Annotated in this window: 71 protein-coding genes and 2 pseudogenes (1 of these 73 running past the window's edge); 58 read left to right on the top strand and 15 right to left on the bottom strand. The window is 39.2% G+C overall.

The genetic code is table 11. From position 1 onward, the window contains the following. Positions 1–54: 54 nt before the first annotated feature. The 9 genes from ACTH6U_RS05065 (at position 55) to ACTH6U_RS05025 (ending at position 9,361) form a co-directional block, all read left to right on the top strand. The gene (locus tag ACTH6U_RS05065) at positions 55–1,068 is read left to right on the top strand and encodes a mechanosensitive ion channel family protein (RefSeq protein ID WP_441831727.1); all 1,014 of its coding nucleotides are present in this window, start codon (positions 55–57) and stop codon (positions 1,066–1,068) included. A gap of 272 nt (positions 1,069–1,340) precedes the next feature. Next, the gene (locus tag ACTH6U_RS05060; protein ID WP_441831726.1) at positions 1,341–3,500 is read left to right on the top strand and encodes an ornithine decarboxylase; all 2,160 of its coding nucleotides are present in this window, start codon (positions 1,341–1,343) and stop codon (positions 3,498–3,500) included. 163 nt (positions 3,501–3,663) lie between these two features. Next, a complete protein-coding gene (gene uriH / locus ACTH6U_RS05055) occupies positions 3,664–4,599 on the top strand; it encodes a uridine-preferring nucleoside hydrolase UriH (RefSeq protein WP_336429525.1) in 936 nt (311 codons plus the stop codon). 149 nt (positions 4,600–4,748) lie between these two features. Next, positions 4,749–5,054 carry a type II toxin-antitoxin system RelE/ParE family toxin gene (locus tag ACTH6U_RS05050; RefSeq protein ID WP_441831725.1) on the top strand — a complete coding sequence of 102 codons (306 nt, stop codon included), beginning with the start codon at positions 4,749–4,751 and terminating at the stop codon, positions 5,052–5,054. Positions 5,055–5,131: 77 nt separating this feature from the next. Then, the gene (locus tag ACTH6U_RS05045) at positions 5,132–5,461 is read left to right on the top strand and encodes a HigA family addiction module antitoxin (RefSeq protein WP_294104645.1); all 330 of its coding nucleotides are present in this window, start codon (positions 5,132–5,134) and stop codon (positions 5,459–5,461) included. 509 nt (positions 5,462–5,970) lie between these two features. Further along, the gene (locus ACTH6U_RS05040) at positions 5,971–6,156 is read left to right on the top strand and encodes a hypothetical protein (protein WP_441831724.1); all 186 of its coding nucleotides are present in this window, start codon (positions 5,971–5,973) and stop codon (positions 6,154–6,156) included. A 278-nt stretch (positions 6,157–6,434) separates the two neighbouring features. Then, the gene (locus ACTH6U_RS05035; RefSeq protein WP_294104641.1) at positions 6,435–6,644 is read left to right on the top strand and encodes a DUF1471 domain-containing protein; all 210 of its coding nucleotides are present in this window, start codon (positions 6,435–6,437) and stop codon (positions 6,642–6,644) included. 704 nt (positions 6,645–7,348) lie between these two features. Then, positions 7,349–7,537 (top strand): hypothetical protein, encoded by a 189-nt coding sequence (locus tag ACTH6U_RS05030; protein ID WP_441831723.1) that lies wholly within the window; start codon positions 7,349–7,351, stop codon positions 7,535–7,537. A 75-nt stretch (positions 7,538–7,612) separates the two neighbouring features. Further along, entirely contained in the window at positions 7,613–9,361 is a 1,749-nt protein-coding gene (locus ACTH6U_RS05025) for an anti-phage dCTP deaminase (RefSeq protein WP_441830307.1), read from the top strand. A 78-nt stretch (positions 9,362–9,439) separates the two neighbouring features. On the opposite strand, the gene ACTH6U_RS05020 is transcribed toward ACTH6U_RS05025, so the two are convergent. The 9 genes and pseudogenes from ACTH6U_RS05020 to ACTH6U_RS04980 all read right to left on the bottom strand — a co-directional run bounded on the left by ACTH6U_RS05020 (position 9,440) and on the right by ACTH6U_RS04980 (position 14,646). Then, positions 9,440–9,694: a pyocin activator PrtN family protein gene (locus ACTH6U_RS05020; protein WP_441830306.1), complete on the bottom strand. Its 255-nt coding sequence runs from the start codon at positions 9,692–9,694 to the stop codon at positions 9,440–9,442. 37 nt (positions 9,695–9,731) lie between these two features. Next, a complete protein-coding gene (locus tag ACTH6U_RS05015; protein ID WP_441831722.1) occupies positions 9,732–10,301 on the bottom strand; it encodes a 3'-5' exonuclease in 570 nt (189 codons plus the stop codon). Positions 10,302–10,318: 17 nt separating this feature from the next. After that, positions 10,319–11,188: a DNA cytosine methyltransferase gene (locus tag ACTH6U_RS05010; protein ID WP_441831721.1), complete on the bottom strand. Its 870-nt coding sequence runs from the start codon at positions 11,186–11,188 to the stop codon at positions 10,319–10,321. A gap of 213 nt (positions 11,189–11,401) precedes the next feature. Next, positions 11,402–11,917, bottom strand: a pseudogene (locus ACTH6U_RS05005) (hypothetical protein); the annotation flags it as partial. 54 nt (positions 11,918–11,971) lie between these two features. Continuing rightward, entirely contained in the window at positions 11,972–12,799 is an 828-nt protein-coding gene (locus ACTH6U_RS05000) for a YfdQ family protein (RefSeq protein ID WP_441831720.1), read from the bottom strand. Positions 12,800–12,859: 60 nt separating this feature from the next. Further along, complete coding sequence (locus ACTH6U_RS04995; RefSeq protein ID WP_441831719.1) at positions 12,860–13,231, bottom strand: hypothetical protein; 372 nt, start codon at positions 13,229–13,231, stop codon at positions 12,860–12,862. 192 nt (positions 13,232–13,423) lie between these two features. Further along, positions 13,424–13,609 carry a carbon storage regulator CsrA gene (gene csrA, locus ACTH6U_RS04990; RefSeq protein ID WP_441831718.1) on the bottom strand — a complete coding sequence of 62 codons (186 nt, stop codon included), beginning with the start codon at positions 13,607–13,609 and terminating at the stop codon, positions 13,424–13,426. Positions 13,610–13,644: 35 nt separating this feature from the next. Continuing rightward, on the bottom strand, positions 13,645–13,875 hold the full coding sequence (locus ACTH6U_RS04985) for a hypothetical protein (protein ID WP_441831717.1): 231 nt from the start codon (positions 13,873–13,875) through the stop codon (positions 13,645–13,647). Positions 13,876–13,983: 108 nt separating this feature from the next. Further along, on the bottom strand, positions 13,984–14,646 hold the full coding sequence (locus tag ACTH6U_RS04980) for a LexA family protein (protein WP_441831716.1): 663 nt from the start codon (positions 14,644–14,646) through the stop codon (positions 13,984–13,986). A 95-nt stretch (positions 14,647–14,741) separates the two neighbouring features. On the opposite strand from ACTH6U_RS04980, the gene ACTH6U_RS04975 reads away from it, so the two are divergent. The 13 genes and pseudogenes from ACTH6U_RS04975 (at position 14,742) to ACTH6U_RS04915 (ending at position 21,208) form a co-directional block, all read left to right on the top strand. Continuing rightward, on the top strand, positions 14,742–14,936 hold the full coding sequence (locus tag ACTH6U_RS04975) for a Cro/CI family transcriptional regulator (protein ID WP_441831715.1): 195 nt from the start codon (positions 14,742–14,744) through the stop codon (positions 14,934–14,936). 36 nt (positions 14,937–14,972) lie between these two features. Then, positions 14,973–15,431, top strand: a complete 459-nt coding sequence (locus ACTH6U_RS04970) for a YmfL family putative regulatory protein (protein WP_441831714.1) — start codon at positions 14,973–14,975, stop codon at positions 15,429–15,431. A 288-nt stretch (positions 15,432–15,719) separates the two neighbouring features. Continuing rightward, positions 15,720–15,899 carry a DUF4222 domain-containing protein gene (locus ACTH6U_RS04965; RefSeq protein WP_441831713.1) on the top strand — a complete coding sequence of 60 codons (180 nt, stop codon included), beginning with the start codon at positions 15,720–15,722 and terminating at the stop codon, positions 15,897–15,899. A 9-nt stretch (positions 15,900–15,908) separates the two neighbouring features. Continuing rightward, complete coding sequence (locus tag ACTH6U_RS04960) at positions 15,909–16,970, top strand: conserved phage C-terminal domain-containing protein (RefSeq protein ID WP_441831712.1); 1,062 nt, start codon at positions 15,909–15,911, stop codon at positions 16,968–16,970. Then, positions 16,970–17,293, top strand: coding sequence for a hypothetical protein (locus ACTH6U_RS04955; protein WP_441831711.1), 324 nt, complete (start codon positions 16,970–16,972; stop codon positions 17,291–17,293). The genes ACTH6U_RS04960 and ACTH6U_RS04955 overlap by 1 nt, the downstream gene beginning before the upstream one ends. Next, positions 17,286–17,930 carry a phage N-6-adenine-methyltransferase gene (locus ACTH6U_RS04950; RefSeq protein ID WP_441831710.1) on the top strand — a complete coding sequence of 215 codons (645 nt, stop codon included), beginning with the start codon at positions 17,286–17,288 and terminating at the stop codon, positions 17,928–17,930. The genes ACTH6U_RS04955 and ACTH6U_RS04950 overlap by 8 nt, the downstream gene beginning before the upstream one ends. Next, positions 17,927–18,274 (top strand): hypothetical protein, encoded by a 348-nt coding sequence (locus ACTH6U_RS04945; protein ID WP_336431617.1) that lies wholly within the window; start codon positions 17,927–17,929, stop codon positions 18,272–18,274. The genes ACTH6U_RS04950 and ACTH6U_RS04945 overlap by 4 nt, the downstream gene beginning before the upstream one ends. A 192-nt stretch (positions 18,275–18,466) precedes the next feature. Beyond that, entirely contained in the window at positions 18,467–18,847 is a 381-nt protein-coding gene (locus ACTH6U_RS04940; protein WP_336431618.1) for a hypothetical protein, read from the top strand. Beyond that, positions 18,844–19,029 (top strand): Lar family restriction alleviation protein, encoded by a 186-nt coding sequence (locus ACTH6U_RS04935; protein WP_294351397.1) that lies wholly within the window; start codon positions 18,844–18,846, stop codon positions 19,027–19,029. Before ACTH6U_RS04940 ends, ACTH6U_RS04935 begins: the two co-directional genes overlap by 4 nt. Beyond that, positions 19,022–19,405 carry a RusA family crossover junction endodeoxyribonuclease gene (locus ACTH6U_RS04930; RefSeq protein WP_441831709.1) on the top strand — a complete coding sequence of 128 codons (384 nt, stop codon included), beginning with the start codon at positions 19,022–19,024 and terminating at the stop codon, positions 19,403–19,405. Before ACTH6U_RS04935 ends, ACTH6U_RS04930 begins: the two co-directional genes overlap by 8 nt. A gap of 16 nt (positions 19,406–19,421) precedes the next feature. After that, positions 19,422–20,090: a phage antirepressor KilAC domain-containing protein gene (locus tag ACTH6U_RS04925; RefSeq protein ID WP_441831708.1), complete on the top strand. Its 669-nt coding sequence runs from the start codon at positions 19,422–19,424 to the stop codon at positions 20,088–20,090. 184 nt (positions 20,091–20,274) lie between these two features. Further along, a pseudogene (locus tag ACTH6U_RS04920) lies at positions 20,275–20,625 on the top strand (DUF968 domain-containing protein); the annotation flags it as partial. Between the two features lie 31 nt (positions 20,626–20,656). Then, entirely contained in the window at positions 20,657–21,208 is a 552-nt protein-coding gene (locus tag ACTH6U_RS04915) for a DUF1133 family protein (RefSeq protein WP_441831707.1), read from the top strand. A 108-nt stretch (positions 21,209–21,316) separates the two neighbouring features. On the opposite strand, the gene ACTH6U_RS04910 is transcribed toward ACTH6U_RS04915, so the two are convergent. Then, positions 21,317–22,765, bottom strand: a complete 1,449-nt coding sequence (locus tag ACTH6U_RS04910) for an SEFIR domain-containing protein (RefSeq protein WP_441831706.1) — start codon at positions 22,763–22,765, stop codon at positions 21,317–21,319. 238 nt (positions 22,766–23,003) lie between these two features. Between ACTH6U_RS04910 and ACTH6U_RS04905 the strand changes: the two genes are divergently transcribed. From ACTH6U_RS04905 to ACTH6U_RS04875, 7 genes are all read left to right on the top strand, one after another. Next, positions 23,004–23,201: a phage holin family protein gene (locus tag ACTH6U_RS04905; protein ID WP_441831705.1), complete on the top strand. Its 198-nt coding sequence runs from the start codon at positions 23,004–23,006 to the stop codon at positions 23,199–23,201. Next, positions 23,185–23,751: a lysozyme gene (locus tag ACTH6U_RS04900; RefSeq protein WP_441831704.1), complete on the top strand. Its 567-nt coding sequence runs from the start codon at positions 23,185–23,187 to the stop codon at positions 23,749–23,751. The genes ACTH6U_RS04905 and ACTH6U_RS04900 overlap by 17 nt, the downstream gene beginning before the upstream one ends. Before the next feature lie 82 nt (positions 23,752–23,833). Then, positions 23,834–24,301 (top strand): lysis protein, encoded by a 468-nt coding sequence (locus tag ACTH6U_RS04895; RefSeq protein ID WP_441831703.1) that lies wholly within the window; start codon positions 23,834–23,836, stop codon positions 24,299–24,301. Between the two features lie 139 nt (positions 24,302–24,440). Further along, positions 24,441–25,424, top strand: a complete 984-nt coding sequence (locus tag ACTH6U_RS04890; RefSeq protein ID WP_441831702.1) for a hypothetical protein — start codon at positions 24,441–24,443, stop codon at positions 25,422–25,424. A gap of 31 nt (positions 25,425–25,455) precedes the next feature. Then, complete coding sequence (locus tag ACTH6U_RS04885) at positions 25,456–25,794, top strand: STAS-like domain-containing protein (RefSeq protein ID WP_441831701.1); 339 nt, start codon at positions 25,456–25,458, stop codon at positions 25,792–25,794. 10 nt (positions 25,795–25,804) lie between these two features. Then, on the top strand, positions 25,805–26,362 hold the full coding sequence (locus ACTH6U_RS04880) for a hypothetical protein (protein ID WP_441831700.1): 558 nt from the start codon (positions 25,805–25,807) through the stop codon (positions 26,360–26,362). A gap of 135 nt (positions 26,363–26,497) precedes the next feature. Beyond that, entirely contained in the window at positions 26,498–27,142 is a 645-nt protein-coding gene (locus ACTH6U_RS04875; protein ID WP_441831699.1) for a hypothetical protein, read from the top strand. 144 nt (positions 27,143–27,286) lie between these two features. On the opposite strand, the gene ACTH6U_RS04870 is transcribed toward ACTH6U_RS04875, so the two are convergent. Then, positions 27,287–27,796, bottom strand: coding sequence for a hypothetical protein (locus ACTH6U_RS04870; protein ID WP_349423974.1), 510 nt, complete (start codon positions 27,794–27,796; stop codon positions 27,287–27,289). A gap of 146 nt (positions 27,797–27,942) precedes the next feature. Here ACTH6U_RS04870 and ACTH6U_RS04865 point away from each other — a divergent pair, with 146 nt between their 5' ends. From ACTH6U_RS04865 to ACTH6U_RS04735, 27 genes are all read left to right on the top strand, one after another. Further along, positions 27,943–28,380 carry a hypothetical protein gene (locus ACTH6U_RS04865; RefSeq protein ID WP_441831698.1) on the top strand — a complete coding sequence of 146 codons (438 nt, stop codon included), beginning with the start codon at positions 27,943–27,945 and terminating at the stop codon, positions 28,378–28,380. Between the two features lie 270 nt (positions 28,381–28,650). Then, positions 28,651–29,235, top strand: a complete 585-nt coding sequence (locus tag ACTH6U_RS04860; protein ID WP_441831697.1) for an RNA polymerase subunit sigma-70 — start codon at positions 28,651–28,653, stop codon at positions 29,233–29,235. Beyond that, complete coding sequence (locus ACTH6U_RS04855) at positions 29,219–31,183, top strand: phage terminase large subunit family protein (RefSeq protein WP_441831791.1); 1,965 nt, start codon at positions 29,219–29,221, stop codon at positions 31,181–31,183. The genes ACTH6U_RS04860 and ACTH6U_RS04855 overlap by 17 nt, the downstream gene beginning before the upstream one ends. Positions 31,184–31,192: 9 nt before the next feature. Next, positions 31,193–31,444 carry a gpW family head-tail joining protein gene (gene gpW, locus ACTH6U_RS04850; protein ID WP_096864638.1) on the top strand — a complete coding sequence of 84 codons (252 nt, stop codon included), beginning with the start codon at positions 31,193–31,195 and terminating at the stop codon, positions 31,442–31,444. Beyond that, positions 31,444–33,099, top strand: a complete 1,656-nt coding sequence (locus ACTH6U_RS04845; protein WP_441831696.1) for a phage portal protein — start codon at positions 31,444–31,446, stop codon at positions 33,097–33,099. Before gpW ends, ACTH6U_RS04845 begins: the two co-directional genes overlap by 1 nt. Continuing rightward, positions 33,096–33,959 carry a S49 family peptidase gene (locus ACTH6U_RS04840; RefSeq protein ID WP_441831695.1) on the top strand — a complete coding sequence of 288 codons (864 nt, stop codon included), beginning with the start codon at positions 33,096–33,098 and terminating at the stop codon, positions 33,957–33,959. Before ACTH6U_RS04845 ends, ACTH6U_RS04840 begins: the two co-directional genes overlap by 4 nt. Before the next feature lies 1 nt (position 33,960). Further along, positions 33,961–34,551: a hypothetical protein gene (locus tag ACTH6U_RS04835; protein ID WP_441831694.1), complete on the top strand. Its 591-nt coding sequence runs from the start codon at positions 33,961–33,963 to the stop codon at positions 34,549–34,551. After that, positions 34,551–34,943: a head decoration protein gene (locus ACTH6U_RS04830; protein WP_441831693.1), complete on the top strand. Its 393-nt coding sequence runs from the start codon at positions 34,551–34,553 to the stop codon at positions 34,941–34,943. Before ACTH6U_RS04835 ends, ACTH6U_RS04830 begins: the two co-directional genes overlap by 1 nt. Before the next feature lie 72 nt (positions 34,944–35,015). Continuing rightward, positions 35,016–36,062: a major capsid protein gene (locus ACTH6U_RS04825; protein WP_441831692.1), complete on the top strand. Its 1,047-nt coding sequence runs from the start codon at positions 35,016–35,018 to the stop codon at positions 36,060–36,062. A 10-nt stretch (positions 36,063–36,072) separates the two neighbouring features. Then, the gene (locus tag ACTH6U_RS04820; protein ID WP_441831691.1) at positions 36,073–36,474 is read left to right on the top strand and encodes a hypothetical protein; all 402 of its coding nucleotides are present in this window, start codon (positions 36,073–36,075) and stop codon (positions 36,472–36,474) included. After that, complete coding sequence (locus ACTH6U_RS04815) at positions 36,464–36,790, top strand: head-tail joining protein (RefSeq protein WP_441831690.1); 327 nt, start codon at positions 36,464–36,466, stop codon at positions 36,788–36,790. The genes ACTH6U_RS04820 and ACTH6U_RS04815 overlap by 11 nt, the downstream gene beginning before the upstream one ends. After that, complete coding sequence (locus ACTH6U_RS04810) at positions 36,790–37,329, top strand: ATP-binding protein (protein ID WP_441831689.1); 540 nt, start codon at positions 36,790–36,792, stop codon at positions 37,327–37,329. The genes ACTH6U_RS04815 and ACTH6U_RS04810 overlap by 1 nt, the downstream gene beginning before the upstream one ends. Before the next feature lie 12 nt (positions 37,330–37,341). Further along, positions 37,342–37,506 carry a DUF2635 domain-containing protein gene (locus ACTH6U_RS04805; protein WP_441831688.1) on the top strand — a complete coding sequence of 55 codons (165 nt, stop codon included), beginning with the start codon at positions 37,342–37,344 and terminating at the stop codon, positions 37,504–37,506. Then, positions 37,503–38,993: a phage tail sheath subtilisin-like domain-containing protein gene (locus tag ACTH6U_RS04800; RefSeq protein ID WP_441831687.1), complete on the top strand. Its 1,491-nt coding sequence runs from the start codon at positions 37,503–37,505 to the stop codon at positions 38,991–38,993. Before ACTH6U_RS04805 ends, ACTH6U_RS04800 begins: the two co-directional genes overlap by 4 nt. Before the next feature lie 9 nt (positions 38,994–39,002). Next, complete coding sequence (locus tag ACTH6U_RS04795; RefSeq protein ID WP_441831686.1) at positions 39,003–39,371, top strand: phage tail tube protein; 369 nt, start codon at positions 39,003–39,005, stop codon at positions 39,369–39,371. Positions 39,372–39,386: 15 nt separating this feature from the next. Then, entirely contained in the window at positions 39,387–39,677 is a 291-nt protein-coding gene (locus ACTH6U_RS04790) for a phage tail assembly protein (protein ID WP_441831685.1), read from the top strand. Between the two features lie 116 nt (positions 39,678–39,793). After that, a complete protein-coding gene (locus ACTH6U_RS04785) occupies positions 39,794–41,701 on the top strand; it encodes a hypothetical protein (protein ID WP_441831684.1) in 1,908 nt (635 codons plus the stop codon). Positions 41,702–41,710: 9 nt separating this feature from the next. Next, complete coding sequence (locus ACTH6U_RS04780; RefSeq protein ID WP_441831683.1) at positions 41,711–42,361, top strand: DUF4431 domain-containing protein; 651 nt, start codon at positions 41,711–41,713, stop codon at positions 42,359–42,361. 20 nt (positions 42,362–42,381) lie between these two features. Beyond that, a complete protein-coding gene (locus ACTH6U_RS04775; protein WP_441831682.1) occupies positions 42,382–42,894 on the top strand; it encodes a hypothetical protein in 513 nt (170 codons plus the stop codon). Between the two features lie 65 nt (positions 42,895–42,959). Further along, positions 42,960–44,363, top strand: coding sequence for a DNA circularization protein (locus ACTH6U_RS04770; protein ID WP_441831681.1), 1,404 nt, complete (start codon positions 42,960–42,962; stop codon positions 44,361–44,363). Further along, complete coding sequence (locus tag ACTH6U_RS04765; protein ID WP_441831680.1) at positions 44,360–45,424, top strand: phage baseplate assembly protein; 1,065 nt, start codon at positions 44,360–44,362, stop codon at positions 45,422–45,424. The genes ACTH6U_RS04770 and ACTH6U_RS04765 overlap by 4 nt, the downstream gene beginning before the upstream one ends. 2 nt (positions 45,425–45,426) lie before the next feature. Next, positions 45,427–46,011: a phage baseplate assembly protein domain-containing protein gene (locus ACTH6U_RS04760; RefSeq protein WP_441831679.1), complete on the top strand. Its 585-nt coding sequence runs from the start codon at positions 45,427–45,429 to the stop codon at positions 46,009–46,011. Further along, a complete protein-coding gene (locus ACTH6U_RS04755; protein WP_441831678.1) occupies positions 46,011–46,442 on the top strand; it encodes a phage GP46 family protein in 432 nt (143 codons plus the stop codon). Before ACTH6U_RS04760 ends, ACTH6U_RS04755 begins: the two co-directional genes overlap by 1 nt. Before the next feature lie 2 nt (positions 46,443–46,444). Further along, positions 46,445–47,584, top strand: coding sequence for a baseplate J/gp47 family protein (locus ACTH6U_RS04750; protein ID WP_441831677.1), 1,140 nt, complete (start codon positions 46,445–46,447; stop codon positions 47,582–47,584). After that, positions 47,581–48,177 (top strand): YmfQ family protein, encoded by a 597-nt coding sequence (locus ACTH6U_RS04745; protein ID WP_287468743.1) that lies wholly within the window; start codon positions 47,581–47,583, stop codon positions 48,175–48,177. Before ACTH6U_RS04750 ends, ACTH6U_RS04745 begins: the two co-directional genes overlap by 4 nt. 44 nt (positions 48,178–48,221) lie before the next feature. Beyond that, positions 48,222–49,502, top strand: coding sequence for a phage tail protein (locus ACTH6U_RS04740; RefSeq protein ID WP_441831676.1), 1,281 nt, complete (start codon positions 48,222–48,224; stop codon positions 49,500–49,502). After that, complete coding sequence (locus ACTH6U_RS04735; protein ID WP_441831675.1) at positions 49,502–50,119, top strand: tail fiber assembly protein; 618 nt, start codon at positions 49,502–49,504, stop codon at positions 50,117–50,119. Before ACTH6U_RS04740 ends, ACTH6U_RS04735 begins: the two co-directional genes overlap by 1 nt. 42 nt (positions 50,120–50,161) lie before the next feature. Here ACTH6U_RS04735 and ACTH6U_RS04730 read toward each other — a convergent pair whose 3' ends face one another. From ACTH6U_RS04730 to ACTH6U_RS04720, 3 genes are all read right to left on the bottom strand, one after another. Beyond that, positions 50,162–50,452 (bottom strand): hypothetical protein, encoded by a 291-nt coding sequence (locus ACTH6U_RS04730; RefSeq protein ID WP_441831674.1) that lies wholly within the window; start codon positions 50,450–50,452, stop codon positions 50,162–50,164. Further along, positions 50,449–50,694 carry a DinI-like family protein gene (locus tag ACTH6U_RS04725; RefSeq protein ID WP_441831673.1) on the bottom strand — a complete coding sequence of 82 codons (246 nt, stop codon included), beginning with the start codon at positions 50,692–50,694 and terminating at the stop codon, positions 50,449–50,451. The genes ACTH6U_RS04730 and ACTH6U_RS04725 overlap by 4 nt, the downstream gene beginning before the upstream one ends. Positions 50,695–50,799: 105 nt before the next feature. Next, positions 50,800–51,882 (bottom strand): tyrosine-type recombinase/integrase, encoded by a 1,083-nt coding sequence (locus ACTH6U_RS04720; protein ID WP_441831790.1) that lies wholly within the window; start codon positions 51,880–51,882, stop codon positions 50,800–50,802. A gap of 100 nt (positions 51,883–51,982) precedes the next feature. On the opposite strand from ACTH6U_RS04720, the gene dusA reads away from it, so the two are divergent. Continuing rightward, a complete protein-coding gene (gene dusA, locus ACTH6U_RS04715) occupies positions 51,983–53,020 on the top strand; it encodes a tRNA dihydrouridine(20/20a) synthase DusA (RefSeq protein WP_441831672.1) in 1,038 nt (345 codons plus the stop codon). A 57-nt stretch (positions 53,021–53,077) separates the two neighbouring features. Here dusA and ACTH6U_RS04710 read toward each other — a convergent pair whose 3' ends face one another. Next, positions 53,078–54,061 carry a quinone oxidoreductase gene (locus tag ACTH6U_RS04710; protein WP_294104637.1) on the bottom strand — a complete coding sequence of 328 codons (984 nt, stop codon included), beginning with the start codon at positions 54,059–54,061 and terminating at the stop codon, positions 53,078–53,080. A gap of 213 nt (positions 54,062–54,274) precedes the next feature. On the opposite strand from ACTH6U_RS04710, the gene dnaB reads away from it, so the two are divergent. Beyond that, positions 54,275–55,642, top strand: partial view of a replicative DNA helicase gene (gene dnaB, locus ACTH6U_RS04705; protein WP_294104635.1) — the 5' portion only. 45 nt of this gene lie beyond the right edge of the window; 1,368 of the gene's 1,413 nt are visible here — the first part of the coding sequence; the start codon lies at positions 54,275–54,277; its stop codon lies off the right edge, out of view.

The following is a 55,642-nucleotide window of genomic DNA, read 5'->3' as shown; positions in this document are numbered from 1 at the left end:
AATGTAAGTTGACTAAAATAATACCATTAGAATGAAGTCATAGGGCGATTAAGTATGATAGAAACACTACTCGAAAAATATGCAGTGGGCATGACGATTATTGCTGTTGGTCTCGCATTATTTGTTGTTTTCGAGGCGATGAGTAAAAGACATAAGCATAAACGAAAAAGTATTTTAGTGCATGTCATCCAAACTGCTGTTTTATGTGCAATTGTGGTGGTTGCTGCTCAATATTTGGATATGGCTTCTAGTGATTTTGATTTAACGTTTATTTCTACACCACTAGTTAATTTTCTGACAACTGCGTTAATTGCATTGATTTTAATGCGAAAACTATTTCAACTCGCTAATCGGTTAGAGAAAAAACAGATTAAAAAAGGCAGCGACCCTACCTCTGCCCGTATTGTTGCACGTGTGTTTAAAACTGCGGTTTTTGTCCTCATCATTTTATTGTTTGGTGAGCATTTTGGCATGAGCTTGTCAGGGTTGATGACATTTGGGGGAATTGGCGGTATTGCTATTGGTATGGCCGGTAAGGATGTCCTGAGTAACTTTTTTTCAGGGTTAATGCTCTACTTTGATAGGCCATTCAACATTGGTGATTGGGTGAGTTCACCAGATAGAAATATAGAAGGTACTGTTGTGGAAATTGGCTGGCGGATCACAAAAATTGTCACGTTTGACCACCGCCCGCTTTATATTCCTAACTCGGTATTTTCATCTATTAGTGTGGAAAACCCAGGACGCATGACTAATCGTCGTATTAAAACTGAACTGGGTTTACGTTACGAAGATGCCGATAAAATGGGTGCGATTGTAGATGAAATTCGTACCATGCTACAACAAGATGAAAACATTGATACGGGGCAAACGTTATTAGTGTATTTCGATGCATTTGCTGATTCATCATTGAATATTATGGTGTATTGTTTTACAAAAACCACCGTGTGGTCAGAATGGTTGGCGGCTCAGCAAGTGGTCTATTTAAAAATTATTGAAATAGTTAAACGCCATGGTGCCGACTTTGCTTATCCAACACAGACTCTGTATATAGAAAAAAACAACTAACGTCCCAATCACCTTAAATCAGCCGACTAATAAACTGTTTAATGATTATTTACTAGTCGGTTAATCTGATAATTTATTTTTTAATGGTATTTATTTCTAATGAAGTGAGCAATAACCCTTAGGATTTTTATGCTATTAACCAGTGGCTTATAAAAAATAATTCGCTTAATCAATCTTGAATATTTTTGCATTCATTCTGTTAATTCCAATCTTGTTATCTATCAAGTATATTGACCGCCTCTTTTCCTCAGCTAACCAAGAGCCAGACTGCTATGAAAACAATCAATGTGGCATGTAGCCAGGGGGTCGCAACCTATTTCACTGATGAATTTCAGTGGGTAGATATTCGCGATGCGCAGTTCAACAATATTGCCGCTGTAGTGCTATCTGAACAAGATGCTAATCAAGGGCTGTGGAAAAGGGTTGCTGAAAGTAAGCTCAGTATTCCGCTGTTTATTATTAGTGATAAACAGCTACCAAATAATGAAAAAAAACCACCATATTTGACAGCATTATTGCTACCCGCAGTTGCTGCTCGTGATGAAAATAGCCAACAGTTGCTTGATGCTGCAAATCAGTATCTTGAACAGTTATTACCGCCATTTTTTGCACGAATGATGGATTATGCTGCGGGACATAATGTGACTTTTGCTTGCCCTGGTCACCAAGGCGGGCAATTTTTCCGCCGTCACCCGACGGGAGAACAGTTTTATCAATTTTATGGTGAAAACTTGTTTCGTACGGATTTATGTAACGCAGACGTCGCTATGGGAGATTTACTTATCCATGAAGGTGCGGCAAAAGAGGCTCAAAAATTCGCCGCTCGTGTATTTAATGCAGACAAAACTTATTTTGTTCTAAATGGAACCTCCTCATCAAATAAAGTGGTACTTAATGCTTTATTGACGCCGGGTGATCTCGTATTGTTTGATCGAAATAACCACAAATCAAACCATCATGGGGCGCTTATTCAAGCCGGTGCGACCCCCGTTTATCTTGAAACTGCACGTAATCCGTTTGGTTTTATTGGTGGTATTGATGCTCATTGCTTCGATGAAAATTATTTACGTCAGTTGATAACTGATGTAATGCCTGAAAAATCTACTGCTGTCAGACCATTTCGGTTGGCTGTAATCCAACTTGGTACCTATGATGGAACTGTCTATAACGCAAGGCAAGTAGTTGATAAAATAGGTCATTTATGTGACTACATTTTATTTGATTCTGCTTGGGTTGGTTATGAACAATTCATTCCGATGATGCGCCAATGTTCGCCATTATTACTTGAATTGAATGAAAATGATCCGGGTATTATGGTGACACAATCAGTACATAAACAGTTAGCCGGTTTCTCTCAAGCATCTCAAATTCATAAAAAAGATAATCATATTAAAGGGCAAGAGCGTTTTGTTTCCCATAAAAAGCTTAATAATGCTTTTATGATGCACGCCTCAACAAGCCCGTTTTACCCATTGTTTGCATCGCTAGATGTTAATGCCCGTATGCATCAAGGGGAAGCGGGGGAAATGATGTGGATGGATTGTGTGATGCAAGGCATAGAAGTTAGAAAATCAATTATTAAGCATTGTCGTTATTTCAGGCCTTTTGTGCCTGAATTCGTTGACGGTTTACCGTGGCATGAATATTCAACCGAGCAAATTGCATCGCAGCAGCGTTTTTTTAATTTTATTCCTCATGAACGTTGGCATGCTTTTGATGGCTATGCACAAGATCAATATTTTGTTGATCCGTGTAAATTGATGCTGACGACACCGGGTATTGATGTTGAAAGTGGTGAATATGAATCTTTTGGTGTTCCTGCGACGATTTTGGCGCACTTTTTACGTGAACACGGCGTTATTCCTGAAAAATGCGATCTGAATTCCATTTTATTTTTGCTCACACCGGCAGAAACGAGAGAAAAATTAGAGTTGCTAGTTTCTCATTTAGTACGATTTGAACAGTTACTGGATGAAGATGCATTATTAGAAGAAGTATTACCTTCTGTTTATGTACGTTATCAGGAACATTATCAAGGTTATACATTGCGCCGTTTGTGCCAAGAAATGCATCAATTAAGTGTGAACGACAATATTAAGCAATTACAAAAAGAGATGTTCCGTAAAAAATATTTCCCTGTTGTGAAAATGAACCCACAACAGGCGCATTTAGAGTTTATTCGCGGTAATTGTGAGTTATTACCTCTTGATGAGTTAGAAGGCCGGATTGCGGTAGAAGGTGCTTTGCCATATCCACCGGGTGTTTTATGTGTGGTGCCAGGAGAAGTATGGTCAGGGCCTGTATTGCGCTACTTTAAGGCATTAGAAGCGGGTATTAATGCGTTACCGGGCTTTGCACCTGAGTTACAAGGTGTCTATATTTCGAAAGATGAAGATGCTCCTAAGCGTGTGTATGCACATGTTTTAAAATAAATTTTTTGCATTCAGACATAACGCATAGATTTTACCTTATCAGATAGTTAAATTGGAGTCAGACTAGGAGTTGTTGATCTTTGATGGTTGTTGTAAAAATAAGCAGTAAAGATCAACAGTCCCTAACAATAGCTGACTCCATTTTTATGTTAAGGGTAAGGTTATGACAAAAAAGATAATTCTTGATTGCGATCCCGGTCATGATGATGCAATCGCTTTATTATTAGCTTACGGTAATCCTGACATTGATTTACTCGCAGTCACCACCGTTGTGGGTAACCAAACACTTGAAAAAGTTACACATAACGCGCTGGCTATTGCTGAAATGGCAAATATTCGCGGTATTCCTTTTGCAGCAGGTGCTGTTCGTCCTTTAGTTCGAGAAGTGGAGGTTGCTCCAGATATTCATGGAGACTCAGGGCTTGATGGGCCTACATTGCCAACCCCGACGTTAACGCTTGATAAGCGACATGCGGTTACCTTGATTATTGACACCATTATGTCTCACCCACCGAAAACCATCACATTAGTGCCAACAGGGGCGCTGACAAATATTGCCCTTGCCGCCAGACTTGAACCTCGTATCGTTGAGCGAGTAAAAGAAGTGGTATTGATGGGCGGTGGCTACCATGTCGGTAATTGGAGCCCTGTCGCTGAATTTAATATCAAGATAGATCCAGAAGCTGCACATATTGTTTTTAATGAAAAATGGCCACTAACTATGGTGGGTTTAGATCTTACTCACCAAGCTTTAGCAACACCTGATGTTGTGGCTAAAATTGCCAGTCTTAATACAAATTGCTCACAGTTCGTGGTTGAGTTATTAGACTTTTTTGGAAAAATGTACAAACAGGCTCAAGGATTTGATGCGCCGCCAGTACATGACCCTTGCGCGGTTGCTTATGTGATTGACCCATCTGTGATGACAACACAAAAGGTGCCTATCGATATTGAACTAACTGGCTCGTTGACTCTAGGGATGACAGTCGCCGATTTTCGTCATCCTGCCCCAATAGATTGCCATACACAGGTCGCAGTAAAATTGGATCACGATAAATTTTGGTCGTTGATTATTAATGCACTAAAAAATATTGGTTGATACAGTAAAATTGTGAAAACCTAAAAAGAGAACGTAAATTTTCATTCTGAAAAATGCATAATTGCACAGTGCTGTTGTGCGTTTTTTATTTCAATGCTATTGTCTCTCGTAAACTCTATCAACATGGATTGTTCATCAGGGAGGCTTGTGTGAATGGAAAGGGTGATTGTCGTTTATATTTTAGGGATGAGTATCTGAGATTGTTCTTTGTTTACGGTAAATTAAATAAATTGATACCAACCACAATGAATTCTGTCCTAGCACGTAAGTTAGATATGTTAAATGCGGCGACAACATTACGCGATTTTAAAAGCCCACCCGGAAACAGATTTAAACAGCTAAAACCACCTTTAGATAGTTATTATTCCATCCGCGTGAATGGGCAGTATAGATTAATATTTAAATGGGATGATGCTGTTACTGCGTTATATTTAGACCCTCATAAAGATGTATAAATTAAAAGAAAATGTTGTAAAACAATAACAAGAAACGTTGATTATTAAATATTAAAGCCATAAACAAGGGGTTAACCATGCAGGCAACAAGAAAACCAGCAAGTGTAGGAGATATATTACTTTATGAATATCTCATACCTACTGGCATGAAGATCAATGAGTTATCTGAATTGTTAGGTGTTCATCGAAATACAATAAGCTCTTTGGTTAATAACAATAGAAAGCTATCTATCGATATGGCTTTTAAGTTGGCGAAAGCTTTTGATACAAGCTTACAGTTTTGGATAAACCTACAACAGGCTATTGATATATGGGAAGTTAATAATGACCCTAGGTTGCAAGAAGAAATTAACAAAATTATGTATTACGAGGATTTTTTAAAAGCAAAATCTAAAAAAGTTGCATAAAAGGTGATGCTGTTATTATTGTCATAAAAGGAAGCCACAGTATGAGTTAGTGGCTTTTGCCATAATGTGTTTTTTTGATTTTGTTATCTGTTTTGCCTAAATGATGAATACATAACGAAATATGCAAAATAAATAAATATATTTTTGAGAAATGCCATTCTATTGATATTCTGATAGCGAAAAATAAGATAATTATTAAATGATTGAAGTTCTTATAGGCGGGTCTAAATTTTATGAAACAAGTAAAACGATTTATCGCAATGCTTAAAGTATTACAGCGCCTTATGGTGATATTTTTATTGTCATTATCTTATATTGGGTTTATTGGCTGGGTGGAATAAAAAGTCTTTAATTTCAAGTTATTATGATTTTTTAGCTTCAATGTTAATTAATGCATTGGAATACAACCTAGAAAAAGTAAAAAAAATCTAAATGATTTGAAAAATATCCTCTGAAATTATGATGATAAGATAATTTGGTTAATATAATGACACGAACAAGAGGAGTTGATGATGAACAAGGCAATGTTAACGTTTTTATTTCTATTTTTATCGGGTTGTACAACATCAAATAATCAAGCAAATACGCCGAATGAAAAAGATGTAAAAATAGATCCCTATACAGATAGTGTGCTAAATAGCATTAAAGAAAATCAAAATATTAATAGAGAACAGCAACTGCGTAAGCCCTATTAACTCCCTTCATCTCCACCTGTTGATCAAATACGGCAATGTATCAGCCTATCTAGTTGGTAGGTTCACGCTTATTAAGCTCATTTACTGTTTTAATGAATTAATTATTGCTCAGTTAAATGATCAATTTTTTCTATTTTATTAACTTTAACCTTATTCAATTTATTTGAATATGAACAGTCATTTTATTAGCTTTAACCTAGACTGCATTTAGGGATATGATAGTTTCATCGAAGGTAACAAGGGTTACCTCCCTAAATATACAATGAAGGAATAAGAGAATGAACATGATTAAAACTTTGATGGCAGCTTCTATATTATCCATGATGGCATTTGGTGCATCTGCGGCTACATTAACTGCAACAGGCGATACGCTTGATTCTACTGAAGCGGTTATCGCAGCAAAAGCGAAAGCGATTGGTGCAGAAAGCTATACTATTACTAGTGCTCGAGTTGGTAATATTGTCACAATGAGCGCAGAAACTAAATAACTATATTTACTCAGAAATGTCATTGAAATTATTTCGATAAAAAACTTATTGAGTAATTTTAAGTGTAATAGTTAAATATCACTGTTATGTCATTAAACCTAATTTAATAACAGTAATGTTTGGCTCATAACTTGCTTTGATATTTTGCCAGCTTTAATTTGTTATCATGTGATAGTCCTCAATTATTGGATAGCCAATATTGGGGACTATTTGTTTTTAAAAGAAAATATTTTTATTTAAACGGTATCAATTCGGGTGTTAATGAGTTTATAGCTCATCAATTCTGACAACCAATAGCACTGTGGTATCTCTATGCTACAATACTTCATTATTTGTATTCTTTTATCTGCTCGGGCTAGTCTCGTAGCCGTAAAATCGACATAGACCTGAAAAATAAACATGCCACAAAATCAAACTATAGAACACAGCCAAGTTACAGCTCAAACCACGTCATTAACAAAGAGTCGTGGCTATCAAAATCTCAACCGATTCTCCGTTGCGCCGATGCTCGATGGGATGCACCATAATTAAATATCAATTAGTTACAAAACCCCGGTGCGCTATTGGTGTCCTTTGTTTTTAATTTTATTGTGAAGCTTCAATTTGAAATTTTGAGATCTACCTTTGGATTTCCATAATGTTATGATGTACACTTTGAGTATAAGTTTTACTTTATCGTAAATGGAAAAAGACTTTGGAAGAATATGATGATTATTAATTTTAAAGAAAAACAAAAAAATAGAGAAATTTCAACTAGTAAAAATTCTGAACGCGAGATTTTTACTAGAAAAAATACTGATAATATAGTCTGTTTTTCTGGAATTAAAAAAAATGATTCATTTGAATTAGCTAAAGAGAAATCAAGGCAATCTTCCTTAAAAATCAAATGGTAAGTTAAGTTTGGTTTTTTGCAATCAAATAAAGCCCTATAAATTAAATATAGGGCTTTTTTCTTTTTGGAGAAGTATATGGCGCAGCCAGCAAAGAAAAGTAGTCAGCCGTTGCTAGGTGATAAATCATCAAGTGACAAGAGAGATATGATTGAAAAAATAAAAGCGCGGAGGTCTAATGAAATTATTATTGGATTGTGTGGAGCAGTTGGTTCAGGTGTTAAAAAACTGAAGGATATATTAATACCTGAATTTGAAAGAATAGAATATAAAGTAGAGCACATCCGTGTAAGTCAACTTATTTTTGATAAATGTAATACAGATAAAGCCATGTCACTTGAAAGCCTTCGTGGATTTATTAGATATGATACATTGCAAAATATGGGTGATAAGCTTAGAGAAAATGAAAAATCTTTTGTTGCTCAATTAGCAGTAAATCAAATTAATATACTTAGAAATAAAAGTATAGAAGAGCAAAAAATTAAAAATGTTGGTGATGATGATATCACAAAAACAGATGGTAAATTTGTTTACATAATAGATCAGTTTAAGAATCCAGAGGAAATAAATTTATTTAAAGAAATATATTCAGATGCTTTTTATTTGATAGGTTTATTAAGAAATGAAAGCCAGAGAAAACAAAACCTTAGTGATGAGAAAATATCCGAAGAAGATATCGCAAAACTAATGATTAGAGATAAAAAATCAGAGAAATATGGCCAAAATACGGAAGAGACTATACTTCAATCAGATTACTTTATAAAAAATATTGATAATAATAATAAATTAAGAACGGAAGTTAGACGATTTATCGATTTAATGCATGGCGCAAATAATATAACACCTACTTATGAAGAAATAGGTATGCATAGTGCATATTCTGCATCTTTTGGTTCAGCTTGTTTATCTAGGCAGGTTGGTGCGGCAATAATGGATGATAACGGTAATATATTATCAACAGGTTGTAATGATGTACCAAAATTTGGCGGTGGATTATACCATTTTAATGATAAAAATGACATGCGTTGTTTTAATAGAGGAAAATGCTTTAACGACACACACAAAGGGTACTTAAAGAATGAAATTGAATCTATTTTAAACGATTCTTTTGAAACATTATTGTCAGATGTTAGTGATGTTATTGATGAATGTACGTTAGATATTAATAAAAATATTAATAATTTATTTGATGTTGAAAATAAAAGTAATGCCGCCATAGATGAAATAAATATGGGTAATGTAGAGAAAGGAGAGAAAGTAAAGGCTGAAATTTCGAAAGTTAATACATTAAAAATTAATGTTAGAAATCTTATTAATAATCTAAAAATTTCCGAAGAGATAATGGGTGGAACTAAGGCTAAATCATTAATAGAATATTCTAGAGCTGTTCATGCTGAAATGGATGCTTTATTAGCATTAGCTAGAACCACTTCTAACTCTACATTAAATAAAACGTTATATTGCACTACATACCCATGCCACAATTGTGCAAGGCATATTATAGCAGCAGGGATAAAAAGAGTTGTATATATAGAGCCATATGAAAAAAGCCTTGCAACACAATTGCATAATGATGCTATTTCACTAGATCAAGATGATGATATTTTAGTTACAAATAAAGTTTCATTTCGAAATTATGATGGAGTATCGCCAAGAAGATATGATGATTTCTTTAAATATAGACATAAACGTAAAAATTCTGATGGAACTGTAAAAACTATCCATTCAATGGATGTCCCTCACGTATCACAAATCCATCTTGATAGCTATGTAGAATATGAATTAAAAATAGTTGGGGAGCTGGAAGATAAAGAAAGCGGTCAGTAAGAATTATAAACATAAAAACTAAGTTTGGTACCCATTAAAAAGGTACCAAAATTATAGCCTGTAGATAATTTTTTATGTCTATGAATGAATCTTATCAAATTCCTTTTTTGCTTCGCTTCTTTTTTTATCAATCCATTCAGCTAGGTCACTAATATGAACCATTCTTGGTGATTTTTGGCTTTTATCATCTCTATATGTTGGAAATGGTAATTCACCTAAAGTCGCTTTTTTATCTGCATAGCTAGGTGTTAATTTTAAAAACTTTTCTGCAACGATATCTAATGGGATTTGAGAGGTTTCAAATTCAGCCATTAATAAAAAAACTGTGTTCATATTTACCTCCACTATCTGCCGCATACAGATTTAAAAATTAGATATCGTAGTTAACTGGCTTAATCAAATGCTGGTGGATAATAGACACATATTTAGCTTGATGAATTGCATCAGCTAACGCATTGTGTTGCTCACCTTCGAACTGAAGTGTTTTCTTTGGATCGATGCCAGCGTTACGACCTAGCTCTACAATCGTTCTAACACAGCGATTATTCCAATGTTTCCAGAAGGGCTCTATGCTGACTGCATCATATGCGTTACGCAAAATAACATTGTCAAAATCAACTCCATTACCCCACACCTGTACATCATCAGTTAAAATCTCCCGTGAAAAAACACTAAGACTAATTAAAGCAATGTGTAGCTCATCACCATCAGCAACGATAGCGGCTCTAGCTTCAGCGCTTTGTTTCATCCACCAAAGCACTGTATCAGCATTAATATGAAGCCCAGCGCGCTCGCAACTTGTTAAGTCAACAGTGGTATAGAAAGAGGGGCCAATCTCACCCGTTGACGGCTCAAAAGCTACCGCACCAATAGAAACAATAGCAGCGTTGCCTTTATTGCTCATAGTTTCTAGGTCTACCATTAAGTGTTTATATTTCATTGTTAGTCCTTATTTATCTAGCTCATATATCGTTTAATTTGGTGACCTACCCATTCGCCCACCTGAACGCTTACACCATTGCCAATTTGTCGATATGCATCAGTTTGGCTCACTGGGAATTGAAACCAATCAGGAACGCCTTGTAGCCGTGCATATTCACGAACAGTGTATGGCCTAACCCCCATCGGAAAGTTTTTATCAACTACAAGCCGAGTGCTTTTATCTTTAGCGTAATGTGCAACGCAAGTTGGTGCTAAATCGTCATTAGTAGGGTCGCTAATAATAGGTAAGTCTCTGTATTCACCATTCATTCTTGCATAAACAGATTTAGGAATATTAATATCTGGTTCAACTTCCAAAACATCTGCTAATTTAATTGGTTTGTGGTTAACTGGTGGTTGCGGATTAAAATATTTTTTAGTCCCAATTATAATTAAACGGCTGCGTTTCTGTGGTAGCCAAGTTTCAGACTGAATAGGGCAAAATACATTCACATAATAATCAGGCATTTTTTGCATAGCTTCCATTACTACGGGGAAAGCCTTCATGCCGGGTACATTTTCAACAACATAAAACTCTGGTCGCGCTATTGCTAAATGTCGTAACGCATGAAGAAACAAATCATCCCCGGTTCGGACGCCATGAATATCGCCAATAGTGCTGTATTTAGTGCATGGATAGGTGAATATCATTCCATCACATGAGCCTTGTTCTAAAACCAACTCCTGAGCTATATCGCATTCTTTGACATGATTGCCTAAATTGTGTTTATAGGTTTTACAGGCTGACTTATCTAATTCAAAAGCTTGCCCTATTTTGAGTCCCGCTTGTAAAAGGCCTATATCCATTAGGCCAGCTCCGCTAAAGTAAGAGTTCACGATAATCATAATCACACTCGCTTAAACAATAATTCTGTAAACTGAATTAACTGTTTGTATATAACCATCAGCAAGATAAGTATCGATATTGATCACCCGGGATGTTTGTATTGTTGCGCCGTTATAGAAACGATTTTTTTTATCATTGAATATTTTCCCGTAAGCACCATGGCAGTGTATTTCTTCAACATGAAGATCCGCATCGAATTCAGGCATAATTCCAGTTAGTTGGTTATAACGGTGAATAAACATCGTACGTGCTTGAATGGGGAGCAGGGGATTTACAGTGATAAGGTCACTTGGTGGTACTCCATCTAAAATTGGCCAAAAATTATCGCCATCAACTTCTAGATCTCGACGTTCGGTTGCTAACACTGTTAGGTCTGCATAGTGAACCACATCACTGATAGCTCTTGGTATATCCCATTTGTAGCAAATAACTTTCTGAACATTTTTTTCTATTACTTTATATTCCGGCAACAGCGCTTTTAATGGGCTAGGTAAGTCTTTGCAATAGGCTTCTGATGCATCGTGTAGTAATGCTTCCAGCGCATATTCTGGTGGTACAATTTGACTCACATAAACGGAATGCTGAGCAACAGAATAGAATTGGCTAATTTGCCCGGCAAAGCGACATTCATTAGATAAACCCTGAGCAATATCATTAATATCGATATCATCCGCACTGATATTGATAAAGTTAAAATGCTTTCCTGTAAAAGTTGAAATATATGACATGTTCAAATCTCCACACGGCAAATAGCGCCACCAGATCAGTGGCGCATAAATTAATTAAGCTGAAAAATTTCCAATGAATGTTTCGATTTGAGTTTCTTCAAATTTAGAAGCAAGTAGATCACGGAATTCCTGTGCTATTTGCTCTTCTAAATTTTCAAGTTGAACAATCCGAAGTACTAAAGTAGGCGTATCTTGTGAAGTTAAAATGCTATAGCGAAGTTTGATTGAGCGTTCTTTCAACTCTTCGTATGGAGTGCATTTAAATTCAAAAGCAGCTGGCATAATGTCTTTACTTTTGGCTTCGACATTTTCCATCACAGAGCGTCGCGCTGAGAAATCACTATCTTCATGATCTGAAGAGCGACTTGATTCGATCGTAATTCGTCGAACAGCACTAATTGCTTGCTTAATATCTAAAACATTACCGTCAGCATCGAATGCTAATAAGTAATCACGCCAATCCTCTAACCACTCAGCAAGTTCTTTCTGGCCTTGCTTGCGCCCATTTATTGATAGCACGGCAGAAAAAGGCGACGTCTTTTTCAGTACGATAAGTGCAGAGTTATCAGCATGACCAGGATGTTCAATAGTACCTAAGTTAAAGATAGTTCTTGCTGTCATATCTTCAGCATCGATAAAACAGCGGACACCAGGAGCATCAGAATATCCAACACTATATTTAACAAAATCATTAATGCTGGTGGTTTTTAGCGAACCACGGAAGCGGTAACGATTATCTTGATACTTTTCAAGGTTAACAATTTCAAGCCCATGAGGCACGGCCACGGCAGGGCAAGGCATATTTTCTACAGCATCTAAACGAACACCGGAAATAGCTAGATCTTTAATTTGAGAAATAGCATCACCATTTAATTGAGACATAAAAGCTCCTACTTATTTAATAAAGTATTTTTAAAGATTGAGATTTAAATAAAAAAGAAATTAATTAACTTGTTTTAATTTACCGTCAGGGTCGCCTTTAATTGAAAAAAGTTGCCCCTGATCTTCTTGCATAATCGAAAGCTTACCGCCTTTATTTACGTACATTGGCGTTTCAGTAGTATCTTCTTCCGATCTTTTTCCCTTTGGTGTTGGTGCGGTAAACTTAAGTTTATGTTGGATTAATACTCGCTTTTCCTCGATTGAATTATTCATTCGAGAGATATCCATTTCGATTATAACTTTTCCTTTCCCTGCGTGATTTATAACACCTAACGCAACATCATTTAATACAGCCGCAACTTTATTTTCAAATACACCTGCATCTAATTCACCTAAAAATTCAGGTATATTTGTTTTTCTCTCTTCACTCATGAGCAGATCCTCATTATTAGGTTATTACTCCACAAATAAGACCGCTAATAATAATTAAAACATATTACCTAGTATGGACTGATTAAATATCAGCGGTCTTATTTGTGATGTAAAAAGGGTGGCTACTGAATAGAACATTATCATCAACCTCGTAGTGTGGAAGATTCAGATCGCCACCAAAACTATCAATAACTACTTACTAGCACTGGCGTTTTTTTCAGCTTGAATACGTTTATGAATTTCCTCGCGGTGTACTGCTACATTCTTTGGTGCTTCAATACCGATTCGAACTTGATTACCGCGAACTCCCAAAACAGTAAATGTTATTTCATCACCAGCCATGAGTGTTTCACCAACTCGTCGAGTTAAAATAAGCATATATCCCTCTCTCTAATTCCATTTAAATAATCAAATTAAGCGCTAATAGTGACTTTACAGCGTTCTTGCTGATCGAAAATATCATCGTCGAGTTTTTCGATTTTGCGTTCCAATTCGGCTTTTTCTTGTTCAAGTTGAGTTTGTTTATCTTTAAGAAATTCAAGCGTTTTGAATTCAGCTGCTTTTTTTAGAATCCATGCCTGAGCGTCTTCCTGCGACATTGGCACGCTAAAGGTAACAATTGGTTCGTTTGAGTTGAGTTGCATGATCTTATTTCCATTAATTGCACATGATGTAACAAAAGGTACATTAGGTTACGTCAGGTGTCAATAATAAGATGTGAAATAAGTTACATTACTTTTGGGTGGGGGACGTTATAGGTTTTGTACTACCTGTACTACTTTTCCAATAATTCTACAATTTCCATTTATTATTATAGGGTTGAATGATGGATTCAGAGGCATGAGATAACTATAAGGAGAATCCCAGACCAATTTTTTTATTGTAGCTTCTGATGTTCCATCTAAAATGGCTACAACTATTTTTCCGTATAAGTCATCTATGGTTCCATACTCTGTTTCTACGATAACAGTCGAGCCCTCAGGTATTGTCGGGGAGCCATTAGGGTTGGTCATAGAGTCACCTCGGACGTCAAGACCAAAAGCACTATCGGAAACCCTTACAGTAGTACCTACCCATCGGATAACATCATCTATAGTTACGGATTCACACGTTGAATTCCATAGCCCTGCCTGAACCGAAGATATGACAGGTACCTCAATAACTGTTAATGGCTTTCTTGAAGGTAATAGCTCTTTCTCTGCTGGTTCGTTTTTCCCATATAGTATCCACTCTGCGGATGTTTCAAGTGCGCGCGCTAAATTTTGTAAATTTTCTCCATCAGGCTTAGATACACCAGTCTCCCATTTAGTGACAGACACGCGACTAACTCCCAGCTTCTTAGCTAAGACTTCCTGTGTAAGATTCAACTGAAGGCGTCTAGCCTTAATTCTAAAATTCATATCTTCTTTTTTCATGTAATCAATGTTACATCATTTTGATGTGAAAAGTGTTTGCTTGTTGATGTACCTTTTGTTACATTTCAATCTAAACTCAAACAAGAGAAAACAAAATGTACAAGCAAAATGTTATTAGTTTTTTCGGTGGCGTTCAAAAAACCGCTAAGGCCTTGGGTGTTTCTCATCCAGCAGTAAGTCGATGGAAGTCGGTAATACCAGAAAAACAGGCACTATTAGTGGATAGGCTGACAAATGGCCAGCTCAAATATGACCCAGAGCTATACCAAAACAATATCAAAGCTAATTAATTAAGTTAACTACAAGAAAAAAAAGGAATTGTAGATATGTGCAATAAAACACTTAGAGAAGTTGTTAAAGGAATGTGCAAAGGATATCCGAAAGGACGTACAGGAATGGCTGGCAAATTAGGTATGTCAGAAAACACATTTAACAACAAATTATACGAAAAAAATGGATGCCGTTTTTTTGAAAGCGATGAACTTGAACAAATGGAGTTGTTATCAGGAACAACATTGCTGGTGGATTATCACATGAGCCGCCATCAATTGGTTGCCCCACAAAAAATTGAACCTGCCAGTTTGGATAGAGTGGACTTGTTTGAAATTCGCATGAACTTGGATGCCATGAATGGGGCGCTGTTCTCATTGATGCAAAAGTGCGTTTCAGATGGGTTTGTCACTGAAGAAAAAATGAGAGTTATGAAAAACAAGTTAAGGCAAGTTTGTTCATATACCGCAGGTTTCGTTGATTCATTCGAGACAGTTTTTAGGGCTGAAAAATAATGAAGATACCGAGAAAGGGTGGCGCTCAGGATATGCGGTCCCAAGCGCCGAGCGTCAAAACAAAGTGTGGAGTAATGAACGCTATGAACAGTTTAAATCAATTGCAGCCAAGAAATCAATTTAAGTGTTTACCAACGTCTAGAAGTGGCTCAATTCAATATGTAGAGATCATAACGTCAGCTGACGAATCAGGCAACTACCAGATGGAGCAACAATTGGTAGATAAAGATAGCGATAAGTTTAAGCGTTGCTGGGCAGCATTTTATTTTAGTAGTGGGAGAGGGGATCGTGTCCAGTGAAAAGCATAAGAACCTTGACCGTCATTTCAGAGATAAGCGCGGTCGTATCGTCAAAGTCATTGAGTGGGATAGGCAAAAGCAGCGAGTTATTTTCATGCTCGATGATTATGAACATCCGTGCTTTGTGCCACTTAGTGATTTTAAAAAATATTATTCAGAAGTCGAATAGGGTGATTGCATGAGTAGCCTACTGTTACTTAAAACACGTCCACAGATAGTGATACCAGAGCTGGCGGTACGCTTGGGCTTGAATGAAGCATTATTGCTTCAACAAGTTCAGTATTGGCTATCTGAAACCACATCAGGTGTTGAGTATGAGGGTCACCGCTGGATCTATAACACGATTGAAGAATGGCGCGTTCAATTCCCTTATTTTTCTGAGTCAACGATTAAACGTGGCTTTAATAATTTAAAAAAGCTTGGTGTTCTTAATATTGAGCAAATCAATAAACGCACTCATGACCGTACAAATTATTACTCTATAAATTATGAACATACATTACTCTCCGATGAGGTCAAATTGAACTCATCGAACAGCTCACCCGAGGCGACTCGAACAGGTCAAAATGACCTCATCGACAAGCGCAAAATGAACCGCTCGAACAGTACCAAAATGACCTCATCGAATGGGGCAAATTGCCCTGATCTTACAGAGAGTACTACAGAGAATACACAAGAGATTACAACAGAGAGTAACTCTTCTTGTCAGGTTCATGCTGAACCCGACCATGCTCAAATTGTTTTAGAACATTTCAACAAAATCACTAATTCAAGTTATCGCGATAGCAAAACAACAATGGGGCATATCAGAGCCCGTCTAGCTGAAAATTATACCGCTGATAACTTAATTCTAGTTGCTGATTACCTGACAGCTAAATGGCTCAATGATATCGAATGGAGTCAATACCTAAGACCTATGACGGTTTTCGGGAAGGAAAAGTTTGAGAGTTATCATCAGATTTCCCAAAAATGGCATGACAAAGGGCGCCCTGTTTGCATCAACAAAAAATGGGTTAAAGAAGGTGAAGTGGTTGTAACTGTTGACCCTGTGGAGCGTGACACAGTATTCACTCAGATTTTTTCAACAGGTTGGAAACCGGCAAATAGGATCCAAGCAATTGCGAAAGAAATGGCTAGCAAAAGTGGGTTGGGCCGTCTCAATGAACATGCTGGTCGTGGGGCTTGGCGCGCAATTTGGCAACAGGCAGCGGAACTAGCAGCGAAAGAGGTGACAGCGTGATGCGTAGTGAATCTAAAGAAATTTACGGTGTGAATGTATTTGGCTTAATTGCGGTGATTAAACAACTTCGTCGCTGGTGGCTTATCTGTGAACTTCGTGGAACGTGGAATGATGACAGGAAATTATTAGTTATTTTTCGTCAGCGTGGAATTGAGAACCATACAGGCACTTTAAGTGTTCAGCAGCGATATATGCGCATCATCGAACTTGCTAAAGACTACCAGCTTAAAAGTGAATCATCGGACTATATTACCGAAAATGGCGAAAAAGTAGAAGTACAGCCCCATAAATCCACCAGCGGAGAGGGGCTGCTTGATGAATAAATATATCCAACAGCTCAATGAGCTCAAAGCTAAATCAGCCCATTGGTTAAAAGAGGTTGGCGATCAATGGAAAACACCTGAAGATATCTATTGGGGTATTAATTCTCTATATGGCCCATTTAATTTAGATCTATTCACCGATGGACAAAACAGCAAATGCCCTCATTTCTACACCGCAGAAGATAACGCACTGACTCAAGACTGGTCAGAAAAGCTGAAAGAAGTCGGCGGTGCGGCTTTTGCTAACCCTCCATACTCTCGCGTCTCGTATCATGAAAAACAAGCTGTTACTGGCGTTAAACACATTATGAATCATGCAAAGAAAATGCGTGATAAGTATGGTCGCTATATCTTTTTTGTTAAATCAGCAACCAGCGAAACATGGTGGCCAGAAGATGCAGATCATGTCTGTTTTATTCGTGGTCGGATTGGTTTTGACCTTCCTGAATGGTTTATTCCTGCAGATGATAATCAAGTCCCAACAACAGCCAGATTTGCCGGGGCAATCGTTGTATTCGATAAAACATGGACAGGTAAAACCTTTGATTACATCAATCGCGAAGAATTAGAGCACCGCGGTAAAGCATTCATTGAGCAAGCTAAGTGGTTAGCGAAGAAGATGGAGGTAGCAGCGTGAAAACAGTACAAGTCATGATTGCTGAAAGTTTTAGTGCTGGTGATGTAATCACAACAAAAATCATCAGGGAAAAATATAAAGCATCTTCTAGTTATGCCCAGCACATTATGTCCATTTTAACGCGTGTTAATGCCGTTAATAAAATGAATATTAAGGATGGTAGCTTTTCACAATATGTCATTAAAAGTGATGCATATAAAAAGGTGATGGCATTTGAACAAAGAGCTAAGGCATTTAGACCTAAAACTAATAGAAACACTAAGTGGAGCAGAGAAGAAGCAGTAAAAGGTCACGACCCCTTAATTTTGATGTTTGATAAATTGCTCGCAGAGGTGCGTCTGTGAAAGGTTCTACTTTACTACAGCTAAATGCTGCCTATATCCGGCAAACTGATTTTATTGCATCTAAAACGATTAAAGCTTTAGACCTAGGCTGTGATGCCTCATTCTTTGAAATTCAATATCAGAAACGGAAGTTACATCCTAGGGGTAAGGTTTTTATTAAGTTACTCAAGTTATGTGGGGAGATGAGATTTTATGACTGACAACATTATTAAAATCAATTTCACCGATGATACGAAGCCACTACTTGAGACCCAGATAGAGGATAAAAGAGATTTTAGGCAGGTTCAGTGTAAGCATTATGCAGTTATTGTCAGTGAGCAACATAGGACAGTTAAGTGTAAAAACTGCGGGTGTATTGTTGATGCTTTTGACGTTTTTTTACTGAGAGCTAATGATGCTGAACATCTTTTTAGGCAAGTTTCAACCCTAACCGAACAACGTGATGCTCTGCGTAAGTCAGTTGATGGCTTACTCAGAGAGGAAAAGAACACGAAGGCTAGATTGCGTAGTGCTAGAACAGATTTAGCGTTTATTGAAAATAAAAAGCTCCAGTATGAGGGGAAGGTTGGATGAAAAGTAAAATAGCGGAAATTTATCCTTGCCCTCATTGTGGCAGTGAAAACATAACTCTTGAGAGCCACAGTTATAGAACATGGTTTTACATTCAGTGCCACAGTTGCGGTGAAAAGGGGCCAGAAGTAAATGATAAGCCTACTGCCGTATTGGCATGGAATAAGGGGGTGATTGGTGAGTAATTCAATATCTTTAATTTTACCCTTTCCTCCTAGCGTCAATGCTTGCTGGCGGACAGTTAAAGGCAGAATGCTACTCAGCGAGCAGGGTCGCAGGTTCCGTGCTAATGCGGTAGCGGCCGTTTATGATCAGTTACGCAAAATACCAAAGGCAATCACTGAAGATGTATCAGTCATAGTGAAGATGTATCCACCTACAAAACAACGAAGAGACATTGATAATTATTTGAAAGCAGCATTCGATGCTTTAACACACGCCAAGGTTTGGGAAGATGATGATCAGGTCAAACGTGTCGAAATGGAGTGGTGCGAAGTCGTAAAGGGTGGTCGGTTCGAAATAACGATTAACTTACTTAAAAGCGCAAATGCGGTTGCGTAAAACGTGGAGTAATAATATGAGCAAATTAACAGTAAAAACACTAACAATGTCGAGTGCTGAAATATCAGATTTAGTTGAATCTCGGCATGACAAAGTGAAGCAATCGATAGAAAGGCTTGCAGCACGAGGCGTAATTCAACTTCCCCCACTGGGGGAGGTCAAAAACCATCAAAATCAGACGGTACAGGTTTATCATTTAAATAAGCGTGATAGTTATGTTGTCGTCGCTCAGTTATCACCAACATTCACTGCAAAGCTGGTGGATAGATGGCAAGAGCTAGAAAATCAACAATTGGTACCGACAACATTTTCAGCAGCTTTGCGCTTAGCGGCAGATCTGGAAGAGCAAAAGCAACAACTTGAAAATAAGTTAGTTGAAGCTGCACCTAAAATTGAATTCGTTGATCGCTATGTGAAAGCGACTGGCGCCATGACATTTAGGCAGGTATGTAAATTGCTTGATATCAAAGAACCAGAATTTAGAGGCTTTTTGCTCGATAAGAAAATCATGTATCGGCTTAACAATGTAATGACACCCTACCAGCAGCATCTAGAGGCCGGACGCTTTGAAGTGAAAACAGGTGTAACTCAAGGTACTGACTATGCATTCACCCAAGCTAAATTTACAGCAAAGGGTGTTAATTGGGTTGCAGGTCAGTGGATGGAGCACAAAGCATATGCATAAAGCCTCGATACTCACCGCAAATATGGTACCAGAATTAGGGTTAGTAATATTTAGACCAGGAGTGAGTGAACTCCATAAGTTTAATGGCCGTATGTTGATTATTCCGGTACCAGAGCAATTAACCAATAAATCAGTAGGGCCTATCTCTCTTTCATCTTCTTTCTTCAGCGACGAGTTGAGTGATATTGAAGAATTAAAGCCGGTACTAAATTTAACTATCGATCCCGAGCCACCAGCTAGTTTCATGCTAAAGCCAAAACTTAAGCGCTGGGAAAGCACGAAATACCTACAGTGGGTTAAGTCTCAACCGTGTTGTATATGCGGATCTATTGCTGATGATGCGCATCATATTATTGGTCACGGACAGGGCGGTATGGCGACTAAATCCCATGATTTTTTCACTATTCCTCTATGTAGAATTCATCATCGAAATCTACATGACGACCAAAAGGGATGGGAAAGCGAACATGGAAGCCAAATAATTTTGTTATTTAAATTTCTAGACCGTTCAGCGGCGCTAGGTGTATTCGGTTAATGCAGGGTGCGGCCTGCTAAAGAGGTATTAAGTGATTTATCCATTAACAACAGGTAAAAGCGAAGAACATTTTAAATTACGTACATTGGAAAGCGTGTGGATACGTGGACGTTTAACTATGTGGGGTAGATGGGCAGCATTTAGTAAAACTCCAAGCGCTGCAGGTATGTTTAATCAATTATTAAAAGAACCAACAATCACCAAAAAAGCCTTAAAAGATGCCATGAAAAGGATGCGTACATCAGGCCTATCAAAAGAAACACTATTAATGTTTTTGGAAGAGTTTAAGGATAAAAAAACATTAAGTAGCATGTGGTTCTGTTCAGATGCCGAAGGCGGCAAAATGGATAAGGTCATTTGTGCTGTTTTCGAAAAAGATCAAGGATTATTAGAAATACTGAAACAGCATTATGTATATAAAAAATCATATTTCGGTATAGCGTTAGAGCTTTGTGAGAAAGATGGACGTTACTGTTTACGTACATATCAGGACAGAGTCAAGGCATGGATAAACGTTGCCGAGTTTATGTTATACAGGCCAATGTGTGACGAGTTCGACCGTAAGTATCATTACAGTGAATAAAGCTTGACTATTTTGCCGATAAAGTTATAGTTTTCGTATATGCTGTGCGAAGCTTTACACGCAAGGCAGGAAGGGAATCTAAAGCCTCGAAATAACGAGGCTTTTTTATTATTTGATAGAATCTAAATAATCTAAGTTTAAAATTTCTTTGGTTATAGGTGTCCTTCCATAGCTTCTACCTGAATAATTGAATAAATTGTTTGCACTATTCTTTTCAATTATCTGTTTAAATTCATCAACTGTCTTAATTCCAGTAATAATAGCTAGTTTCTGAAAATTTTTATGTTGAGCTGCCTTAACAAAAAAAGGGCTGCGGTGTGTGTAGTTCGAATAACCTAGAGTTCCGGGATGCCAACTGGATAATTGTATAATAGACATCATATAAGTAATGGTTTCAGCCTCAACCACATGGTTAAAAGTTAAATCATTTCTATCTGCTTCCCTTTTAATTATTTCAGCTGCATTCGAATGAAAATTCATATCCTTACTTAAGGCGCGTCCCGCATGTTTTGTGTTGCCATAAAATGAACTAAAATTATCATAATCATAGCCTTTAAACCTTTCTATTTCGGGGTTTAAATAGCTCGATGTATATATTTCATGTAATAAGTCATATCGCTCTGTTTTCATTAATGAGGCAACAATATATAGAAAGAGCTCATAAACAAAAACTGAATGCGCTTCAAACCAGTCATCACTAAATCGGCTTAGATCTGTAGGTCTAGACTTTAAAATTCTTAACTGCTCTAAAAGGTTAGTAACTGACTCTGTAAATTCTACCGAGTGATTTATTCCAGACTCTAATAGCAACCAATCGCTTAGGAAGTTACGAACAACTTTTAATTTGTTAATGGTATTTAAAATGTCTTCAGGAAATGTATCATTATTTGGTTGCTCTCTTACTCGTAATGCGTCAGCAAATTCAATACATGATGAAATAAAATCATTTCTAAATAGTTTTATATTTTTATTATTGCTAAATATAGATTGCTTGAGAAGCTCATATTTAGCCCTTATTTCACCTGAAGGTATATCTGCCTTCTCATTTAAAAATGATGGTGCTTTTCCTCTTGTTGGCTTCGTAAATCTGGGTTTATTATATAAAAGCCTTAGTAATTGCTCCCAGTTTTTGTTTGTTTTCTCTAATGATGAAAAATCTATGCCTATTCTTGCTGAAGCGAAAGTGGGTAAAATAGGTTCGTTTAATTCATTAAACTCACAAAGTATAGGTATAAATTTGCTTTGTTGAACTTTACTGTATATCTCCCCTGAGATAATTTGAGTCTCAGTTCCAACGCCTCGATTACGAGTATCTGCCTTTTCTTTGTACTGAGAATCACAGATAATTAGAACGTGTGAAACCGTTTCATCAGTTACCATGCTTTCCATAAATGCATATTTATCATCACCTTCTTTTAGATCATAAATATCAATTTTAACATCAATACCATCAGCCAAAAGGCGATCTGCCCAATCCTTTACCATAGTTTGGTGCTCGAGGCTTGACCAACTATATGAAATGAAAACTTTAGGTTCTTGGTGCTTTGAATCTTCCATTTTATCTCCAAGTATAGAAACCAGTATATTCGCCAATGTTATCATTAAACTGATTTTATTTTTGTAATAAAGGGCACATTAAGAAATTCAGTTATTTCGATTAATTAATTCAAATGGGTCACTTAGTGCGGCCATTTTCATATATAGCCACCGCAAATCACTATCAACATGTTTAATTACTGCAATGACGTTGCTGGTGGCTACCTATTAACTAAATTCCTCCGCTAGGGGGTGAGATATGCGTATGTCAGACAACTCAAGCCTCTATGCAAAAGCGGTAGGAATAAGCACAGCGGCTGCTGGACTTTTTACTTTAGAAGAGTGGGCGATCATCATTGGTATTATTTGTACTGTTGGAACGTTCTTTGTTAATTGGCATTACAAACGAAAAGATTTCAAATTAAGAGAGAGGGCTAATAGTGGCAAAAATACCTAATAAAATAAAAGTTGCTGCCGCTGGTGGATTGATGACCTTAACAGTTGCGATGGTCACTGATTTTGAAGGGTATGAGCCTAAACCCTATCGCGATCTGATAGGCATATTAACAGTATGTTATGGGCATACGGGCGCTGACATTATCCCCACAAAAACCTATACAAAAGCCGAGTGTGATGCGTTGTTAGAAAAAGACTTGGCAATCGTTGCTAAAGCCGTAAATCCCTTAATAAAGGTCAATATCCCTGATTACACCAGAGCGGCGCTCTATTCATTTACTTACAACGTCGGAACAGGGGCTTTCTCACGTTCTACGTTACTTAAAAAATTGAATGCCGGTGATAGAACTGGCGCATGCAATGAACTTAAACGCTGGATATATGCTGGAGGTGTTCAATGGAAAGGGCTAATGACAAGGCGAGAAGTAGAAAATGCGGTATGCCTAGGCGAGTTCGCATCTACTTATCCCTATTCTTCATCGGGATCCCCATCTTTATGGCAACTGGCGTATACGCACTCAGAGATGATACCTGTCGCACTGACAAGGTAAGTTTAGAAAAGCGCTGTCAAAAAGCTATCGATCACTATAAAGGTCGGCAAGTTAATTTTTAATCTTCTATACGGTAACCGCCATGAATACAGTCAGAGTAGCGTTATTTATCGCAGCGTGGGTGGCCATATGGGGGATGTGGAAACAACACGAGAAGATAGATGAATTAAATACCAAGAATGCCGAATTACTCATTGAGCTGACAGAGCAAGTCAAAATTAATGAAGATTATCAAGAGCGTGTACAATCTCTTCACCAACTCGATACTAAACATACTCAGGAATTAACTAATGCAAAGAGTGAAATTGATAAGTTGCGTATTGCTGCTGAGCGTAATCCTGAACGGGTGTACATCAAAGCCAGTTGTAAAAAAACCGAAAGCGTTACCACCTCCGGCTTGGATGATGCAATCACCGCCCGACCTACTGACTCCGCTATCCGAAATTATTGGTTACTCAGAAAGCGAATTGCAGAATCAGAGCAGATGATTAAAGGGTTGCAGGAGTATGTTGAGAAAGAATGTATTAGTGTGGTAGAGAAGAGATACTAGGTTAGTGGAAATAATTTACACGGTATGAGTTATTAATAATATATGATAGGTTAGGGATTGTTATGCGGTGTTACTAATGTATTGTAATATATAATCTATTTACTATAATGAATGGTAGTTAAATCAGTGGATTAGTAAAATGTCTATTTACCAATTTTCAACGTCGTTAGTACCTGAAACTTTATGCATTAACAATCCTGACCATAGACTTGCAACATTAGTTTTTTTTGGGAATATCCAGACTAAACTCTGTGATGAAAAGCTTAAAATACATATTGACTTATCTGAAGTAAAGATGGCTACAGCCGCAGCCTCTTTGCTGTTTTTTGCAATAATAAGTGAAGCAAAACTACGTTTAAATGATCCTAAAGCCGTACGATTTACTTGGCCTCAAAAAGCAAAAAATATCGATGGGCATAAGGTTATAGTTGCAACGGGTTTATCTTCAGCGTTATTGGCAAACTCTATTTCTGAACTCGATAAATTAACAATAGAGGAGAGGTATTTTCAATCATCGGTTGATCCTGAGACGCAGTTAGTATCATCTAGGCAATTTTTGATAAAAAATATGGACAACCCATTGAATGAAAATCAGTTTGCTTTACTTACTGCTGCTATAGGTGAGGCAATGATCAATGTTAGGCATCACGCTTATGAGCTAGAGGGGTGGCAGGGGAAAAAAGTATATCTTGGAGGCTCTCGTTGGTGGCAATGTTCATGGTATGATCAAAAACAAGACGCATTATATTTTATTATTTGTGACCTTGGGTGTGGTGTTGTAGAGTCTTATAAGTCTAGTCACCTTGAAAAGGTAATGACTGAATTTGACATGTTAAATGAAGCATTTTGTGAAGGATTTTCTAGATTTATTGATCAAGGTCGAGGAAATGGTTCAGAAGACATAAAAAGACCAATAATTGAAGAAAAAAGTATGCATGATGTTAAATTTGAGCAGCTTCTAGTTTTGAGTGGGTATTCACAATATGAATATTCCATTCAAAATAATAAACCAAGGGTTTTGAGTCATGAAGTCACTAGTAGTATTCCAGGAACGTTATCTAAAGCTACAAGTTTTTTACCTGGAACTATAGTGGAGTGGTGTCTTATACCAGAAAGAAGGTAGCCTATTTAACTATGATAATAAGGGATTAATTATGGCTGTGATTAAATTAGTTGATTTTACTAAATTTCCATTAGGTCGGTATGAAGGTGATAGTTCAAGCAGTGGAGAAGTATTCAGAAAAAACTGGTTGTTGCCTGCTTTAAATAAAAATGATGAGAATATAGTTGTCTATTTAGATGGAGCTAAAGTTGCTATAGGCTCATCTTTTTTAGAGGAGGCCTTCGGTGGGTTAATTAGACATGAAAATTTTACTCTAGCTGAGTTAAATAATCGATTATCTATTGATACTACAAATAACATGTACAAAGTACTAATAAGTAAGTATTTGAATACAGCAGAAAATTTAAGATTAAAAAACAAAGGTCTGTGAGAATTATTTAATGGAGATTTTATTTAAATTAGCACCACTTATAAGCATCATTTTGGTGTTTTTTACTTGGAGTATGGTGTATGTGAATGCAACAAAAATTTCAAGTAGAACGGAAACCAAATCAATTAATGATGAGGTAATTAAAATGATAAATAAAATCAATGAGTCGGCGCTATCTTTTTGGTCAGCAAAGAAAGGAAGTATCACAAAAAACGAATTATCGTTATTTCGAGTGTGTATTTCATCGGAAATACTTAAGTTATTGAAATATAATGAGATATTATCTGTCAGGGATTTGGGTATATCAACGGAAGCTCTAGCTGAATTTAATGATATTGTTACCCTTGATTGTGAAAGTATGCTTGTAGGAAAATTAAGTGATACCGAAATAGAATCAAAACTAAATGGAATAATTAGTATTAGCGCTCAAATGCAAATAGATCTGTATAAGCAATATGAACGAGTTTATAAAATCATTCCTCCAGGAAGTATTTTTCTCTCTCTCGCATCACTTATATCAAATTATAGTAAAAAATTAGAAAAGGAGGTGGATGATATATACAAATAGTTATCTGTATATTTTGTTGGGGGAATAGCTTTTGGCTTGAATTAAGGTTGTTGTTTCTCAACGCTAGAATAGTATTTTAGTATGAATGCTGGCTATTTTAGCACATACATAAAATGATTTTTCAACGGTAATATTATGGCTAATTTAATTGATTTAGCTAATCAACTTAGTACCATCCGTAAGCAAATTCCTTTTGCTACAGCACAAGCAATGACTAGTACCGCACGTAAAATAGAGAATGCACAAAAGGTTGCATTACAACGTAATTTAGAAAGCCCAACACCTTTCACTGTTAAGAGTATTAAAAGTCGTGGAGCACGTAAAAGTGATCTACGGGCTAAAGTGTTTGTGATGAATATCGCAGCTGAATACTTAACACCATTTGAGGATGGTGGTGTTCATAAGCTAAATGGCTCTGCACTGCTTAACCCTAAGAACATCAAGTTGAACAAATACGGTAACTTACCCAGAAATAAGTTAAGTAGCCTGAAAGCTAAAGATAATACTTTCATTGGTGAGTTGAATGGTGTCAATGGCGTGTTTCAGCGTAAAAAATCTAAGAAAGGCCGTAAGGGCAAAAAACGATTAAAACGCTCACCTAATGGCACTCGTCGAGATAGACAAAAGCAGCCAGCACCTAAGTTACTTATTCGATTTGGTGATGCTTTACCTGTTCTGCCTGTACTTGGATATCAAGATAGAGCACAGCGAATGGCACAGGCTTTATTACCAGAGGAAATAAACCGAGCGCTTGGAGAAGCAATGCGTTCGGCTAAATAATTTTTATATGGGAGGAATCAGTGAACATAAAAGCAATGATTATGTGTAATAAAACACTGACATTAGAATGTGATACAGATAAAAATGAATTTTGGTTAGACTTATCAGTATCTTTAGGATGGGTAAAGTTTTCTCGAATGAAGATTAACTCAAATATGTTCCTAGCCACCGAACTACGTCAGGAATCTGAGTTAATCCCTTGCTTACCAACTCAAGTGAGATGTGTTTTGTGGTCTCGTAAGGAAGCTGTTTTAGCTGAGTTAGAAACTTCTGCTTATCTTCAGGATCTTGCACTGTTTTCTCTATCAAATTAGCAATTTCTTGAATCGCATCATGGTGGAATTTTATTGTTGTTACATTAAGGATTGCACTTAATCCGCCATCATTCTCCATGAAATCAATACCTTTTTTTGTAGCTATAATAGATTCTAAGATATCGAAAATGGATAGTGATGTAATTCGTCTAGGCAATCCTATATCGATAACACCATGCTCAAGGAGGTACGCAATATTAACTCTGAATTTATATTCTGTTTCAGTATCTATTTGATCTGTTACGTAATCAGAGAAGTTTGCAATAGTTGTTGGGTATGGATAAGCATCTATAGCAGCATTAAGAATGATGAATTGCAACTCTCTATCAAATTTACTCATTTTTTAATTTCTCAATGTTGTAGTGGTTTAACGCCAATAAAAGATTAATTTGATGTGGCAGTGAAGAGTATCATATTTAATAATAACGAAAAAATCGTTATTCTAAGTAAATAAAGTAATTAAAATTTACAAAGGATAACGATGTAATGATAGATTTATATGGCTATTTAGTTGATATAAAAATGTATTTAGTTGATGAGTTGAGACCGCTTTTTGACAAGTCTGCTAATTATTTAACATGGTCATTTTTTTCATTTGTAGCATGCATTGCTGCTATTAAAGCGAAAAAAGAAAGATATAAGGCCAAAGTTAAGGTCAGTTTAGGAACTAAAGCTATTTATAATATATATATAGCGCTGTTTTTTTGTATTGGAGTTATAAATCTTTCCTATATTGGTGTTGCTTTTAGTGTTTTTGAGACCAAGAATAATTCTATATTTTTCCCTATTGTATTTGGTATGGCCATTCTTATTGTGATGTTAAATGCATCTACAACAGTACATGGACAGATAGAAAATCTAAATAATGAAACTACCAAGACAATTGGGAAAAAAACAAAATATAAAAAAAAGAAAAGGCGATGAACAGTATTATATGTAGAGTGGATCTATATAGATTTTTTTGGGTCCTTCCTAGCGCTTTTCTATTTCACGGGCATTGCGCGCCGTGTTCTGCGTCTAGCTACAAAATTTTGAATTTGTGTCCCATGTCCCATGATGTGGGATGAAGCATTTTATTTTACTTTCAAAAAGTTACGTTAAAAATCATTGGGGTTTGTGTCCCATCAAATGTGGGACATGTCCCACGCAATGTCCCATGTGTCCCAATGTCCCATCACTAGCGGAAAATGTCCCATGTCCACGATGAATATTTCTGATTATGCCAAACATACTGGCGTGAATCGTAAGACGATCTCACGCTGGATGAAGAGTGGGCAATATATCGTGATGGCCGGAGACGAAATTGATGTTGGGGCAAGTGATAAGAATTTAAAACAGTATCGAGACAGTAAAGATCCTCGTACTAAAAATGCGACAAGAAAAACTAAAGAAGTCCCTGAAAAAAAAGCAGCAAAAGAAAAGTCAGACTTTCAACAACAAGCAGAGTCTGTTTTAGCTGGGCTCGTTTCTGGCGAGGTTGACGTTCGTAATTTAGAAGAGTCACGCGCTATTAAAGAGCATTATTTTGCTGAACTCGCTAAGTTGGAATATGAAGAAAAATCAGGCTTGGTTTTGCCGTGGCAAGACATGATAAATAAAGTCGGTGAGGAATATCACGCAATGCGGACACGGCTTATCGCTATTGCTCCAGAACATGGTCCTCGCTTGCGGTCATTGGCGACCACATCTAGCGACGCTGAATTTGTCACGGCATTGCAAGATATTATCCATGAGGCGATGGAGGAATTAAGCCTTGACCACAGTGAACAGGGGGGATAATGCATGGCAACAATTCACCCGTGCACTGGTTCAGAAACGTGCTGATGTCAGACCTCCAGAACCTTTATCATTAAGCGAGTGGGCGAATAAATACGCTGTATTGTCGCGTGAAAATGCCGCGCAAACAGGTCGCTTTCGTTCCTTTAAATACCAAGATGGCATGATGGATGCTATCACTGACCCCACCGTCACACAGGTTTCTGTGATGAAATCAGCACGAGTGGGCTATACCAAAATTCTAGACCATGTTGTTGGCTATTACCTTTCTCATGATCCCTCGCCTATTTTAGTGGTTCAGCCTCGGGTTGAGGATGCGGAAGATTATAGTAAGGGTGAAATTGCCCCCATGCTACGTGATACGCCTGTGTTAAAGGCGATTGCAGGGGAAGCCAAAGCCAAAGATAGCGGTCAAACTATCCTCAAAAAACAATTCTCAAACGGAGCCAATTTAACGCTAGTGGGTGCAAACTCACCGGGCGGTTTTCGTCGTATTACCTGTCGGATTATTTTATTTGATGAGGTCGACGGTTATCCCTTTGGTGGTGCTGGTGCAGAGGGTGACCAAATCGCATTGGGTACTAAACGTTCAGAAACATTCTGGAATCGGAAGATTGTACTGGGTTCAACACCAACCGTGAAAAACGTTAGCCGTATTGAAAAGGCTTATGGTGAAAGTGATCAGCGTCGTTATTGGGTGCCATGTCCTCATTGTGGTGAATATCAGATTTTAGAATGGGGTGGCCCTGATACGCCTTATGGCATGAAGTGGGATAAAGACAGTGAAGGCAATGGGTTACCTAAAACCGCTTACTATGTCTGCCGTCATAATGGCTGTGTTATTCATGATAACGATAAAGCCTTGATGATTAAAAATGGTGAGTGGCGAGCGGAAAAGCCATTTACGGGGCATGCAGGTTTCCATATTTGGGCGGCTTATAGCTTATTCCCTAATGCGTCATGGCCTAATCTTGTGAAAGAGTGGCTGCGCGTTAAGGATGATCCCTTGATGCGGCAAACATTTATTAACCTTGTGTTGGGTGAGCCTTATGAAGATAGGGGCGAAAAAGCATTAAGTGAGAAAAAATTACTTGAGCGCTGTGAGGTTTGGGCGGCGGAAGTGCCTGATGGTGTTGCAGTTCTAACTGCAGGTATCGATACCCAAGATGATCGCTTTGAAATTGAAATTGTCGGTTGGGGACGCAGTGAAGAAAGCTGGTCTATTGCTCATGATGTCATTGAAGGGGATTTAGAAACGCCAGAGCCGTGGGAGCGCCTCGATGCATACCTGAAACAAATTTGGCGGCGCGCTGATGGTCGCGGGTTTACCATCATGGCAGCTTGTATGGACTCCGGTGGTCACCATACACAGGCGGTTTATGACTTCTGTAAAGCGCGTTTAGGTCGTCGGATCTGGGCGATAAAAGGGGAGTCAGCAAGGGGTGGTAAGCGCTCTCCCATCTGGCCAACGAAACGTATTACATCAAGATCTAAAGCTGGATTTAAACCTGTGATCATTGGTGTGAATGCAGCTAAAGATAACGTGCGTGGTCGCCTTCATCTGGAACCACCGGCAGCAGGTGAACCATCACCGGCTTATATGCATTTCCCGATTGATCGTGATTTGCATTATTTCAGCCAATTACTTGCGAAACGGTCGATAGTCAAAGTGGCTGGCGGTCAACGTTATCGAATCTGGGAAGCAATACCGGGTCGAGCGAATGAAGCGTTGGACTGCCGAGTGTATAGCTATGCAGCTTTATGCGGTTTGAATTACATGGGTCTGAAGTTAAATGCACTTGCTGACAATATTGCAATTAACCCCGAGCGTTTAATTTCGCCATCAGAAAAACCAGAAACTAAAATCAATTTCCGTTTGCCGGGGGCGTTCATTCCTGAAGATGTGGAAGATAAACCTAAACGTAAGCGGATATCTCAATTATTGCCATAAGGAGTGCCAATGTCACAAATCAAAACGCTGCTAACAGGCATGAGCCAAGAGCAGTTAAAACAGGCACTCAACCAAGCGCAGCAAGCCTATATTGATTTATCCACAGGTGCAAAAGGTGTTTCATTTTCTTATACGCAAGGTGATGGGACGCGCTCCGTGTCTTATCAGCAAACAAGCCTTGGTGATTTATTAGCACTGATCCAAACGATACAGGCAATGCTAGGCATATCACGCAGGCGACCAATTAGGGTGAGATACTGATGAGTGTAAAAATTCTCGGTTTAAATGGTGAGCCGTTACCACCATCGAATGCCAAATTAAAATTTAACGCATTATCAGGAAGTGGTCGTGTACCCTATGATGCTGCTGATTCTTACAGTGACCAGTTAGCAAATTGGCAGCCGGCACTGTGGTCACCTGATAATGAAATCAATATTTACCGTGACCGCATTGTTTCACGGATGCGTGATCTTGCTCGAAATGACGGTTGGGCCGCTGGTGCGATTACCCGAGTACTCGATAATGCGGTAGGTGCTTGTTACCGGCCTGTATTTAAACCCGATTACAGGATGTTGCGGTTACTGACGGGTAATAAGTCATTTGATGCAACTTGGGCAGCGGAGTATAGCCGTTTTATCACTGCACACTGGCGATCATGGGCGAATGATAAAGGACGTTATTGTGATGTAGAACGAAAACAGACGGTCTCGCAAATGCTGCGTTTAGGTTTTCGACACAAGCTGTTAGACGGTGATGCTTTAGCTATTCTTCAATACCGACCTGATAGATTAGGGCTCGGGAAAGCGCGCTATGCAACAACGGTACAAATCATTGATCCAGACCGTCTCAGTAATCCGCAGCAAAACTTTGATATGTCGAATATTCGTGGTGGTGTAGAAATCGATAATGATGGTGCGCCGATTGCTTATCATATTCGTGAAGCGCACATGGGGGACTGGTGGTCAGGTGAAAAAACCATGACTTGGAAACGGGTATCTCGGGAAACCTCTTGGGGGCGTCCTGTTGTAGTTCATGATTTTGATATGGAACGTGGCGCGCAGCATAGAGGGATCGGCATTCTAGCGCCCATCGTTCAAAAATTAAAAATGTTGATTAAATATGATGAGTCAGAGTTAGAGGCAGCGATCTTGAATGCTGTTTTCGGTGCTTATATCGAGTCTCCATACGATGCTCAAATGGTGCAATCTGCCCTTGGTGATACAGGTTTTGGTGATGGTGAAGAACTCAGCGCCTATCAAACTCAACGTACAGAGTACTATCAAGACAAACGTCTTAACTTACAAACAGGTGCACGGATCCCACACTTATTCCCAAATGAAAAAATCGTCACATTAGATGCTGCACGGCCGACAAGTAACTTTGCTGGTTTTGAAAGCGCAGTACTTCGAAATGTTTCGTCCGCAACTGGATTGTCAGCACAGCAAATAACACAGGATTGGTCAGATGTTAACTATTCATCGGCTCGTGCTGCAATGTTGGAGGCTTGGAAAACGTTAACTCGTCGTCGTGATGAGTTTTCTAGCGGTTTTGCTCAGCCGATCGCTGTCGCATTCTCGGAAGAAATTCATGATGTTGAGGATGTGCCTTTACCTTCAGGCGCGCCTAATTTTATGGAAGCGTCCGCGGCCTATTGCCGTGCTAGATGGATGGGACCAGGACGTGGATGGGTTGACCCAGTCGCAGAGAAAAAAGGGGCCATTCTCAGCATGGAAGCCGGTTTCTCAACACTGGAAATGGAAGTGGCTGAAAATATGGGGGAGGACTGGGAAGAGCTTGTTGACCAGCGTAACTATGAAATTCAGCGATTTAAAGAATTGGGTATACCGCTACCGGGCTGGGCGCAGGCAGAAGAGTTTGCTCCAGATAACCCGACAAACAAACAGGAGGCCAAGTGAATTTACCCCACTTAGCACAAAAGCTATTTAATACTCCTTTGGCCATTCATCCGCAAAAAGCAGAAGTCGTGATAAGTGCCGTTATGGAACGATTTGGTATTACGCAAATTCGTAGCTCTATGATGGAGGATGATTATTACGATGATGACCGTTTTTCGCGTAAAAAAAAGGCTGACAGTGGGTATGACGTTTTAGAGGGGATCGCGTTGATACCTGTGCAGGGAACACTAGTACAAAAATTAGGTTCCTTACGGCCTTATAGTGGCATGACAGGTTATGACGGCATACGGCAAGTGTTTTTGTCAGCCATTCATGACCCAGAAGTCAAAGGTATTTGTCTCGATATCGACTCTCCTGGTGGAGAAGTGGCAGGGTGTTTTGATCTTGTTGATTTGATTTATGAATTACGGGGTAAAAAACCGATTTATGCCATTCTCTCGGAAAATGCGTATTCAGCTGCTTATGCGATTGCCAGCGCAGCCGATAAAATTTATGTACCGCGTACAGGTGGCGTCGGCTCAGTTGGGGTGATTGTTATTCATTGTGATTGGTCACAACGTATTAAAGAAGATGGATTAAAGGTTTCCATCATTACCTATGGCGATCGTAAAGCAGAAAGCAATCCGTATGTATCACTTACTGATGAAGCGAAAGCCGCTATTCAGCACGATGTTGATGAAATGGGGCGTCTATTTGTGAGCACTGTTTCCCGTAATCGTGGACTATCTGAAAAGATAATCCGCAATACACAAGCAGCCTGCTTTTTGGCTGATGAGGGCGTACAGATGGGGCTTGCTGATGTTGTTGCGAGTCCCGATGTCGCATTTCACGAACTGATGAAAGTTTCTGGAGTTAAATAATATGTCTAAATTTACCTTTGCTCATCTTATTGGTCGCAAGGCTAAAGCCACCGAAGAAGATGATGAAAAAACACGCAAAGCGAAAGGTCGTCGTGCAGAAGATGACGATGAAGAAGAAGAAAACGCTGAAAATGATGATCCTGAATCTGAAGAACAGAATGATGAAGAAAAAGGTCGCAAGGCTAAAAAAGCTAAAAGCAAAAAAGCGGATGATGATGAAGAGGATCCTGACGCCGAAGAAGATGAAGAGGCAGAGGATGATGATGACAATAAGGATGTGAAAAAAGGTCGTCGTGCGGAACAGAAGCGTTGTGCGCAGATTTTTGGTAGTAAAGCTGCTGCTGGTCGCCCTGACATGGCTGCACATTTAGCCTTCAACACCTCTCTTTCTGCAAGTGAAGCCATTAGCACATTAAAAGCGATGGGTAGCGCTACAGCACCGCAAAGCAACGGTCGTTCTCTTGATGCCCGTATGCGAGAAGAAGAACAAGTACGTTTAGGGCAAGATACACAAGTTGCTCCGAAAGGCTCAGCGGAGGCTGTAGCTCAACGAATGACAAGTCTCTATAACCGACATAAAGGAGGTAAGTAATGGATCAGATTTCACAAAACCCATTCCAGCCGGGCATGCGCCAAGCGATGTTTAATCCAGACCAGTTGATTTCAGGTCCGTTACAAGTTGTCACGGATACTGTAATGGTCGCAAAAGCAGGTATTCTAGTTCGTGGCACTATTTTGGGTAAAATTAAAGATACTCGCGAATATGTCATTTGCAAAAAAGATGCAACAGACGGCAGTGAAATTCCTTGCGCTATTTTGGTCAATGATGTTGATACAACAAATGGGTCAGCGTCTACAGGTGTGTATCTAATGGGTGAGTTTAATCACCATAAAACCACTTATGATGCGACTTGGACTGTCCCTGAACTTGCTGACGAACTGCGTCAATTCTCTATTTTCCTCCGCGATAGCGTACAAGCTTAATTCCCTTAATTCACTTAGACGTTAAATGCTAGCAATAGTAGGGCTTTTGACGTCTTTTAAATGAGAAACAGTATGAATATTTTCGATACGAATGTTTTAGTGCAAGTCGTGCCAAACCTAATGACCAGCCAAAACTGGTTGTTAGATAAATTCTTTCCCAATATGGTTGAGTCTGACACGGAAGAAGTCTCTATTGATGTTGATGTAGGCTTACGTCGTATGGCACCGTTTGTTTCTCCGTTGGTGGAAGGTAAGCTTGTTGAGTCTCGTAAATTCCAAACCAACAGTTTTAAACCTGCCTACATTAAAGACAAGCGAGCTCCTGATTTGCGTAAACCGATTCGTCGTCAAATTGGTGAACGTATTGGAGGGCAGTACACGGCTGCTGAACGCGCAGAGTTAAATCTCCAGCTCGAAATGATTGACCAAATCGACATGATCAACCGCCGCTTAGAGTGGATGGCTTCCAGCGCGTTAGTCTCGGGCACTGTGACGGTAGCTGGTGAAGGTTACGATACCAAAGTAGTTAATTTTGGTCGCGCCTCTGAGTTGACAATTACATTAAGTGGTGTCGATAAATGGCCAGTAAAAGTCGATGCAGGGAAAACCAATACCCAACCTTCTGACGATATAGAAGATTGGGGGCAACGTATTTTAAAAAACTCAGGGGCTACCGCTACTGATATCGTCTTTACGACTAAATCATGGAAAGCATTTCGTTTAGATACGACGATTAAAGACACTGCGATTACTTTCTCAGCATTAAGTCCGTTTGGTAACCAAATTAATGCTGGCACAGAAGTTCAAAAAGGTGCGGTGTATAAAGGACGTTGGGGCAACTATGATCTGTGGTTATACAACGATTGGTATATTGACCCGATTGATAACGTTGAAAAACCAATGATCCCAGATGGCTCAGTGATTATGTCTGGGGCTGATTTAATGGGAACTCGTGCATTTGGGGCAATTATTGACCCTGCGTTTAACTATGGCCCACTGGCATTTGCACCAAAATCATGGCTAGAGAATGACCCTGCTCAGCGTTTCTTAATGATGCAATCTTCACCGCTGGTTATTCCTAGCCGTGTGAATGCGGCATTGTGTGCAACGGTAGTCTAACGGAGGATTTATGGCAAAGAAACCCCAAGAGCAGCAGGATAAAATTGATGGCTTGGGGGGATTACCCCCTGAGTTACAAGTCGATGCTAATGTGCAAAAAAAACCTTTTCAACCTGATGAGCTGAATGATAAACCACTGGTTGAGCCTGAGCCTGAGCCTGAGCCTGAGCCTGAGCCTGAGCCTGAGCCTGAGCCTGAGAACAACGATGATACTGATAATGCTTATGTCGTCGTAAAAGGGCGTTCAGTTCAGCATAACGGCATTCTCTACACTGAAAGCCAACAAATTGAATTGGATGAGAGTGACGCTAATCGACTAGTGGATCTCGGTGTTGTTATGTCATTGGCTTCTGTACGTGAAAAGTTGGTTCAAGCCAATCCATCTGGGACGGTAACTATCAATGGGGATTGATTGGGATAAGCATCTATTAAATCCACTTCATCATGTTTTCGCCGAAAAGGTGCATTGGAGGCCTAAAGACGAGGAACATTATGATATTGAGGGAATATTTGATAGAGCTTACGCCCAAAACTATGAGTCCCTCGATGGTGAAAGCGGAATTAATACAACTCGCCCGATTTTAGGCGTACGTGATGCCATATTCAAAACCACACCCTCAAAAGGTGACAAGGTGTTTATTTACAGCGTGAGCACCTTGTTCGTGGTTGGGGACGTTCAGCCAGATAGTCATGGTGGAACACATTTAATCTTAAATAAGGTGGCATGATGAATGCAGCGCAGATCCGCGAGTTAGTTGTTAACGCCTTAAAAGGGAGAACAGCCGCAGAAAACCGTGTTTATTCCCCTATGGATTGGTCAACAGTGAATGCGGATTATCCCTGTATTATCGTTCAAACACCGTTTGATCACAAAAAGTCACTGGGCCGTAATGTACCGCAATTCAATACCGTCACGACAGTACGTATAACTGGGCGGCTCGAGGAGTTTGATGGTGATGACCTCGATGGCGCAATGAAAGCCGAACTTGCATTGGAAGCGTTACGGGAAGAAATTGAGCGTGCCGTCATTAATAGTTATGAGTTGACGCGTCAAATTCAGCAGTTCCTTGAAATTCGGTCTCAAATCGATATCAGTGCAGGTGGTGAAGGCCATCTTGCACAATTATTGATGGATTTAGATATCGAATATTACCAAGGCCCCGAAGAGTTTTATCCTATTGACGCTGATCCGTTAACGGGTATCGATATCAATGTTCAGCAACCCGATGGCACGCCCGAGCATCACATCAAAATTGACCTGACCTAAGCAGGAGTCTTTATGTTTGTAAAACCGATTAATGGCCGCAGCGTGCGCTGCCCGGTCAAGGGTTCCCCTTTGCCTGAAAGTGGGCAAGAAGTCCCAAATAATGTTTATTGGCGTGCGCGGCTTAATGATGGTGATGTTGAGTTGGCCACACAAAAATCCAAGGAGAAAAAAGCATGACAGTTCCATTTTCTCGTGTCCCGAATAATCTCCGTGCGCCGTTGTTTTATGTTGAGTTTGACAATTCAATGGCTAATAGCGCAACAGCAACGCAGCGTTCATTGATTATCGGACAAATGTTAACGGGGGCAGCGGCACAAAATGCTATCCCTGAGCGTATTTCTTCAGCTTCTCAAGCCGCTGAGCGTTTTGGCAGTGGCTCAGTTTTGCATGGCATGATGAAAGCCTATTTCAATAATGATATTGCTGGTGAAGTTTGGGCGTTACCTCATGCTGATACTGAGTCTATGACTGTTGCAACGGGGACGGTTAAAGTGAATAGCCCGGCGAATGCGACAGGCGTGATATCACTCTACATTGCCGGTATTCGAGTTCAAGTTACGGTTGTTGCCACTGATACCACTCAAATGGTTGCCACAGCATTACTGAATGTGATTAACCGAAACTCAGAGTTACCTGTTACAGCAAAAGCGGAAGCCGATATTTTAACTTTAACGGCTAAAAATAAGGGCGTACTAGGCAACGGTATTGATATTCAGTTGAATTATCGTGGCTTAATGGGGGGCGAATCTACTCCATCAGGTTTAGAACTTGTTATTACTGATATGAAGGGCGGTAGTGGAGCGCCTGATTTATTGGATGGCCTAGCTAATCTTAATGATCGTAGCTTTGATTTTATGGCGAATCCATACAGTGATACAGCATCACTCGATGCGATTAAAGAGTTTCTTTCTGATAATGGTGGGCGTTGGTCTTGGGATCAGCAGCTATATGGACACAGCTTTAGCGCAATAACAGGAACGTATGGCCAGTTAGCGGATTTTGGTGAAAAGCGTAATGACCAGCATGGTTCATTATTGGGTGTACCTAAGTCACCGTCACCACTTTATCTTTGGACTGCCGCTTATGTAGGCGCTATTGCTCAAAGTTTACGTAATGATCCGGGGCGTCCATTACAAACATTGCCAATTAGTGGTGTATTGGCTCCTGACTCAACTCAGCAACTTAGTTTGATTGAACGTAACAATTTGCTCTATAGCGGTGTATCAACGTTCACTGTTGATGATGATGGTACCGTGCGAGTGGAAAACATCATCACGACATATCAAAAAAATGCCTATGGTGATAATGACGATAGTTACCTGCAGGTGGAAACGTTGTATTTATTGATGTTTGTTTCTCGCTTTATGCGAACTCAGATCACCAGTAAGTTTGGGCGCATGAAACTAGCCAATGATGGTACCCGTTTTGCGCCTGGTTCAGCGATTGTTACACCGAACATTATTCGTGCTGAGCTTATCGCGCAATACAAATCATTAGAATATAACGGCTATGTGCAGGACTCTGACGCTTTTATTAAAGGGCTTCTTGTTGAACGTAATAGCCAAAATCCTAACCGTCTCGATGTTCTCTGGACAGGCACATTGATTAATCAGCTTCGTGTCTTTGCACTACTTAATCAGTTCCGCCTACAGCCATCCATTTAAGGGTAAATTATGTCAAATACAACTAACCGTTTGGCAGGTACGGCATACGTTACCGTCAATGGTATTTCAATTATGGTGGTGGGTGACTTCACCTATAGTCCATCGAAAGTAAAGCGTGAAACTCTATCGGGTATGGACTATGTGCATGGATACAAAGAAAAACCAACACCGGGTTTTATCTCCATGCGCGTCCGTGATTCTGGCGGTACAACTGTGGCTGATTTTAATGATCAAACTGATGTGAATATTGTTGCTGAGTTAGCCAACGGAAAAACAATCATCGGTCAAGGTTTATGGTCAGTAAACGCACAGGAAGTAAAAAGTGAAGACGCTGAATTTGAAGTGCGCTGGGAAGGCCGCTCTGTTACAGAAAACTAATTAGGAGTTTATATTGTGGAAAAGACTAAAGTTATCAATTTAAGTACGGCAATAGAATCAAACGATAAAAAAGAGCGTTATGAGAAAATTCATCTTAAAGAGCCGGTTTTAATTCAAGTAGAGCAGTTTTATGAGCGTCAGGCTCAGTCAGCTAGTTCATTACCTGCAATGCGTTTATTAATTTCGTTGGTGAGTCAGGTACCTGAGACCGAAATCAAAAAAATGTCGATTACTGATTTTGTACAATGTAAGGACTATTTAACCTATTTTTTGGAGTTCGAGTCCTCTATGAGTGGCAGCAATTAGCTGCGGATCTGACTTATTTTTATCGATGGGGACCACATGAAGCGTGGTCTCTAACTCGTAGTCGGCTGACTTGGTGGCTTGATAATGCAACAAGAATAAATAAACGGGAATAGATTATGGCGTCCAATACTTTTGATTTTGAATTAATTGCAGATGATAAAGCTAGCAGTGAAATTGCTAATATAGAAGCACAATTATCACAACTTACACCTGTTCTATCACAAGCAAGGGAAGGACTTAGGTTAGGTGGTGATGATTCATTGTCAGGTCTTGGTAATATTGGAGACAAAATAAGAGCTATTACAGATGGAGCTAAATCTGGTGCTCAAAGTATTGGCGACATGATCCCTCCGTTGAAAAACTTTGGAGCCATAGCTGGTGGCTTAATGAAAGCTGGTGGTATTGGCGCACTTGTATCAGGGGGATATAAATACGCTACAGAAGCTGCTGAAAATGGCACTAAAGTCATGACTTCAGCCAAAAATATGGGAATGTCTGTAGAGGAAAGCACACGTTTATCTGGTACTTTGGTTCAAAAAGGTGCTAGCAAGGATGATGCTCGGGGCATTATGGAAAGCTATTATGAGAAATTAAGCCAAGCGAATAAGGGGCAAGACGGTGAGCTATTAGCTTCCATAAAAGGTATTGGAGCTGAGTTATCTAGGAACAAAGATGGTAGCGTCAATATCACCAAAACACTGGAAAGCTTAGAAACTGCAATTCAAGAGTTACCTGATAGTCGAAATTGGGAATTGCGAGATAAATTGAAATTACCCCCTGAATTAATTGCATTGTTAAAAGAGGGAAAAGGTAAATTAAATGAACGTATGGTGCGTTCGGATAAAATCGGCCTAACTGTTAAAGATGAACATGCTGAACGCATGGATAAACTCAATACAAAAATCAAAGATCTCGGTGCTGAATTTGAAGGTGCCGGAAATAAACTGGAAACAGGCATTTTTGATTTTTTATACAATGACAGCATGTTAATGAAAGTTCCTGATTTCGGAAATGTCGATAAGGCTGTAAATAGAATTAAAGAAGTTGAAGATCGAGCCAATGATACACCCGATAATTTCTACCATGGCGACAAACGTAAAGATCTTATTGCGAGAGCACTCAAAGATGAAGACTACAAAAATTCTTTAGGTTTTTATGATAAAACTCGGCTTATCGCCCACGATCCGACCAGTGCTCAATACAAAAACATAGAAAGTAGATATGGTAAAGAATGGGAGCGACAAAAACAGCAAGCAGAGGAACGTAAAAATACTCCAAAAATTAATATAGGTGATAAGATCCCTGATAATTTTGTACAAGATGAAAAATATAACCCTAATCGTCGTGGATTGAGAAATAATAACCCCGGGAACCTAATTGCAGCTCCAAATACTACGGGTCGAGATTATGGAAATAATCACTATTATGCTCAATTTGCTAACCCTCGGGATGGTATTGCAGCTATGTCACGGCAATTAATGCTAGATGCAGAAAATGGGTTTAATACCATTGATGATCTTATGCGAAAATACGCCCCTTCAAAATCAGGAAATAATACGCAAGGTTACATTGATAGGGTTTCAAAAGGTACAGGATTTGGCCCCTATGAAAAACTAGATATGCATGATCCAGACGTATTAGGCAAAATCATGCCTCATATGATTAAAGTCGAAAATATCGAACAACCTTACAGTTACGATCAGATAATGGAAGGTATTATGGATTCTATTATGGATGACCGCTGGAAAGGGTTGAGAAAACCTGATCGAGTGATGGAGCAACGAGACGCAATCGCTGTACGTGAAGAGCAACAAAAGGCTGACCAACGGGTACAAGAAACGCCATCAATTAATACGAATAATCAAGCGACGCAAGTGGTTGATATGATAACCAGTGCTTTGTCAGAAGCATTGCAACAAAACTCTAAGCTAGAAATTACTGTGATTAGTGGAGATAAAAAAACAACACAGTATTTAACACCTAAATCAAATGGTAGAATCACTGTACCCATGGAAACACCATAGAGAATTTAAATGACTAAATTATTTTTATCTGTAGTGCTTTTAGTTCCATCGATTGCATATGCTGCAAGTTTTGATTGTAATAAAGCCCATAGTGATGTGGAAAAGTTAATATGTAATACACCTGAGTTATCAAAAGCGGACGATGAGTTATACGTTGATTATTTACAAGCGAAATTAGTCACTGGAAATAGTGATGAATTCAAAAAACTGGCTAAAAAAAATTGGGATCTCCGTGTTAAAAATTGTGATACAAAAGAATGTTTACTTGATTGGTATCATCGCTCGACAATTATTTATAGGAATGTTGCTGCCAACCAACCAATAGATGAACAGGATGTATCGGGTACTAATTTTTACTATGGATCCTCAGCTAAAATTCAAGGAACCTTAAAAAGAGAATCAGGCGGCTTCCCTTCAATAAGGACGGATGACATTATATCTGTTTCATCGAAAACACCAGATGAAGCGGAATCAGATGAGCCGGGTGAATGGGGCGTCGCGGTAATGCAACTTGCTATGACCGATAAAAGTCAGTGGCGTTATTTTGAAAAAAATATGAATACTAAAGCACTGGTAACTTGTAATTTATATCATGCGCATACAGGGCATCATTTTACACCTGTGATGTGCTTGGTAGAAAATATTGAGCCTGCAAAATAAATACAGGACTGAGGATAAAAATGAAAACAATAGGTTATATATTAGTTATTACGGGTGTTATATTTCTTGGATTTTCGTTTCTTATGGATACAGCAGTTTACGTTAACGAACTAGGAAAAGTTAACAATTTGCCCCTTCTGTTTTCACAACAAAATAAAATTATAGTTTGCTGCTTTGTTATTTTATACGGAATTATTTTTATTACCAATGGTAGGAAATCAGATAACATAAAAGAAATAATAGAAAAAAACGATATCAATGAAATAAAAGATATTGGTTTTAAATCGACAGTGATTAGCAATATAAATAATTATCGGTCATATGATTTTTTTAAAAATGGGAAATTAGACGAAAATCGGCTGTCTGGTTTTTTGGTTCTTTGTAACACATTAATAAATGAAGCAAAAAATAATAAAATATCTATGGATAAAATAGATATTATAATGAATGATATAATATATAACATAACAGATGGGTTGAATAAATCTGATTCATCGAGAATTAAAATAGAGATAAAAAAACTAACTCAATAGAGTTTTTAATTCATGTAATGTATTCAATAGCCGCCTTTGCGGCTTTTTTCATTTTTGGAGTCTCCATGGCATTTATTAAAAACGCATTATCTTCTTTATTGGGAGAGGATAGCTCATGGTCATGGGCTGAACATTTACGACAAGCTTCGTTTCGTGGCGTTCCCTTTGGTGTAATGTCTGGTGAAGGTGTTTTTGGTCGTCGTGTTGCAGTACATGAATATCCTTATCGGGATCAGGCTTGGGTAGAGGATTTAGGCCGTAGCACCCGACGAATTACGATAAAAGGCTTTTTAATTCAAGATAGCCTAGTTTATGACGCACCTGATGTATTTACCCAGCGTGATAATTTAATTGCAGCTTGTGAAGAAGGTAAAACAGGCACGTTAATTCATCCAACACTAGGTGAGCTAACGGTTAATATTACTGAGAGTGGGCTTCGTATTAATGAAAATGCTGAAAATGGTCGAGTATTTGAATTTGAGCTGGTGGTTATTGAATCGGGTTTAAAAGTTTTTGCTATTACTGAAGCCGAAAATACAGGTCTACTCACTTCTAAAAATTGGTTAAAAACAGCGACAACCACAGCAGCAAAATATATCGCCCTCGTTAAAGGCGAAATGCGAACTATCACGCAAACCATCGAAACTATCAAAAATACGGCTAGTTTTTGGGTGATGATGGCAACAAAAACAGTGAATGAAGCAACAAACCTCAGCGATTCGCTAGGAAGTGTATTCGGATCTGAGCAGTATGGGCGTTATCAAACAGGGTCATTAGGCGGCTCGGTTTCTGGCGCGACAGGTAAAAGAGTGATGACTGATTTATCTCTTGATGATAACGCATTGATTGATAGACAGTTAACCGCTGTAACTATTGACCGAGAAAAAATTGAATTACAGTTAAATTTAGTATTAACGGCAACGGATCCTGAGCAATTTTGTCAAAGTATTCAAGATGCTATCCTGCAAATCATGGAGATGGCCAGTAGTATTGAACGTCGTATGTTGTTGTTATCTCAATTATCAAAATTTGAATATCCCAATCATCAAGAAAATCCACAAAGCATTCGCGTCACCCAATTAACCGTCACGTATTTGTCTGTTGTCACTGCAGCAGCGGTTGCTACTCTTTCGACGCAAACATTACCGAGCAGTAGTAATGAAGCGGCTAGCCAGCAACGTGACGTTTGCTTAGTTATTGATGAAGCATTAACTCTGGTTGGTGATCTTGCTATGGATGAGGTCTATCAGCTGGTACATGAAATGCGTGGTGCAGTTGTCACGCAATATATCCATAAAGGGTCAGAGAAAGGGCGATTAACACAATATTCATTACCATCAACGTTAAGTGTTCTACATATATCAAATCGGTTATACCAGGATGCGAGTCGTAGTGATGAATTAGTCATGGAAGTAGAACCTCGCCACCCTGCATTTATGCCGGCTCAATTTAAGGCCCTAAAAAAATGAGTGAAAAAAATAGCGATGATGTTTCTTTGCTGATTAACGGTAAACGCATAATGGGTTGGGACAGTATACGAATTACGCGCGGTATTGAACGCTTCCCCAGCGACTTTGAGTTATCACTGATGGATTATTATCCAGCCACAGATGAAAAACAATTGGTGAATGCAGGTGATTCGTGTGAGCTGATGATCGGTGAGGATAAGGTGGTTACTGGGTATATCGATAGTTGGAACCCAGCTATTAATAAAACTCAGCATCAAATTAGGGTTTCTGGGCGTGGTAAATGCCAAGACTTAGTCGACTGTTCGGCTAATTGGGAAAATAACGTCATTAGTCAATCCAATGCGTTACAGATAGCTAAAAAACTGGCCGGTTGGTATGACATTGATGTTATCAGTGATATTCCCGAAAGCCAATTCCAGAACATTCCACAGTTTACGCTTAATTGGGGGGAGTCCTCTCAACAAGTTATCGAGCGAACATGCCGTTGGTCTGCATTACTTTATTATGAACTCCCTGATGGGAGTTTATTTTTATCTCGAGCTGGAACCGAAGTTGCAGCGAGTGGTATTTCTCAAGGGCAAAATATCGAGGAGGCAAATTATTCAGATTCGATGTCTAGTCGATATTCAGAATATATTGGCGTGTCTTTATCTATATCCCCAATGAGTGGTGACTATTCTTCTGTTGAGAATGCCAGAGCCAATGATCCCGAAGCCGATAAAATGCGGTACCGAAATTATATTACGATTGTTGAGAGTAATTTAATCACCGCAAGGCGAGAGCAAGAAGCCATTAATTGGGAAATGAATCGTCGCTATGGGCGATCTAAAGAATTGCGTGTCGTCATTGATAGTTGGAGAGATAAAGATAGCCAACTTTGGCAGCCCAATACGTTAATTCCTATCAATATTCCAATCTTTGGCCTTGAAGATAAACAGTGGTTGTTATCTGAAGTCGTTTTTATTCTGGGTAGTGATGGTACCAAAGCTATTTTAACACTAATGCCGCCAGAAGCATTCATTGTAGAGCCATATGAGTTCTATCAAACAATCAGGATGTGATGATGAATCAGATATTAAGAGATATCAAAACGCGGATCGCAATGATGATTGGCTTTGGTAAAACAACCTTATCTGAAGATACTGGAAACTCTCAAAAAGTGCAGTATCACAATAATATGGAGGTCAGAGACGGCACTATTCGTTATACCGATTTTGGTTTTTCTTCATCGTTGCCAGCAGGATCAGATGTTTTAATTGCTTACCTAAATGGTAATCGCTCAAATGCCATTATTTTTGCCAGTAACCATCCATCGTCAAGGCACCAAAACCTCAAATCAGGTGAAAGTGTGCTTTATAACCAGTGGGGGTTACATATTTTAATGACAGAGGAAGGCATTGTCATTGAAGCTAAAAACAAGGATGTCACGATTAATAATGCCAACAAAGTTACTGTGAATGCGACTACTGAAGTGCTCCTGAATACCCCGATATTAAAGGTGACGGGGGATATTATCGATAATTGTGAAGATAATAAATCGACGTTAAAAGCACTGAGAGACAGCTATAACACACATAATCATGACGTCAAAAATGTCCAATCGGGTGGCAGCAACATCACCAGCGAAACTATCAAGGAGAAAGTCTAATGTCAGATATTTCAAGTTGGTGGCAAGTCGATGCTAATAAAGCTGATTGGTTACAAGGTTCAGGCGATTTATTGGCGGGTGATGATTTACAAACCGCGATTATTATTAGTTTGTTTACCGATGGATTAGCAAGAGCGGACGATAACGTAGATGAAAGTTATCGTCGCGGCTGGTGGGGTGATGTTAACGAAAATTACAGTATCGGTTCACGCCTTTGGTTGTTACATCGCCAAAAATTGACGGTTGAAGTCGCGAGAAAAGCAGAGGATTACGCCCGTGAGTCATTGAAATGGTTAATTGACGATGGCGTAGTATCTTATATCGAGGTGGGGACTCAAATAGTTTACCCCAATCGCTTAAACATGATTATTCGTTATCACCGCCCTGGTGATGAAAGTGATCTACGGTTCTTTTGGGTCTGGGAGGCGTAAGAATGCCCTTTAAACGAAAAACACTCTCAGAGTTAAGAGAGCAGAATGAACAATTTTTACGATCTGAATTAAAAGAGCCCGGTGCATTACTTCGATTTTCTAATATGCGGATATTGGCAGATATGGATGCTGGTATGTCGCATATGCACTATGGCTACTTGGATTATATTGCCAAACAAACCACACCTTTTACGGCAACAGGTGAATGGCTTGCCGGGTGGGGAGCACTAAAACGTATTTTCCGCAAAGCACCTCAGCGTGCTCAGTGCCAATCAGTTAAGGCTACTGGCATATCAGGAACGATGATACCTAAAGGCAGCAAGCTTAATCGAGGTGATGGTTACCAATATCAAACTACAGCAGAAGCAACAATCAATGCACCAGGTGAATCAATAGTTTCTTTAATTGCTATTTTGCCTGATATCAACAAAAACCCTGAAGGGGGTGGTTCACTTGGTAATAGCCCATCAGGAACGCAGTTAACGTTAGATATCAGTATTGTTGGTATTTCTGCTGAGTTCCTAGCAATAGATCCAATTGTTGGGGGCGCGGATATTGAACCTGAAGAAGCGTTCCGGAGCCGTATTTTAGAAGCTTATCAAAATCCGTCACAAGGGGGGAATTCGGCTGACTATATTGGTTGGGCAAAAGAAGTCCCCGGCGTCACTCGTGCATGGGTGAGGCGTCGATTATTGGGCGCTGGATCAGTTGGTATTTACATTATGTGTGATGCTAATACTAATGATGGTTTTCCTATCGGTACAGATGGACCAGCAACCAAAGAAGTGTATCAAATCCATGCAACAGGCGACCAGCTGCGCGTTGCTGACTATCTTTATGATCTACAATCAGTTACTGCGCTCGTTTGGGTATGTTCACCCATAGCAAAGAAAATTAATTTTGTTTTCAGTGGTCTTTCTCATATTGATCAGGAAACAAAGCGAAAACTTGAAGGGGCTATTGATGGTTTCTTCTATGAAAAAAGTAATCCTGCAGACGTGAATATCATTAATCCTGCTGATATTGACCGTGCTATTTTTGCTGCATTAGGACTGGTAGGTTATCGGCTTGTTTCACCGAGTGCAGAAATAGAGTTAGGTATTGGTGAGATACCCGTTAGAGGGGAGATTGTATATCAATGATCCCCTATACGATTGAAGATTATACGAAGGCATTAATCAGCTTAGCGCCACAGGGGTTGGCATGGAACTGGAAACCTAACTCAGTGATGCATGCTGTGCTTAGAGGTCTTGCACGTAGTTATCAAAGTTCTGATCTCGATGCGATTCAACTTTTGAGTGGTGCGTTTCCAAAAACAGCAACAGTGATGTTACCAGAGTGGGAAAAAACATTAGGTTTGCCTGATGATTGTGCCATCGGTGAAATGGACAGTTTACCTAAACGACAAGGGGCGGTAGTTTCTAAATTAGTCAGCACTGGTGGGCAATCAAAAGCGTATTTTATCAATTATGCAGCTGAATTGGGTTACACCATTACAATCACTGAATTTAGGCCTGCACGATGTGGATTATCTGTCTGTGGTGATCCGTTAAATGGTGAAGATTGGCCTTTTGTTTGGCGTGTTAATGCTGGCGATACAGCAATCAGTTACGCATTATCTGGCGTGAGCTATTGTGGGGATCCATTACGTTCATGGGGCAATCGTTATTTAGAGTGTAAATTTAATTTATTATCACCACCACACACCATCTTACAAGTTAGCTACCTCCAATAATTTCCTTATTTATTTTAATCACCTTAACTGCGTGAGGATTTGTCATGAAAAAAATTGGTGATATCACCAACACCGCCGACAAGAACGGCGAATTTACCGATGGTAACGTCGCAGCAGGTACACCACCAACCCAATTAATGGGGGCATGGTTTAACTCTGTTCAGCGCGAGATTTTAAATGTGTTAGTTAAAGCAGGTATACCTCAGTCTGCAACGAAAGAGGACCAACTAACAGCCGCTATTGAAAAACTTATTGGTAGCGCAAGTTATCTGCCGACAGGTTATAGCTACTCAAAGGTAGAATCAAATCTTAAGTTTCAACCTATCGGTAATTACCAACCCTCTGGTGACTATGCAACAAACACGGCGCTCAATAATGGGCTTGCATTAAAGTTTGATAAAACAGGTGGGTTAATTGATGGTAGCGTAACAAGTACCACGTTGGGAGTCACACGAAAAGCTACAAACTCAACAATATATTTATTTCCAGCCCCTGATTCTCAGCCAAATGGTTATGCTCACTTTCAATATAAAATAGGAACTGACTGGTCTGGTCTCGTCGAAATACCAAGAACAGCAAGTGGCAATACAACGCGATTAATGCAAGTTGGTGATTATGGCTTCGGGAAATCTTCATCACAGTATACACCAACGGATAAAATTTCAGATTATCGTATTAACTCAATAAGTTACGCAGAGGGAAATAAAGGTGATTCATTTTTAGGCGTTAATAATCACTTATTAAATGTGTTTGGTTTTACAAGTAGCGCGTATGGATATCAGGTTAGTTTTGTTGGAGGCCAAGAAAGGGTTGGATTTAGAGCAATTATTAATAATGTCGTTAAGGATTGGCATGAGTTTTATACTACAGCTAATACTCAAGCAGACCATAACGGTAACGTAAAAATTCCCGGCTATCTTGAGCGTAGTGATTACCCTGTGGGGTGTCCAATTCCGTGGCCGCAATCAAACGCCCCCGCTGGTTATTTAATTTGTAATGGTCAATCATTCAATAAAACAACCTATCCACTTTTAGCAAAAGCATACCTAACAGGAATTTTACCTGATTTACGCGGCGAATTTATCCGCGGGCTTGATGCTGGGCGTAACATTGATGCAGGTCGTGCAGTTTTATCAGCTCAGGGTGATGAATTTAAATCCCACAATCACTCTGTAATTGGCGAGGACTCAGGTTCTGGAACTGCATATTTTGGTAGAGGTAACGGCTCAAGAAGAAGCATTGAAAAAAATGCTATGAATCTTGAAGGTGGTAATGAGACACGTCCACGCAACATTGCATTTTTATATATCGTGAGAGCAGCATAATGAAAAACTATAAATTAGATATTGAACAAGCAGAAATTGGCATCAACGGACTTGCGTCAAAAGCAGGTTGGATTAAAACCTATATCGCAGACCCAGCAACACGCGAATATGTTAATGCCTCAATGGAAAATATTTATTTTGATGTGAGTGTATCCGCCGGGGCTTATATTGACGCGCCAGAATTACCAACAAAAGCCGGATTCGCAGTCGTGCGCAGTAAAGATGAAACAAAGTGGGAAATCGTCGCAGACCATCGCACAAAAACGGCTCACAGCACAGAAACCCGTCAACCGACCGAAATTGATTTTATCGGTGACTTGCCGCCTACTCTGACTTTGTTAGAGCCACAAACAGAGTTTGACGTGTGGAATGGTAAAAAGTGGGTCACTGATATTGAAGCGCAGAAAGCATCATTTATTGCTATCGCTGAAAGCGAAAAAGTACAGCGTTTGCAAGAAGCAGAGCAAAACATCTTAATGCTTGAGCGCAAAGTACGCTTAGAAATGGCAACTGACGAAGAAGTTGCGTTACTAAAACAGTGGGAAATATACAGCATAAAAGTTGCTGATATCGACACCTCAACCGCGCCTGATATTGAATGGCCTGAAAAACCTTAATTCCAACCAAAATAAAGCCGCAGTTATTTCTGCGGCTTCCTATCACATCAAGTATTTTTTAGACTCAGCTTTATTCGTTTCTGAGTTACCATAAAAATGTTGTTCCAATTGTTTCAGTAAATCTTTAGCGACACTTTCATGCATAAATGATTGTATAGGTTCTCTCTTGATATTTTGCATTTCCTTTGTATCAGTATTGAATTTAGGATCAGAAAATATAATTTTCATGAATACGAAACCAGGAGGGTTATCAACGGATACATGAGCTTTTTCTAATTTAGGGATATACTCCGCATTATCTATTTCTAGGATTTCGTTATTATCTTTTATCATGCTGGCACCCACGAATCATCAAGCCAAATATCCTCAATAATCTCATTAATTTCAGTGGTAGCATCATCGGTCTTAGCACCACTAATGACTATTGATTGTGATGTACTCATTGCAACTCGAACATTAAGCGGTCCATATTTATCACCGATCCGTTTAATTATTTGTTCTCTCAGTGCATTACGAGTCTTTTCTGACGGCTTGTTACCCGACTCTTTATCGAAGAGAATTTCAATACGTGGCATAATTACAGCTCCTTTTAACTGTTTATTTATACAGTATTTATATGCAGTAATGAAGTAAGTTGCAATATCTTGGTTAATAAAAATTATGTCTTTATTGAATGAGTGTTACTTTTTTATAAGCTCTTCGTACTTGCCATGTAGTGTATTAGGGAATAGTTCTGTATAAACCTGCCACAGGACATTTAAGGATCTATGCCCAGTTACCTGAGCAACTTCAGCTATATTGAATCCAGCTTCAAACAACCTGCTTGCACCTTCTCTTCTTAAGTCATGATATCGAAGATCTTCGATGCCTAATTTATTTCTAACACGCTGAAATCCTGCTGAAACCGATCGAGAGTTATAAGGAAAAATTCTATCGTCTTTACGTTCTTGTTTTTGTAAAATTTCCCATGCATTACCAAGCATAGGTACAAGCATATGATTTCCGACTTTTTTACGAGGATCTTTTCTATCTCTAACTATTACTGAACGTGCTGTATAATCAACGTCTTCCCATCTTATTTTACATACTTCGCCAATTCGCATGCATGAGAGTATTGAAAATTCTAGAATATCCAAATATGGGATATGAGCCCCTCGATGTTCACTTCGCATTTTTAATGCTTCTTCCAGTCTAGCTAATTCATCACCAACAGGTCGCCGGCTTCTTCTATTGGATTTTCCAATCAATCCCATTTGATTTAGCAAGGGGCGCGCTTCAAGTGTTGGATTCCTATTATAGTCGATACCATAAACGGGATTTGCTGACTGTAAAACAGAGCCTAAATAACTAACATCATGGTTAACAGTTGCAGGACTAGCACCGGCAGCATTTCTATATCTGCAGTGATCAATAATATGATTAATAGATAATTCATTTAGTAGTAACTTTGATAAATCCGAATCAAGTAGCATATTTAAAACATAGGATTTTGTACGTCCGGCTTTACCGCCAAGATTAGGATCATGAATATATCTGTAGATGAGCTCGCCGACAGTGATTTTATTAACATCATTGGGATTGGGTATCCCTGATTGTTCCAGTTCAATTACACGCTTTGATCCCCATGTTTTAGCATGAGCCTGCTTAGTGAAAGTTTTACTTTCGTTATAAATTCTTTTGCCGTCTTTTTTGATGCTAACCGAGCAGCGATATCGCACAGTGCCATCTGCTCTCATTCTTTTGTCTATGCTATAATAAGCCATCTTAATATTTTCCATGACAGATTTAGACACTGAGGACACCAAATTTAAGGTGTCCTCACGGGTGTCCTGATAAAGCAAAAATACACTAAAATAGGTCAAAATGCACGGAAACACGTCAAATATAAAAATCACTGAAAACAAGGCTATTCAAGGTATGACTGGCTATAAGAACCTAAATCGATTCTCCATTGCGCCGATGCTCGACTGGACTGACCGCCATTGTCGTTATTTCCATCGTTTATTGAGTAAAAACACTTTGCTCTATACTGAAATGGTAACCACTGGTGCAATCATTTATGGAAAAGGTGACTATCTTGCTTTTAGTGAGGAAGAACATCCTGTTGCACTGCAACTTGGGGGAAGTGATCCTGCGGCTTTAGCACAGTGTGCCAAGTTGGCACAAGAACGTGGTTATGATGAAATTAATTTAAACGTAGGCTGTCCGTCAGATAGAGTACAAAATGGCCGTTTTGGTGCTTGTTTGATGGGGGATGCACAGTTAGTTGCTGATTGTATAAAAGCAATGCAAGACGTTGTTTCAATTCCCGTTACAGTAAAAACGCGCATTGGTATTGATGAACAAGATAGCTATGAGTTTTTATGTGATTTCATTGAAACCGTTTCTACCAAGGGCGGTTGTGAGATGTTTATTATCCACGCTCGTAAAGCGTGGTTATCGGGTCTGAGTCCGAAAGAAAATAGAGAAATTCCACCCCTTGATTATCCTCGCGTTTATCAGCTAAAACGTGATTTTTCACACTTAACAATGGCAATTAATGGTGGAGTGAAAACACTAGAAGAAGCTAAAGAACATCTAAAGCACCTAGATGGTGTGATGGTTGGACGAGAAGCTTATCAGAATCCATCGATTCTTACTGCTGTGGATAACCAATTATTTGATGATAAATACCCTGTCGTTAATGGTATTGAAGCCGTTAGGCAGATGTACCCATATATTGAAAATGAACTCTCAAAAGGGGCTTATTTGGGGCACATGACACGTCACATGTTAGGTATTTTCCAAGGCATACCCGGAGCACGTCAGTGGCGTCGATATTTGAGTGAGAATGCTCATAAAAAAGGTGCTGACTTGGCGGTTGTTGAGCAGGCACTTGCCCTAGTGACTCAAGGTGAATAAGTAAATTCAAAAAGGCGTCAATGCATTTAACTTTAATATTGACGCCCTTTTAATCACTTAAGGAATTAACAAACTTGATCCTTGAGTATGTCTTTGCTCGATGATGCGGTGAGCTTGTTGTGCATCTTTTAGGGCAAATATCTGCGATTCAGGGACATCAACATTGAGTTTTCCACTTAATATCATGTCAAACAATGCTTTGCTGGCTTGATCTAACTCTGCTCTATTCGTGACATAACCGCTAAGTGATGGTCTTGTGACGTACAAAGAACCTTTTTGATTTAAAATGCCTAAATTCACCCCAGTAACGGGACCTGATGCATTACCAAAGCTGACCATTAAACCTTTGCGCTTCAATGAGTCAAGTGATGCTAGCCATGTAGCTTGACCTACAGAGTCATAAACGACATTGACTTTTTCACCATCTGTTATTTCTTTAACGCGAGCAGCGATATCTTCTGTTTGGTAGTTAATCACTTGCCAAGCGCCAGCATCTTTGGCTCGTAATGCTTTTTCATCTGAACCCACTGTTCCTATCATCTTGGCACCGAGTGCTTTTGCCCACTGACAAGCGATGAGACCAACACCGCCAGCGGCGGCATGGAATAAAAATATCTCATCACGCTTAACTTGATAGGTCTGGTTGAGCAAATAGTAAACAGTCATTCCTTTCAACGAGCAGGCAGCAGCTTGTTTAAATGAAATATCATTAGGTAAATGGGCGACTGCACTTTCAGGTACATTGTGAATTTCACTGTAAGCGCCTAAAGGGCCTTGTGCATAAACAACGCGGTCTCCAGGTCTGAAGCCTGTTACTTGGGAGCCTGTTTTTACGACAATACCGGCGGCTTCTGTGCCAAGGCCTGCGGGTAAATTGGCAACAGGATATAACCCACTGCGGACATAAGTATCGATAAAATTGATGCCGATAGCGTGATTTTCTATTTGTATTTCGTTATCTGTAGGCTCGTTCGGGGAATAATCTACAAAGTTCAGAACTTCAGGACCGCCTGCTTGTGCGAATTCAATACGTTTTGCCATGACAATCTCCAACGGGTATAAGTGCATTTATTTTCATGTGTATGCATTAACAATATCAATCGTATGAGTTTAACGCTATACACAATAACAATAATTATGAGTTAGCATATTGTACTCTTTAGTTTCCTTTAAGGGACGAAGAAAGAAAGCCGCAACAAGCGCAAGATTGGCGTATACTAACGGTCGGTTAATTATAGACGTGGATAACGAAGAATGGCTAAAAAACCCTATTCAGATTACAAGGCAAGCGCGCCGCGAGATCACCAAATGGAAGGACTGAAACTTCCACCGCATTCTCTCGAAGCGGAGCAGTCTGTTTTAGGGGGACTGATGCTTGATAATGAGCGTTGGGATACGGTTTCTGAGCGTGTTGCTCAGGCAGACTTTTTTAGTCGACCACATCGTACTATTTTTTCGCAGATGCAATTTTTGCTCGAACAAAGCAAACCTATTGACTTAATTACCCTTTCGGAATCACTGGAACAACAGGGTGAATTAGATAGTGTAGGCGGATTCGCTTATTTAGCCGAATTGTCAAAAAATACACCAAGTGCGGCGAATATAAACGCTTATGCAGATATCGTCCGTGAACGTGCCATTGTTCGTGACATGATTTCGGTCGCAAATGAAATTGCGGATGCAGGCTATGATCCCCAAGGGCGTAGTAGTGAAGATTTACTTGATTTAGCGGAAAGTAAAGTTTTCCAAATTGCCGAATCAAGAGCGAATAAAGATGAAGGGCCAAAAGGTATTGAAGCTATTTTGTCTGAAACAGTAGAAAAAATTGAGCAGCTTTACCAGCAGCCTCATGATGGTGTGACAGGGGTTTCTACTGGTTATCAAGATCTTGATAAGAAAACAGCAGGCTTACAAGGCTCTGATTTAATAATTGTTGCAGCTCGCCCATCAATGGGTAAAACCACATTTGCTATGAACTTGTGTGAAAATGCGGCAATGACTGAAGAAAAACCAGTTCTTATTTTCAGCTTGGAGATGCCCGGTAACCAAATCATGATGCGTATGTTAGCGTCACTATCTCGAGTAGATCAAACACGTATCCGTACAGGTCAATTGGATGATGAAGATTGGGCGCGTATTTCGAGCACAATGGGTATATTGATGGAAAAACGCAATATGTACATCGATGACTCTTCAGGGTTAACACCAACCGAAGTCCGTTCTCGTGCGCGACGTATTTATCGTGAGCATGGTGGCCTAAGCCTTATCATGATTGACTATTTACAGTTGATGCGGGTGCCTTCGTTATCAGATAACCGCACGTTAGAAATCGCAGAAATTTCTCGTTCTCTGAAAGCATTAGCCAAAGAACTAAACGTTCCAGTGGTTGCATTGTCGCAGCTTAATCGTAGCCTTGAGCAACGGGCAGATAAACGACCAGTAAACTCCGATTTACGTGAATCAGGTTCTATCGAGCAAGATGCTGACTTAATTATGTTTATCTATCGTGATGAGGTATATCACGAAAATAGTGAGCTAAAAGGTGTCGCAGAAATTATTCTAGGTAAGCAGCGTAACGGACCTATCGGCAGTGTGAGGCTGACGTTTAATGGGCAGTGGTCA

The sequence above is a fragment of the Providencia sp. genome (assembly GCF_052096715.1).
Classification (GTDB): domain Bacteria; phylum Pseudomonadota; class Gammaproteobacteria; order Enterobacterales; family Enterobacteriaceae; genus Providencia.
The sequence above is the reverse complement of the archived record's forward strand: the minus strand, read 5'-3'. Positions and strand labels throughout refer to the sequence as shown.

Bases quoted from the DNA above. Each gene is read 5' to 3' on its own strand.
- ACTH6U_RS04725 (WP_441831673.1), bottom strand. From the start codon at position 50,694: ATGCCACGTATTGAAATTCTCTTCGATAAAGAGTCGGGTAACAAGCCG.
- ACTH6U_RS05025 (WP_441830307.1), top strand. From the start codon at position 7,613: ATGGCGCAGCCAGCAAAGAAAAGTAGTCAGCCGTTGCTAGGTGATAAA.
- ACTH6U_RS05040 (WP_441831724.1), top strand. From the start codon at position 5,971: ATGATGAACAAGGCAATGTTAACGTTTTTATTTCTATTTTTATCGGGT.
- ACTH6U_RS05045 (WP_294104645.1), top strand. From the start codon at position 5,132: ATGCAGGCAACAAGAAAACCAGCAAGTGTAGGAGATATATTACTTTAT.
- ACTH6U_RS04795 (WP_441831686.1), top strand. From the start codon at position 39,003: ATGTCAAATACAACTAACCGTTTGGCAGGTACGGCATACGTTACCGTC.
- ACTH6U_RS04835 (WP_441831694.1), top strand. From the start codon at position 33,961: ATGTCTAAATTTACCTTTGCTCATCTTATTGGTCGCAAGGCTAAAGCC.
- ACTH6U_RS04770 (WP_441831681.1), top strand. From the start codon at position 42,960: ATGGCATTTATTAAAAACGCATTATCTTCTTTATTGGGAGAGGATAGC.
- ACTH6U_RS04760 (WP_441831679.1), top strand. From the start codon at position 45,427: ATGAATCAGATATTAAGAGATATCAAAACGCGGATCGCAATGATGATT.
- ACTH6U_RS04880 (WP_441831700.1), top strand. From the start codon at position 25,805: ATGGAGATTTTATTTAAATTAGCACCACTTATAAGCATCATTTTGGTG.
- ACTH6U_RS04845 (WP_441831696.1), top strand. From the start codon at position 31,444: ATGAGTGTAAAAATTCTCGGTTTAAATGGTGAGCCGTTACCACCATCG.
- ACTH6U_RS04960 (WP_441831712.1), top strand. From the start codon at position 15,909: ATGAGTAGCCTACTGTTACTTAAAACACGTCCACAGATAGTGATACCA.
- ACTH6U_RS04720 (WP_441831790.1), bottom strand. From the start codon at position 51,882: ATGGCTTATTATAGCATAGACAAAAGAATGAGAGCAGATGGCACTGTG.
- ACTH6U_RS04865 (WP_441831698.1), top strand. From the start codon at position 27,943: ATGATAGATTTATATGGCTATTTAGTTGATATAAAAATGTATTTAGTT.
- ACTH6U_RS04985 (WP_441831717.1), bottom strand. From the start codon at position 13,875: ATGCAACTCAACTCAAACGAACCAATTGTTACCTTTAGCGTGCCAATG.
- ACTH6U_RS04975 (WP_441831715.1), top strand. From the start codon at position 14,742: ATGTACAAGCAAAATGTTATTAGTTTTTTCGGTGGCGTTCAAAAAACC.
- ACTH6U_RS05015 (WP_441831722.1), bottom strand. From the start codon at position 10,301: ATGAAATATAAACACTTAATGGTAGACCTAGAAACTATGAGCAATAAA.
- ACTH6U_RS04925 (WP_441831708.1), top strand. From the start codon at position 19,422: ATGAGCAAATTAACAGTAAAAACACTAACAATGTCGAGTGCTGAAATA.
- ACTH6U_RS04740 (WP_441831676.1), top strand. From the start codon at position 48,222: ATGAAAAAAATTGGTGATATCACCAACACCGCCGACAAGAACGGCGAA.
- ACTH6U_RS04750 (WP_441831677.1), top strand. From the start codon at position 46,445: ATGCCCTTTAAACGAAAAACACTCTCAGAGTTAAGAGAGCAGAATGAA.
- ACTH6U_RS04940 (WP_336431618.1), top strand. From the start codon at position 18,467: ATGACTGACAACATTATTAAAATCAATTTCACCGATGATACGAAGCCA.
- ACTH6U_RS04810 (WP_441831689.1), top strand. From the start codon at position 36,790: ATGAATGCAGCGCAGATCCGCGAGTTAGTTGTTAACGCCTTAAAAGGG.
- ACTH6U_RS04830 (WP_441831693.1), top strand. From the start codon at position 34,551: ATGGATCAGATTTCACAAAACCCATTCCAGCCGGGCATGCGCCAAGCG.
- ACTH6U_RS05030 (WP_441831723.1), top strand. From the start codon at position 7,349: ATGATGATTATTAATTTTAAAGAAAAACAAAAAAATAGAGAAATTTCA.
- ACTH6U_RS04935 (WP_294351397.1), top strand. From the start codon at position 18,844: ATGAAAAGTAAAATAGCGGAAATTTATCCTTGCCCTCATTGTGGCAGT.
- ACTH6U_RS04780 (WP_441831683.1), top strand. From the start codon at position 41,711: ATGACTAAATTATTTTTATCTGTAGTGCTTTTAGTTCCATCGATTGCA.
- ACTH6U_RS04775 (WP_441831682.1), top strand. From the start codon at position 42,382: ATGAAAACAATAGGTTATATATTAGTTATTACGGGTGTTATATTTCTT.
- ACTH6U_RS04800 (WP_441831687.1), top strand. From the start codon at position 37,503: ATGACAGTTCCATTTTCTCGTGTCCCGAATAATCTCCGTGCGCCGTTG.
- ACTH6U_RS04745 (WP_287468743.1), top strand. From the start codon at position 47,581: ATGATCCCCTATACGATTGAAGATTATACGAAGGCATTAATCAGCTTA.
- ACTH6U_RS04905 (WP_441831705.1), top strand. From the start codon at position 23,004: ATGCGTATGTCAGACAACTCAAGCCTCTATGCAAAAGCGGTAGGAATA.
- ACTH6U_RS05020 (WP_441830306.1), bottom strand. From the start codon at position 9,694: ATGAACACAGTTTTTTTATTAATGGCTGAATTTGAAACCTCTCAAATC.
- ACTH6U_RS04785 (WP_441831684.1), top strand. From the start codon at position 39,794: ATGGCGTCCAATACTTTTGATTTTGAATTAATTGCAGATGATAAAGCT.
- ACTH6U_RS04910 (WP_441831706.1), bottom strand. From the start codon at position 22,765: ATGGAAGATTCAAAGCACCAAGAACCTAAAGTTTTCATTTCATATAGT.
- ACTH6U_RS04805 (WP_441831688.1), top strand. From the start codon at position 37,342: ATGTTTGTAAAACCGATTAATGGCCGCAGCGTGCGCTGCCCGGTCAAG.
- ACTH6U_RS04730 (WP_441831674.1), bottom strand. From the start codon at position 50,452: ATGATAAAAGATAATAACGAAATCCTAGAAATAGATAATGCGGAGTAT.
- dusA (WP_441831672.1), top strand. From the start codon at position 51,983: ATGCACGGAAACACGTCAAATATAAAAATCACTGAAAACAAGGCTATT.
- ACTH6U_RS04980 (WP_441831716.1), bottom strand. From the start codon at position 14,646: ATGAAAAAAGAAGATATGAATTTTAGAATTAAGGCTAGACGCCTTCAG.
- ACTH6U_RS04820 (WP_441831691.1), top strand. From the start codon at position 36,073: ATGGCAAAGAAACCCCAAGAGCAGCAGGATAAAATTGATGGCTTGGGG.
- ACTH6U_RS04755 (WP_441831678.1), top strand. From the start codon at position 46,011: ATGTCAGATATTTCAAGTTGGTGGCAAGTCGATGCTAATAAAGCTGAT.
- ACTH6U_RS05035 (WP_294104641.1), top strand. From the start codon at position 6,435: ATGAACATGATTAAAACTTTGATGGCAGCTTCTATATTATCCATGATG.
- ACTH6U_RS04950 (WP_441831710.1), top strand. From the start codon at position 17,286: ATGAATAAATATATCCAACAGCTCAATGAGCTCAAAGCTAAATCAGCC.
- ACTH6U_RS04890 (WP_441831702.1), top strand. From the start codon at position 24,441: ATGTCTATTTACCAATTTTCAACGTCGTTAGTACCTGAAACTTTATGC.
- ACTH6U_RS04735 (WP_441831675.1), top strand. From the start codon at position 49,502: ATGAAAAACTATAAATTAGATATTGAACAAGCAGAAATTGGCATCAAC.
- ACTH6U_RS05000 (WP_441831720.1), bottom strand. From the start codon at position 12,799: ATGTCTCAATTAAATGGTGATGCTATTTCTCAAATTAAAGATCTAGCT.
- ACTH6U_RS04765 (WP_441831680.1), top strand. From the start codon at position 44,360: ATGAGTGAAAAAAATAGCGATGATGTTTCTTTGCTGATTAACGGTAAA.
- ACTH6U_RS05060 (WP_441831726.1), top strand. From the start codon at position 1,341: ATGAAAACAATCAATGTGGCATGTAGCCAGGGGGTCGCAACCTATTTC.
- ACTH6U_RS04895 (WP_441831703.1), top strand. From the start codon at position 23,834: ATGAATACAGTCAGAGTAGCGTTATTTATCGCAGCGTGGGTGGCCATA.
- ACTH6U_RS04870 (WP_349423974.1), bottom strand. From the start codon at position 27,796: ATGAGTAAATTTGATAGAGAGTTGCAATTCATCATTCTTAATGCTGCT.
- ACTH6U_RS04710 (WP_294104637.1), bottom strand. From the start codon at position 54,061: ATGGCAAAACGTATTGAATTCGCACAAGCAGGCGGTCCTGAAGTTCTG.
- ACTH6U_RS05010 (WP_441831721.1), bottom strand. From the start codon at position 11,188: ATGATTATCGTGAACTCTTACTTTAGCGGAGCTGGCCTAATGGATATA.
- ACTH6U_RS04860 (WP_441831697.1), top strand. From the start codon at position 28,651: ATGTCCACGATGAATATTTCTGATTATGCCAAACATACTGGCGTGAAT.
- ACTH6U_RS04970 (WP_441831714.1), top strand. From the start codon at position 14,973: ATGTGCAATAAAACACTTAGAGAAGTTGTTAAAGGAATGTGCAAAGGA.
- uriH (WP_336429525.1), top strand. From the start codon at position 3,664: ATGACAAAAAAGATAATTCTTGATTGCGATCCCGGTCATGATGATGCA.
- gpW (WP_096864638.1), top strand. From the start codon at position 31,193: ATGTCACAAATCAAAACGCTGCTAACAGGCATGAGCCAAGAGCAGTTA.
- csrA (WP_441831718.1), bottom strand. From the start codon at position 13,609: ATGCTTATTTTAACTCGACGAGTTGGTGAAACACTCATGGCTGGTGAT.
- ACTH6U_RS04825 (WP_441831692.1), top strand. From the start codon at position 35,016: ATGAATATTTTCGATACGAATGTTTTAGTGCAAGTCGTGCCAAACCTA.
- ACTH6U_RS04995 (WP_441831719.1), bottom strand. From the start codon at position 13,231: ATGAGTGAAGAGAGAAAAACAAATATACCTGAATTTTTAGGTGAATTA.
- ACTH6U_RS04815 (WP_441831690.1), top strand. From the start codon at position 36,464: ATGGGGATTGATTGGGATAAGCATCTATTAAATCCACTTCATCATGTT.
- ACTH6U_RS05065 (WP_441831727.1), top strand. From the start codon at position 55: ATGATAGAAACACTACTCGAAAAATATGCAGTGGGCATGACGATTATT.
- ACTH6U_RS04885 (WP_441831701.1), top strand. From the start codon at position 25,456: ATGGCTGTGATTAAATTAGTTGATTTTACTAAATTTCCATTAGGTCGG.
- ACTH6U_RS04955 (WP_441831711.1), top strand. From the start codon at position 16,970: ATGCGTAGTGAATCTAAAGAAATTTACGGTGTGAATGTATTTGGCTTA.
- ACTH6U_RS04875 (WP_441831699.1), top strand. From the start codon at position 26,498: ATGGCTAATTTAATTGATTTAGCTAATCAACTTAGTACCATCCGTAAG.